Annotated in this window: 44 protein-coding genes and 1 pseudogene (1 of these 45 cut by a window edge); 19 read left to right on the forward strand and 26 right to left on the reverse strand. The window is 60.7% G+C overall.

Annotated features, from left to right (window positions below):
• Positions 1-158 precede the first annotated feature (158 nt).
• Positions 159-1,094 (reverse strand): LysR family transcriptional regulator, encoded by a 936-nt coding sequence (locus ACIPZE_RS02770; protein ID WP_283437029.1) that lies wholly within the window; start codon positions 1,092-1,094, stop codon positions 159-161.
• Positions 1,095-1,207: 113 nt separating this feature from the next.
• Between ACIPZE_RS02770 and ACIPZE_RS02775 the strand changes: the two genes are divergently transcribed.
• The 3 genes from ACIPZE_RS02775 to ACIPZE_RS02785 all read left to right on the forward strand — a co-directional run bounded on the left by ACIPZE_RS02775 (position 1,208) and on the right by ACIPZE_RS02785 (position 3,186).
• The gene (locus ACIPZE_RS02775) at positions 1,208-1,693 is read left to right on the forward strand and encodes a DMT family transporter (protein ID WP_283437028.1); all 486 of its coding nucleotides are present in this window, start codon (positions 1,208-1,210) and stop codon (positions 1,691-1,693) included.
• A 3-nt stretch (positions 1,694-1,696) separates the two neighbouring features.
• Positions 1,697-2,149, forward strand: coding sequence for a DMT family transporter (locus ACIPZE_RS02780; RefSeq protein WP_283437027.1), 453 nt, complete (start codon positions 1,697-1,699; stop codon positions 2,147-2,149).
• A gap of 869 nt (positions 2,150-3,018) precedes the next feature.
• Positions 3,019-3,186, forward strand: a complete 168-nt coding sequence (locus tag ACIPZE_RS02785) for a metallothionein (RefSeq protein WP_400771189.1) — start codon at positions 3,019-3,021, stop codon at positions 3,184-3,186.
• Between the two features lie 23 nt (positions 3,187-3,209).
• Here the strand turns inward: ACIPZE_RS02785 and ACIPZE_RS02790 are convergent, their stop codons facing one another.
• Positions 3,210-3,482, reverse strand: coding sequence for a hypothetical protein (locus ACIPZE_RS02790; protein WP_400771192.1), 273 nt, complete (start codon positions 3,480-3,482; stop codon positions 3,210-3,212).
• Positions 3,483-3,521: 39 nt separating this feature from the next.
• Positions 3,522-3,749, reverse strand: a complete 228-nt coding sequence (locus ACIPZE_RS02795) for a DUF6555 family protein (RefSeq protein ID WP_122590498.1) — start codon at positions 3,747-3,749, stop codon at positions 3,522-3,524.
• Between the two features lie 136 nt (positions 3,750-3,885).
• Between ACIPZE_RS02795 and ACIPZE_RS02800 the strand changes: the two genes are divergently transcribed.
• The 3 genes from ACIPZE_RS02800 to ACIPZE_RS02810 all read left to right on the forward strand — a co-directional run bounded on the left by ACIPZE_RS02800 (position 3,886) and on the right by ACIPZE_RS02810 (position 6,016).
• Positions 3,886-4,677: an AraC family transcriptional regulator gene (locus ACIPZE_RS02800; RefSeq protein WP_400771195.1), complete on the forward strand. Its 792-nt coding sequence runs from the start codon at positions 3,886-3,888 to the stop codon at positions 4,675-4,677.
• Between the two features lie 178 nt (positions 4,678-4,855).
• Entirely contained in the window at positions 4,856-5,029 is a 174-nt protein-coding gene (locus ACIPZE_RS02805) for a DUF1427 family protein (protein ID WP_080750762.1), read from the forward strand.
• Between the two features lie 30 nt (positions 5,030-5,059).
• Positions 5,060-6,016, forward strand: coding sequence for a zinc-binding alcohol dehydrogenase family protein (locus ACIPZE_RS02810; RefSeq protein ID WP_400771197.1), 957 nt, complete (start codon positions 5,060-5,062; stop codon positions 6,014-6,016).
• A 92-nt stretch (positions 6,017-6,108) separates the two neighbouring features.
• On the opposite strand, the gene ACIPZE_RS02815 is transcribed toward ACIPZE_RS02810, so the two are convergent.
• Both ACIPZE_RS02815 and ACIPZE_RS02820 read right to left on the reverse strand, forming a co-directional pair.
• Positions 6,109-7,131: a purine-nucleoside phosphorylase gene (locus ACIPZE_RS02815; protein ID WP_400771200.1), complete on the reverse strand. Its 1,023-nt coding sequence runs from the start codon at positions 7,129-7,131 to the stop codon at positions 6,109-6,111.
• A gap of 15 nt (positions 7,132-7,146) precedes the next feature.
• Positions 7,147-8,106: a nucleoside-specific channel-forming protein Tsx gene (locus ACIPZE_RS02820; protein WP_400771203.1), complete on the reverse strand. Its 960-nt coding sequence runs from the start codon at positions 8,104-8,106 to the stop codon at positions 7,147-7,149.
• A 509-nt stretch (positions 8,107-8,615) separates the two neighbouring features.
• Here ACIPZE_RS02820 and ACIPZE_RS02825 point away from each other — a divergent pair.
• The 3 genes from ACIPZE_RS02825 to mnmH all read left to right on the forward strand — a co-directional run bounded on the left by ACIPZE_RS02825 (position 8,616) and on the right by mnmH (position 21,508).
• Positions 8,616-19,139 carry an autotransporter-associated beta strand repeat-containing protein gene (locus ACIPZE_RS02825; protein WP_400771205.1) on the forward strand — a complete coding sequence of 3,508 codons (10,524 nt, stop codon included), beginning with the start codon at positions 8,616-8,618 and terminating at the stop codon, positions 19,137-19,139.
• 231 nt (positions 19,140-19,370) lie between these two features.
• Complete coding sequence (selD, locus tag ACIPZE_RS02830; RefSeq protein WP_129391816.1) at positions 19,371-20,405, forward strand: selenide, water dikinase SelD; 1,035 nt, start codon at positions 19,371-19,373, stop codon at positions 20,403-20,405.
• Positions 20,405-21,508, forward strand: a complete 1,104-nt coding sequence (mnmH, locus tag ACIPZE_RS02835) for a tRNA 2-selenouridine(34) synthase MnmH (RefSeq protein ID WP_400771208.1) — start codon at positions 20,405-20,407, stop codon at positions 21,506-21,508. The genes selD and mnmH overlap by 1 nt, the downstream gene beginning before the upstream one ends.
• 109 nt (positions 21,509-21,617) lie before the next feature.
• Here the strand turns inward: mnmH and ACIPZE_RS02840 are convergent, their stop codons facing one another.
• The gene (locus ACIPZE_RS02840) at positions 21,618-22,292 is read right to left on the reverse strand and encodes a histidine phosphatase family protein (RefSeq protein WP_129391822.1); all 675 of its coding nucleotides are present in this window, start codon (positions 22,290-22,292) and stop codon (positions 21,618-21,620) included.
• 332 nt (positions 22,293-22,624) lie between these two features.
• Here ACIPZE_RS02840 and ACIPZE_RS02845 point away from each other — a divergent pair, with 332 nt between their 5' ends.
• Together ACIPZE_RS02845 and hemB are read left to right on the forward strand one after the other, a co-directional pair.
• Positions 22,625-23,323 (forward strand): glutathione binding-like protein, encoded by a 699-nt coding sequence (locus ACIPZE_RS02845; protein ID WP_400771211.1) that lies wholly within the window; start codon positions 22,625-22,627, stop codon positions 23,321-23,323.
• A 249-nt stretch (positions 23,324-23,572) separates the two neighbouring features.
• Positions 23,573-24,547 carry a porphobilinogen synthase gene (gene hemB / locus ACIPZE_RS02850; RefSeq protein ID WP_283437019.1) on the forward strand — a complete coding sequence of 325 codons (975 nt, stop codon included), beginning with the start codon at positions 23,573-23,575 and terminating at the stop codon, positions 24,545-24,547.
• Positions 24,548-24,673: 126 nt separating this feature from the next.
• Here hemB and ACIPZE_RS02855 read toward each other — a convergent pair whose 3' ends face one another.
• Both ACIPZE_RS02855 and ACIPZE_RS02860 read right to left on the reverse strand, forming a co-directional pair.
• Positions 24,674-26,209, reverse strand: coding sequence for an FAD-dependent oxidoreductase (locus ACIPZE_RS02855; protein WP_400771214.1), 1,536 nt, complete (start codon positions 26,207-26,209; stop codon positions 24,674-24,676).
• Positions 26,210-26,546: 337 nt separating this feature from the next.
• Positions 26,547-28,751, reverse strand: coding sequence for a TonB-dependent siderophore receptor (locus ACIPZE_RS02860; RefSeq protein WP_283437017.1), 2,205 nt, complete (start codon positions 28,749-28,751; stop codon positions 26,547-26,549).
• Between the two features lie 304 nt (positions 28,752-29,055).
• Between ACIPZE_RS02860 and ACIPZE_RS02865 the strand changes: the two genes are divergently transcribed.
• A complete protein-coding gene (locus tag ACIPZE_RS02865) occupies positions 29,056-30,138 on the forward strand; it encodes a DUF1615 domain-containing protein (RefSeq protein ID WP_283437016.1) in 1,083 nt (360 codons plus the stop codon).
• 74 nt (positions 30,139-30,212) lie between these two features.
• On the opposite strand, the pseudogene ACIPZE_RS02870 reads toward ACIPZE_RS02865, so the two are convergent.
• From ACIPZE_RS02870 to ACIPZE_RS02925, 12 genes and pseudogenes are all read right to left on the reverse strand, one after another.
• Positions 30,213-30,494, reverse strand: a pseudogene (locus ACIPZE_RS02870) (hypothetical protein); the annotation flags it as partial.
• A gap of 122 nt (positions 30,495-30,616) precedes the next feature.
• Complete coding sequence (locus tag ACIPZE_RS02875; protein WP_400771218.1) at positions 30,617-31,309, reverse strand: anti-sigma factor domain-containing protein; 693 nt, start codon at positions 31,307-31,309, stop codon at positions 30,617-30,619.
• Positions 31,306-31,839, reverse strand: coding sequence for a sigma-70 family RNA polymerase sigma factor (locus ACIPZE_RS02880; RefSeq protein ID WP_400771221.1), 534 nt, complete (start codon positions 31,837-31,839; stop codon positions 31,306-31,308). The genes ACIPZE_RS02875 and ACIPZE_RS02880 overlap by 4 nt, the downstream gene beginning before the upstream one ends.
• Before the next feature lie 163 nt (positions 31,840-32,002).
• Complete coding sequence (locus tag ACIPZE_RS02885; RefSeq protein ID WP_283437012.1) at positions 32,003-32,524, reverse strand: DUF3455 domain-containing protein; 522 nt, start codon at positions 32,522-32,524, stop codon at positions 32,003-32,005.
• A 193-nt stretch (positions 32,525-32,717) separates the two neighbouring features.
• Entirely contained in the window at positions 32,718-34,331 is a 1,614-nt protein-coding gene (locus ACIPZE_RS02890) for an ABC transporter ATP-binding protein (protein WP_400771224.1), read from the reverse strand.
• A 1-nt stretch (position 34,332) separates the two neighbouring features.
• Entirely contained in the window at positions 34,333-35,355 is a 1,023-nt protein-coding gene (locus tag ACIPZE_RS02895; RefSeq protein WP_400771226.1) for an ABC transporter permease, read from the reverse strand.
• The gene (locus ACIPZE_RS02900) at positions 35,355-36,419 is read right to left on the reverse strand and encodes a microcin C ABC transporter permease YejB (protein WP_400771229.1); all 1,065 of its coding nucleotides are present in this window, start codon (positions 36,417-36,419) and stop codon (positions 35,355-35,357) included. Before ACIPZE_RS02900 ends, ACIPZE_RS02895 begins: the two co-directional genes overlap by 1 nt.
• A 1-nt stretch (position 36,420) precedes the next feature.
• On the reverse strand, positions 36,421-38,286 hold the full coding sequence (locus ACIPZE_RS02905; RefSeq protein ID WP_400771232.1) for an extracellular solute-binding protein: 1,866 nt from the start codon (positions 38,284-38,286) through the stop codon (positions 36,421-36,423).
• Positions 38,287-38,439: 153 nt separating this feature from the next.
• Positions 38,440-41,151: a TonB-dependent receptor gene (locus ACIPZE_RS02910; RefSeq protein WP_400771235.1), complete on the reverse strand. Its 2,712-nt coding sequence runs from the start codon at positions 41,149-41,151 to the stop codon at positions 38,440-38,442.
• A gap of 207 nt (positions 41,152-41,358) precedes the next feature.
• Positions 41,359-41,760 carry a biopolymer transporter ExbD gene (locus ACIPZE_RS02915; protein ID WP_093433931.1) on the reverse strand — a complete coding sequence of 134 codons (402 nt, stop codon included), beginning with the start codon at positions 41,758-41,760 and terminating at the stop codon, positions 41,359-41,361.
• Complete coding sequence (locus ACIPZE_RS02920) at positions 41,760-42,446, reverse strand: MotA/TolQ/ExbB proton channel family protein (protein ID WP_372238476.1); 687 nt, start codon at positions 42,444-42,446, stop codon at positions 41,760-41,762. Before ACIPZE_RS02920 ends, ACIPZE_RS02915 begins: the two co-directional genes overlap by 1 nt.
• A 67-nt stretch (positions 42,447-42,513) precedes the next feature.
• Positions 42,514-43,332 carry an energy transducer TonB gene (locus ACIPZE_RS02925; protein ID WP_283437006.1) on the reverse strand — a complete coding sequence of 273 codons (819 nt, stop codon included), beginning with the start codon at positions 43,330-43,332 and terminating at the stop codon, positions 42,514-42,516.
• Between the two features lie 1,295 nt (positions 43,333-44,627).
• Here ACIPZE_RS02925 and ACIPZE_RS02930 point away from each other — a divergent pair.
• Entirely contained in the window at positions 44,628-45,251 is a 624-nt protein-coding gene (locus tag ACIPZE_RS02930; protein WP_400771239.1) for a glutathione S-transferase N-terminal domain-containing protein, read from the forward strand.
• 65 nt (positions 45,252-45,316) lie between these two features.
• On the opposite strand, the gene ACIPZE_RS02935 is transcribed toward ACIPZE_RS02930, so the two are convergent.
• Entirely contained in the window at positions 45,317-45,757 is a 441-nt protein-coding gene (locus ACIPZE_RS02935) for a CBS domain-containing protein (RefSeq protein WP_007959054.1), read from the reverse strand.
• 339 nt (positions 45,758-46,096) lie between these two features.
• Between ACIPZE_RS02935 and ACIPZE_RS02940 the strand changes: the two genes are divergently transcribed.
• Positions 46,097-48,457 (forward strand): DNA polymerase II, encoded by a 2,361-nt coding sequence (locus ACIPZE_RS02940; protein WP_400771242.1) that lies wholly within the window; start codon positions 46,097-46,099, stop codon positions 48,455-48,457.
• On the opposite strand, the gene ACIPZE_RS02945 is transcribed toward ACIPZE_RS02940, so the two are convergent.
• The 3 genes from ACIPZE_RS02945 to ACIPZE_RS02955 all read right to left on the reverse strand — a co-directional run bounded on the left by ACIPZE_RS02945 (position 48,422) and on the right by ACIPZE_RS02955 (position 51,047).
• Positions 48,422-48,892, reverse strand: coding sequence for a DUF1810 domain-containing protein (locus tag ACIPZE_RS02945; RefSeq protein ID WP_283437003.1), 471 nt, complete (start codon positions 48,890-48,892; stop codon positions 48,422-48,424). The genes ACIPZE_RS02940 and ACIPZE_RS02945 overlap by 36 nt on opposite strands.
• A 26-nt stretch (positions 48,893-48,918) precedes the next feature.
• Positions 48,919-49,740 (reverse strand): aldo/keto reductase, encoded by an 822-nt coding sequence (locus ACIPZE_RS02950; protein ID WP_283437002.1) that lies wholly within the window; start codon positions 49,738-49,740, stop codon positions 48,919-48,921.
• Positions 49,741-49,898: 158 nt separating this feature from the next.
• The gene (locus ACIPZE_RS02955; protein WP_400771246.1) at positions 49,899-51,047 is read right to left on the reverse strand and encodes an aldose epimerase family protein; all 1,149 of its coding nucleotides are present in this window, start codon (positions 51,045-51,047) and stop codon (positions 49,899-49,901) included.
• Positions 51,048-51,391: 344 nt separating this feature from the next.
• On the opposite strand from ACIPZE_RS02955, the gene ACIPZE_RS02960 reads away from it, so the two are divergent.
• The 3 genes from ACIPZE_RS02960 to ACIPZE_RS02970 all read left to right on the forward strand — a co-directional run bounded on the left by ACIPZE_RS02960 (position 51,392) and on the right by ACIPZE_RS02970 (position 54,533).
• A complete protein-coding gene (locus tag ACIPZE_RS02960) occupies positions 51,392-52,141 on the forward strand; it encodes a hypothetical protein (RefSeq protein WP_129391889.1) in 750 nt (249 codons plus the stop codon).
• Between the two features lie 183 nt (positions 52,142-52,324).
• Entirely contained in the window at positions 52,325-53,539 is a 1,215-nt protein-coding gene (locus ACIPZE_RS02965) for an MFS transporter (RefSeq protein WP_400771249.1), read from the forward strand.
• Positions 53,540-53,747: 208 nt separating this feature from the next.
• Positions 53,748-54,533 (forward strand): sulfite exporter TauE/SafE family protein, encoded by a 786-nt coding sequence (locus ACIPZE_RS02970; RefSeq protein ID WP_283436999.1) that lies wholly within the window; start codon positions 53,748-53,750, stop codon positions 54,531-54,533.
• A 111-nt stretch (positions 54,534-54,644) separates the two neighbouring features.
• Here the strand turns inward: ACIPZE_RS02970 and ACIPZE_RS02975 are convergent, their stop codons facing one another.
• Positions 54,645-55,109 (reverse strand): GNAT family N-acetyltransferase, encoded by a 465-nt coding sequence (locus ACIPZE_RS02975; RefSeq protein WP_283436998.1) that lies wholly within the window; start codon positions 55,107-55,109, stop codon positions 54,645-54,647.
• 208 nt (positions 55,110-55,317) lie between these two features.
• Here ACIPZE_RS02975 and ACIPZE_RS02980 point away from each other — a divergent pair, with 208 nt between their 5' ends.
• Positions 55,318-55,884 (forward strand): DUF4174 domain-containing protein, encoded by a 567-nt coding sequence (locus ACIPZE_RS02980; protein WP_400771254.1) that lies wholly within the window; start codon positions 55,318-55,320, stop codon positions 55,882-55,884.
• A gap of 269 nt (positions 55,885-56,153) precedes the next feature.
• Here the strand turns inward: ACIPZE_RS02980 and ampC are convergent, their stop codons facing one another.
• The gene (ampC, locus tag ACIPZE_RS02985; RefSeq protein ID WP_400771257.1) at positions 56,154-57,320 is read right to left on the reverse strand and encodes a class C beta-lactamase; all 1,167 of its coding nucleotides are present in this window, start codon (positions 57,318-57,320) and stop codon (positions 56,154-56,156) included.
• Between the two features lie 160 nt (positions 57,321-57,480).
• Here ampC and ACIPZE_RS02990 point away from each other — a divergent pair, with 160 nt between their 5' ends.
• Positions 57,481-57,671: the 5' portion of a LysR family transcriptional regulator gene (locus ACIPZE_RS02990; protein ID WP_400771260.1), read on the forward strand. It continues 688 nt past the right edge of the window; 191 of the gene's 879 nt are visible here — the first part of the coding sequence; the start codon lies at positions 57,481-57,483; its stop codon lies off the right edge, out of view.

Below are 57,671 nucleotides of genomic sequence, written 5' to 3' on the forward strand. Positions count from 1 at the left end.
GATTGGGGGATGCTGTGGAACTCCGCCGACCTGAAGCAGCTTTACCGAATCCATAATCGACTCAATCTTTCAGGTCGATAAATGACGCAAGACACCTTGGTCAGTTCCCTCTCCCTCCGGGAGAGGGCTAGGGTGAGGGGCTTTTGATCTTCAAATACTCAAGGCCTGTCCCAGTAGGGCACTTCCCCGAAGCATTCGATGAAGAAGTCGATCACCGTGCGCACCTTCACCGACAACCGTCGACTCCCCGGCCAGAGCACCGCGATCTGCTGCGGTTCCAGGCTGTTCGACACCTGATACTCCCGCAGCACCGGCACCAGCGTGCCTTCGCGCACCGCTTCACCAATCAGCCATGACGGAAACATCACCAGCCCCAACCCTTGTTCGGCGGCTTGCGTCAGCGTGTCGGCATGGTTGCCGGTGATCGGACCTTTAACCGAGTAGGGCGTCCAATCCTCCCCGTCACGACGGAAAAACCAGCGTTGCTGCCCCGTCGCACCCTTATAGGCCAGGCATTGATGCTGCGCGAGATCCTCGGGATGTTGCGGTGCGCCGTGGCGCTTGAGATACGCCGGGCTGGCCGCGACCTGAAAGCGATGCGGCGCCAGAATCCGCGCCTGCATGCTCGAATCGTGCAGCGGGCCGATGCGAAACAGCAGATCTGCACCTTCCTGCAAGGGATCGACGTAATGGTCGGTCTGCTGGATATCCAGTTGCAGCTTCGGATAGCGCGCGCACAACTGGCCCAGCCACGGCGTCAAATGACGCTGGCCGAACACCACCGGGGCGTTGATTCGCACCAGGCCGGTGGGTTCGCTTTGCTGTTCCTGCAAGGCTTGCCCGGCTTCCTCCAGTTGCACCAGCAGCAGTCGCGCGTGATGACCGAGCAGGCGCCCGGCTTCGGTCGGGCTCACGGCGCGGGTGTGGCGGTAGAGCAATTGCTGGTTCAGCGCTTGCTCCATCAATTGAATCTGCCGGGAAATCGAAGAGGGCGCCACGCCCTCGCGGCGAGCGACTTCGGAAAAACTGCCATGGTCGAGCACCGCCACAAACAGCCTTAGCGCTTTGAATCCGAGTTCGTTGAGCCCGTGCATGATCTGTCCTGCTGTGCGTATTGCGCAAAAGTGTTGTCCGGATGCTCCCATTTATCGCACAGCGACGCCAGCCGATAATCCGCGCCATCGATTACTTGCGTGGAAGTTGAGTTATGCAGACGTTGGATGAAGGCGCTGTCGCGGCGCCGGTGGCGCGGTCGTGGTTGCGCTTGTTGCTCCTGCCGCTGGTGATCCTGGCGGGCATGGGCTTGTCGGTGGAGGCGGGGTTGCTCGGGCCGTTGGGTGTGCAGGTCGGGCATCTGTGGGCGACGTTGAGCATCTTTGGCGTGGGCTCGGCGATCCTGTTTTTGCTGCTGCTGTTCGCCGGTCCGCAAAAAGGCCCGGCGCTGAACACGTTGCCGCGCTGGCAGTTGATCGGCGGATTTCTCGGGCCGATGTATGTCGTGGTGTTGACGTTGGCGACGCCGCATATCGGCATTGCGATGACGATGATTGCGATCCTCTCCGGGCAGGTCGGCAAGAGTGTGCTGATCGACCACTTTGGCTGGTTCGGCGCGGCGCGCAAGAAGGTCAATGCTGAGCGTTGGCTGGCGTTGGGGTTGATTGTGGTGGCGTTGGTTCTGATTGCGCGGGGGTGAGTGATGGGTCTGGTTATTTTGTTGGCGGTGGTGGTGTTGGCCGGTGCGGTGTTGAGTGTGCAGGCGGCGATCAATGGGCGTCTGGGCGAGACCGTCGGGGTGTTGCGCAGTAGTTTGCTGACGTTTGCGGTGGGTGCGGTGGTGACCGGGTTGTTGATTTTGTTTTTTGAACCGGCGCAGGCGGTGAGTCTGTTGGATGTGCCGAAGTGGCAGCTGACAGGGGCGTTGTTCGGGGTGGTTTACATGATGGTGATGGTGGGTGCGGTGCCAGTGGTGGGGACGGCTGTGGCTACTGTGGCGGTGATTGTCGGGCAGTTGGGGATGGGCATGTTGATTGATAACTTTGGCTGGTTGGGGAATCCGGCGATTGAGCTTTCTTCGAGTCGGGTTTTGGCGATGGGGTGTCTGGGGTTGGCTTTGGTGTTTATGTATCGGAGTTCGCGTTCGGCTGGGTGATTTTATTTTCGGGGGGGCATCGCCTACGGTTTGCTGCGCTGCACCTCCTCTCGATGGGTTTGGCTGCGCCAAACGGTCGCCGCGCTCCCACCCCCGGATCAATCCCTCCACTCAGCCTTCCGACGTCGCCCGTGGATCAAGATCAGGAGCAGGCGAGCTGACACTCGGCCTATTGAGTGGTGAAGAGCGTGGGTGTTCGGCTTTTGATTTGCGTTGTTGCTGCCCCTCACCCCAGCCCTCTCCCGAGGGAGAGGGAGCCGATTTTTGGGCTTTTCAAAGCCTGAGTTCAACACGGAATCGCACGTCGGCGTATCTCTTCCAGTCCACGCCGTCAGTCCCCTCTCCCTACGGGCGGTCCGACGTTTCGGGAGGGCTAGGGTGAGGGGCTCTTGATCTGGCTCTGGCTCTGGCTCTGGCTCTGGCTCTTGATCTTGCTTTGGCTTTTGATCTTTTGCCCCTTCGGCAGGCCGAGCGAAGGTGTTCATCAGGGGGAGGGAGCGCAGCGACCGTGCGGCGCAGCCGCATACATCGAGAGGAGGTGCAGCGAAGCAAACCGTAGGCGATGCCCCCTGATGGACACCGTAGCGAGGGAACACTGAGCCTCAGCGAAGTGCCGTACGCCGGGGGTAGCCTTTTTGGTTACTTTTTCGGCGTTTGGAAAAAGTGACCCGCCGTAAGGGCGGAACCCTAAGCAGCCGTTACCGCAGCAACGGATATGCCCCCAAACCCAATCCAATCCCCAATCTCAATCCAATCCCAATCCAAATCCCAAACAAAATCAAAAGATCGCAGCCTGCGGCAGCTCCTACACTGGTTATCAAGGCTTGCCTATAAAGCCTCAGACAACCACCCAAAAAGGAGTCTGTTCCATGCCTGATAGAAAATGCGATTGCCCCGGGTGCAAGTGCACCATCAAGGAAGGCGATCATGCCTACGCCGTGCACGGTAAACACTATTGTTGCGAAGCCTGCGCCCACCACCACAAAAGTGGCGAAGAGTGCTCAAGCAAGGGCTGCCATTGCGCGCATTCCAAATAACCGCGGCCACAAAAAAGTGGAGCCTAATCAGGCTCCACTTCCAGTTTCAAACTCGCATCATCCATGCGCTCGGTATGCCGCACCGTGCCTTGCAGCCGTCGGCCTTCAACCCTGACCACCACGGTTTTCGCCTGATCGAGATCCTCGGGTAACGGCGCGGGGACTCTCAGCGCGAAACGAAACGGATCATCCTCGACCGCTTCCAGACCCACGCGACAATCCACGCTTTTGGTAACCCGCCCAAAAAGCGTATCGAGGCCGTAGTCCAGATGCGCCGCGCTGCAGATGTTGCTCATTGTGCATTCCCCCGAATGTTGCCGATCACTGCGCAAAGCTTAGCTGGTCGGTCGCCACACGACATTTTCGACGCCGAATTTTTCCGCCATCGGTTTGCTGGTTTTCTGCACCTTTTCCCGGCCAAATCGCGGGATTCGCCCGACGCCGGCGTCGCAGCTCGCCCAGTGCCAAGCCTCGGCGTTGTCCATTTTGTCCGAGCGGATAATGAACGACTTGGCGGCGCCGTGAAGGGTGTATTCGATGACGTAGAGTTTTGCGTTGTTCATAAAGCCCGTATTCCTCCCTGTGGTAATAGAAGGATCGCGGCGCCACGGGAAAATTCATTCGGATTGTCCGACGGTATCTATCATTGGCGACGCATCGATCCACTGGTTACCATGCTGTCTCCGCCAACCCCAATGAATGCTCGCCATGGCCCTCGCCGCGCCCCCCGATCTGAGTGACACCGATGTGCCCGTGCAACGTGTGGCGCGGACCTATCCGCGTGGCTTGTTCATCGAACCGCATGAGCATGTCTGGGGGCAGTTGCTGTATGCGATGAGCGGGGTGATGTGGGTCGAGACGCCGCATGAAGCGCTGGTGGTGCCGCCGCAGCGCGCGGTGTGGTTGCCGCCCGGTGTGCCACACGGGATTCGTGTGGTCTCGGATCTGCAGATGCGCAATATCTACTTGCGCCCGGCGCTGGCGGCGACGCTGGATCAAACCGTGCAGGTGATTGAAGTCGGTGGTTTGCTGCGCGAGTTGATCGTCGGGCTGGTGGAGCAGGGCGACAATGGCGAGCCTGCCTATTACGAGGCGTTGGTCGGCCTGGCGTTGCTGGAGCTGAAACGCGCACGGCGTTCGCAGTTGAAGATCCCGCTGCCGGATGACTCCGATCGGCGTCTGATGAATCTGTGTCAGGCGGTGATGGCGGCGCCGTCGCTGGAGATACCATTTGAGCAGCACGCGGAAAATGCCGGGGCCAGCGTGCGCACGTTGGCGCGGTTGTTCAAGGATGGCCTCGGCATGGGCTTTGCCGAATGGCGGCGCCAGGTGCAACTGGCGACGGCGGTGGCGGAATTGATTCAGGGCGTGGCGGTCAGTGTCATCGCCCGCGAACTCGGCTACTCACCCAGCAGCTTCAGCGACATGTTCCGCCGCGAACTGGGCGTCGCCCCCTCACAATTCAACACCACCCAAACCGTAACCGTGTAGGAGCTGCCGCAGGCTGCGATCTTTTGATGTTGTTTTTCAACATCAACATCAAAAGATCGCAGCCTGCGGCAGCTCCTACGGGTGAGAATCTGGCCGAAATTCAGAAGTCCTTGGCCGATGCCTTCGCGCCCGATTCCCTAGACTCTGCTCATTCCTTCAAGCGGCGGAGTTCCTCCCCATGAACTATCTGATTTCGCTGGCCATCGGTCTGGGCGTCGGCCTTTTGTATGGCGCGCTCGACTTCCGTTCACCCGCGCCGCCGGCCATCGCGCTGGTCGGTTTGCTCGGCATGCTCGCCGGTGAGCAGTTGTGGCCGATGGGTCGGCAACTGGTGTCGGGTTGGTTGTCCTGAATTTTCCTTTCTCCTTTGGTGGATGTCCCCATGAAAGCACTGCAATTCGATAAAACCGGCGACCTGTCCTCCCTGCGCTACGTCGAGGTGCCGACGCCGGTGGCCGGCCCAGACGAAATTCTGGTGCAGATCAAGGCGGCCGGCCTCAACCCCAGCGACGTGAAGAATGTCCTCGGCCGTTTTCCTTACACCACGTTGCCACGCATCCCCGGTCGGGATTTCGCCGGGGTGGTGGTCGAAGGCCCGCAAGCGCTGATCGGTCAAGAAGTCTGGGGCACCGGTCGTGAGCTGGGTTTCTTTGCCGACGGTTCCCACGCGCAATTCGTCAAACTGCCGGCCAATGGTGTGGCGCACAAACCCTCGCACTTGAGTTTCAGCCAGGCCGCCAGCCTCGGTGTGCCGTACACCACCGCATGGGATGCACTGGAACGCAGTCTGGTCAGCGCCGAAACCCGTTTGCTGGTGATCGGCGGCGGCGCGGTGGCGACGGCAGCATTGGCCTTGGCCAAAGTGCGCGGTGCGCAATTGCTGGCCGCAGCGCGACGCCCCGAGCAGGTCAAGGATTTGCAGGCGCAGGGTTATCAGACGATTCAACTGGATAAACCCGAAGACCTCGGTGCGCAGGTCCACGCGGTGTATCGCGACGGTGCCGATGTGATCTTCGACACCACCGGTTTCTGGCTGCCAGCGTCGGTGGCGGCGTTGGCCACGTTCGGACGCATTGCAATCATCGCCGCACCGGTCGACGGTCACGTACAACTGCCAGCACTGGCGCTGTACCGCAAGGGTGGTTCGGTGGTCGGGATCAATTCGCTGTTGTACGGCGTTGCCGCCTGCGCGGCGATGCTGGAGCAATTCGGGCGGTTCTTCGATGAAGGCTTGCTGCCGCTGCCGGAGGGGTTGGTGGAGTCGCCTTTGGCCGACGGCCTGGCACGGTACGCCGAGGTGAATCAGGGTGGCGGTGACAAAGTCATCCTCATTCCCTGATTACAAGCCGCTAAAAGATCGCAGCCTTCGGCAGCTCCTACAGGGGAACACAATCCATGTAGGAGCTGCCGCAGGCTGCGATCTTTTGATTTTTATACCCCAGGCACACCGTTTTCCCAGGCCGACCAGTGCTTGAGGATGTCCTGCACCAGCGGATTCCCTGCGCGATAAAGGTTTTCCAGCGCCGGCACAAATCCACCTTGGTCAGCATATTTGAGCAAGTTATCTACCTCACTGCCGCCCGGTTCAGGGCGGTCGAAATCGGAGCCGGCGCGCACCACCGCCAGGCGCTGTACATCCACCAGCCCTTCACGACTGGCGCGCAACAGCGCCTCATAGGTCGAGTTGTCTTCCTGCTGTGTCGTGCAGTATTCGCCCTTGTTGTCGGTCAGCAGTCTGGTCCAGACCTCGGCCCGTTCGCTCAGGCGCGTACCGGAGAACCAGGTGTTGCCGGCCAGTGTGTCGCAGCGGGTGACCACCGGTGGCTGATTGGCCGGCGCCGATGGATATTTCAGGCGCCACGCCGCCGATTCCTTACTCTCGCTCAGTTCGACCTTGTGGCTGAGGGCGAAGGCTTTGTCTTGCAGTTTCGCGTTCAGTTCGAACACTTCAGTCTTGTAGTCCAGCGGCGGTTTTTCGTTCGGGCTTTTGGTGTTGATGCCCAGATAACCGGTCGGCCAACTCGACGGCGCATCGCGCGAATCGATCTCCCATTGCGTGCCGAATTCCACCAGATAATGCGCCCACGCGGCGGTGCCGATGGTCCCGTGTTTCGGGCTGATCCCGGCGATACCAGCGATCAGGAAATAGCTTTTACGCAAGTCGAATTTCGGCGACAACGCCAGTGCGAGAGTCGAGGCGGCGGCGTTGCTCTGGCCCATGCCAGTGGTCAACAGGCACACCTGCTGCGCATTGCAGCGGATGTTCGGGTACTCGGCGGACAGACCCGGTACGCGGATTTCCTGCTTCAGCTGCAGACGTTCAATCCAGTTTTGCGCCTCGGGGGCGAACATGGTGATCAGCACTACCTTCGGTTGAATCGGTGCCTCGGCCGCCCCGGCGGTAGAAGAGAGCAGGGCCAGACCGGCCAGGGTCAGACGCGTGATTGCTTGCATGAAACCTCCTGAAAATCAGAACTGATAACCGACACCGGCGTAGTAACCCCAGCCATTGGAACGTGCGCGGAAATCACCGTCGCCAAAGTTCAGCTCGCTGCCGTCTTCCCAGTTGCCGCCGTTGTGGAAATAACGCCCAACCAGGGTGAAGCGCAAATGGGTGAACGAGTAGAGCAAGACGTTGGTCGCCACCGTCGCATTGGCGGTGCGTGCCGGGTTGTCCTTGTGGATGTCGGAGCCGAAATCGAAGTTGGTGAAGCCGATGTAGGTCAGCGAAGCGCCGTTGCTGAATTTGTCGATGGGCACGATGTACTTGAGCTGGGCGCGGTAGCCGTCCCACGAATACTCGTTGCTCGCGCCGTAGTTTTCCCACTGGTAACGACCGTAGAGGTTCGCCGACAGGTTGACCCGCGAGTGGGTGTCGATGTCGGTACCGAAACCGCTGTACAGCGTGTTGGCGCGGTTCTCTTTGCGGCTGCCGTGGTCGTAGATCCAGTCGAACGCGACGTACCACTCCTTGAACGGGCCGATGGCCAGGCTGCGGCCGGCGAGGTAGTCGATGGAGATGCGCGGTTCGTGTTCCATGAACAGCGGCGAGCCGTGATCCCAGACACCTTTGTCGTGGCTGTTGCCGATGTTGAAGATTTTCGGCACGTCGATGTAGCCGTACAGCTCGAACGGTCCCTTGCGACCGAAGTACTCGTATTCCAGGTAGATGTCGTCGGACGGCTGCGGGCCGAAACTGATGTCTTTGCTGCCGATCAGCATCAGATCCTGGTTGTACCAATCCGACAGGTATTCGCCTTTTTTCGGCGGGCTGGCTTCCGGGCTGAGGGCTTCGCCCTGGGCGGATTCTTCTGGCAGCGCGGGTTGGGCAAATGCGCTGTGGCTGAGAACTCCGGTAACGCCGGCCAGTAGCAAGGAAACAGCAAAGGTGCGCACAAAAGGTGCGCGAAAGGGGGATGCGGCGTGCATTCAAAGTCCTTTTTTGCGGATCGAGGCCCGTATTCCGTGGGCTTGTACGGTTTTGTTACGAAAACGTTGGGATTGACGTTGCGCAAACGTTTGCACAAGACGTACCAGAATCTTCAGCAAGCTGAAAAATAGACACTTTTCATGGTTTTTCTGGCAGGTCGATCAGATATTCGCTGCACAGCGTAAAAACTGTAGGAGTGAGCCTGCTCGCGATGGCGGTGCGTCAGTTAACGGATAATTTTCTGACACACCGCCATCGCGAGCAGGCTCGCTCCTACAGGGGCTGCGTCAGGCTGAAGTACCGTGAATACGGGCTGAAAGGCTTATTCCAGACCCTTCTAGTATTAAAGTATTAACACCATTTAATCAGTGCCCCATGGCGGGGCGTCTACTAGCTTTGTCCCCAATCAACGGTTTTGTGATGACCGTCGCAGTCTTGATTCGCGTGTGGAATAAGCACGGCTTTGCACGCCTTCAAGGAAGAAATTGGCCACGACAAGGAGTAGCCCGTGGAAGCAAGGTTTGGTGTCGCCCTCGTTTCGCGTTTTTCCCCTCTTTCCCTTGCTGTGCACCTGAGCGTCGCCGGGCTGTTGTTCGGCGGCGTCAGTGCACCTGCGCTGGCCACATGCTCCACGGCCGGTTCAATCGTGACGTGTACGGGGGTGCCGCCACTGCCACTGGTTCCTAACGACTTCGCCAGTGCCACGAACAACCTGACGGTCAACGTCAACAGCGGCGCGCAGATGAACGCGACCCTTGGCGGGCATGTCATGGACCTGACGGGGGTCAACATCACCCTGAACAACTCCGGCATCATGGATCCGGCAGTCCTTGGTCTGATATCGGTGTTGAGCGGCGGTGCATTTATCGGAAACGGCGCGACCAGCACGGTCAATGTGCTCAACAATACGGGCGCGATCATGCGCGGTACCGGCATGTTGCTCGGGCTTAACCTGACCAGCATCAATGGCCTGGCCATCGCGGTGAACAACGCCACTGCCGGCACCACCACCCTCACCAACAACGGCACGATTACCTCGACCGGCCTGTCGATCGGCGGCATCACCCTGGCCGACACCCCGGTGATCGGCGTCTACGGTGGCTCGCAGGTCAACATGACCAACAGCAGCACTGGCGTGATCAACGGCCGGATTGCCTTCGAAACGTCGGCGGCGGGCAACACCTTCACCAACGCCGGCGCGATTACTGGCGGCGTGTCGATGGGCGCGGCGAGCACCAACACTTTCACGGCAGTGACCGGTTCTTCAGTGCAGGTCGGTGACGGTGTGCAGATCAGTGTCGGGCTTGGCGGCCTGATCAATATCAACCTGACGTTCGCCCCGACCGGCACGGTCGATGGTGGTTTGGGTGGCACCAACAGCCTGATCCTGCAAAACCCGGCCGGTGTCGGCGGCGGCATCACCGGGACTGGCACGGCGTCGAGCGCCACCTACGTCAACTTCAACAACCTGACCCTCAACAGCGGCACCTGGACCTTGCAGGGACCCTTGGTCAGCGGCGCGACCACGCTCAATGGTGGTATCGCGAATTTCAACAACAACGCCACGTTCGGCAGCGGCGTGCTCACGTCCAACGGCGGGATTCTGCAGGCGAGCAATGCCGGATTGAACGTCGCCAACCTGATCTCCCTCGGCGCTGGCGGCGTCACCGTACAAGGCAGCAACGCGACCACCCTGAGCGGGGTGATTTCCGGCAGCGGCGGTTTCACCAAGGCCGGCACCGGCCAACTTAACCTCAGCGCCGCCAACACCTATCTGGGCAACACCACGCTCAATGGCGGCACGGTGCAGGTCAGCAACAATCAGGCGTTCAGCAGCGGCAGCCTCAACGTCACCAGCGCGACAACGCTGAGCGCACCGGGCACCATCAGTCTGGCCAATGCCATCAGCCTCGGCGGCACTTTGACCGCCAGCGGCACTGGCGCACTGACCCTCGGTGGCTTGATCAGCGGCAGCAGCGGTTTGACCAAAACCGGTACGGGCAGCCTGACCGTCAGCGGCGCCAACACGGGTTTCACCGGCACCACCACCCTCAGCGCCGGCAGCCTGCTGGTGACCAATAACAACTCGCTGGGCAGCGGTGCGCTGAACACCGCCGCCGGCACCAGCCTCGACAGCACCGCCAACGTCACCCTGGCCAATAACATCGGCATGACCGGCGCGCTCAACGTGCTCGGCAGCAATGCACTGACCCTCGGCGGCGTGTTGAGCGGCACCGGTGGCATCACCAAATCCGGCACTGCCAGCCTGACCCTGACCGGCAACAACAGCAACTCAGGCAACACCACCCTCAATGCCGGCAGTCTGTTCGTTGGCAGCAACACCGCACTGGGTACCGGCGCGTTGACTGCGGCGGCGGGCACTACGCTGGATGCGACTACCGCAGTGACACTGGCGAATGCCGTCGCACTGGCGGGCGGGGTGACCATTGGCGGCACCCAGGCATTGGGCTTGAGCGGGGTCGTCAGTGGCGCCGGCAACCTGATCAAGAACGGCACGGCGAACCTGAGCCTCAGCGGCAACAACACTTTCTCCGGCGGCACCGCACTTAACGCCGGCACGCTGATTGTCGGTTCCAACACGGCGCTGGGGACCGGCGCACTGACCACGGCGGCGGGCACCACACTCGATGCCAGCAGCGCAGTTGCATTGACCAACGCGGTCTCGCTCGGCGGCAACCTCAATGTCGGCGGCAGCGCCAACCTGACCTTGGGCGGGATTGTCAGCGGCAGCGGCGGGCTAACCAAAAACGGCGCGGCCAATCTGATTCTCAACGGCGCGAACACCTTCCTCGGTGCGGTCGCATTGAACGCGGGCACGATCACCGCGGGCGCCAACGCGGCGCTCGGCAGCGGCAACATCACCGTCGGTGGCGTGGCAACTCTTGACAGCAATGCGGCGGTGACCCTCAACAACGCGGTCATTCTCAACAACAGCCTGGGGATCGGCGGCAGCAACGCGCTGACCCTAGGCGGGGTGATCAGCGGCGCCAGCCAACTGGTGAAAAACGGCGCGGCCAATCTCACTCTGACCGGCACCAATACATACAGCGGTGGCACCACGCTGAATGCCGGCAGCCTGACCGTCGGCAACGGCGCCGCACTGGGCACGGGCGCGTTGTCGGTGGAAGGTGCGGGCACCCTCAACAGCAGCTCTGCCGTGACCCTGAACAATAACGTGATTCTCAACGCCAACCTCACGGCAGGCGGCGCCAATGCACTGGCCCTCGGCGGTGTAATCAGTGGCAGCAATGGCCTGATCAAGACCGGTGCATCGAGTCTCACGCTTACCGGGAATAACACCTACACCGGCACCACCGCGCTGAACGCCGGTTCGCTGATTGTCGGCTCCAACACGGCCCTCGGCACCGGCACACTGAACGCCTCGAACGGCACCTCACTGGATGCCAGTACCGCCGCAACGCTGGCCAACAATGTCAATCTCGGCGGCACTCTGACCTTGGGTGGCACCAATGCGCTGACCCTCGGTGGCGTGGTCGCCGGTATCGGTGGGCTGACCAAGAACGGCGCTGCCGACCTGATCCTCAACGGTGCCAATACTTATTTTGGCAACACCGCGTTGAACACCGGCAAACTGATTGTCGGCAGCAACAATGCGTTGGGCTCCGGTACGTTGAACGCGGCGGCCAACACCACGCTGGACGCCAACACGGCCGTCAGCCTGAACAATGCCGTGGCACTCGCCGGTGCCTTGAACATCGCCGGCACGGCGAACATGACCCTGACCGGCCTGGTCAGCGGCGCCGGCAGTCTGGTGAAAAACGGCGCGGCCAATCTGATTCTCAATGCCGCCAACAACTACCTCGGTGGCACCACGCTGAATGCCGGCACCCTGACTGTCGGCAACAGTTCGGCCCTCGGTTCCGGTGCATTGACCGTTGCCGGCGCGGCGACACTCGACAGCAACTCGCCGCTGGTCAGCCTCAACAATGCCGTCGCCCTGAACGCCGCACTGACTGTGGGCGGCACGCAGAACCTTACCCTCGGCGGTGTCACCAGCGGCACTGGCCAGTTGATCAAGAACGGCGCGGCCAACCTGACCCTCAACGGCAACAACAGCTTCAGCGGCGGCACCACGCTCAACGCCGGCACGCTGACCCTGGGCAATGCCAACGGTTTGGGCAGCGGCGCATTGATCGTCGGCGGCGCGGCGACGCTGGATAACAGCGCTTCGTTCGGCATTGGCAACGCGATCACGCTGAACGCTGGATTGACCGTCGCCGGCAACAATGATTTGAGTTTGAACGGCATCATCGACGGTGCCGGCAGCCTGACCAAAAACGGTCTGTCGGACCTGGCCCTGGCTGGCAACAACACCTTCACCGGCGCGCTGAACATCGTCTCCGGCAGCGTCACCACGCTCAACAACAACGCCTTGGGCAACACCTCCGGGGTCAACATCAGCGCCGGCGCCGGACTCAATCTGGGCAGCAACGCCAGCCTCGGTGCGCTGACGGGCAGCGGCAGTGTGCAACTGACCGGCAGCACCCTGCTGACCGTCGGCAGCGGCGACGTCACCAGCACCTTCGATGGCGATCTCAGCGGCAGCGGTGGCCTGGTCAAAATCGGTACCGGCACCTTGAACCTCACCGGCATCAATGGCATTACCGGCAACACCGCGATCAATGGCGGTACCGTCGATCTCAGCGGTTCGCTGGCCAGTGCGCAGGTCAATGTGAATACCGGCGGCACGCTGACCGGTACCGGCTCGGCGATTGGATCGGTGAACGTTAACAGCGGCGGGCATCTGGCCTTGTCGTCGGGCAACCAACTGTCTGCCAGTGCGTTGACTCTCGCGGCCGGCAGCAATGTCGATGTGGCGTTGGCAACACCGTCGACCACCTCGCTGATGAATGTCGGCGGCAACCTCACGCTCAACGGCAATCTCAACGTCACCGATGCTGGCGGTTTCGGTGTCGGCGTGTATCGCCTGTTCAACTACGCCGGCGCCCTGACCGATCTGGGGCTGGATGTCGCCAGCGTGCCGGTCGGTTACGGCCTCGGCGATCTGCTAGTGCAGACCGGCGTGGCCAATCAGATCAACATTCAAGTGTCGGCACCGAACGTCAACATCCGTTACTGGGACGGCAGCCAGACCATTGCCAACGGCGTGGTCGATGGTGGCAGCGGTACGTGGAATGCGGTCGGCACCAACTGGACCGATGCCAACGGTCTGGTCAACCAACCATGGGCCGGCGATTTCGCAGTATTCCAGGGCACCGCCGGCACGGTGACGGTGAACGGCACACAAGCGTTTACCGGCATGCAATTCCTCACCGACGGCTACAACGTGGTTAACGGCGCGGCGGGGCAACTCACGGCGGTCAACGGCACTGGCGGCACCACGTCGTTGCGCGTCGATCCGGGCGTGACGGCGACCATCAACGCCAACATCAATGGCAGCGGCATCCTCAATAAACTCGACAGCGGCACCTTGGTGCTGGGCGGTGCCAACGCCTATACCGGCGGCACGCAACTGGACGGCGGCAAAATCATCGTCGGCAGCAACACTGCACTGGGTACCGGCACGTTGACGGCGAACGCCGGTACGCAACTGGACAGCAACGCCGCAGTGACCCTGGCCAACGCCGCGACGCTCAACGGCAACCTGACCATCGTCGGCAGCAATGCGCTGACATTGAATGGTGTGATTGGCGGCACCGGTGGCCTGATCAAAACCGGCGCGGCCAACCTGACCCTCGGCGGCAACAACGCCTTCCTAGGCCCGGTGGCGCTGAATGCCGGTGGACTGATTCTGGCGTCGAACTCGGCGCTGGGTTCCGGCACGTTGAACGCGGCGGGCGGCACCACGCTGGATGCCAGCACTGCCGTGTCGGTGAACAACGCGGTCAATCTGGCCGGCAACCTCGGCATCGTTGGCACATCGGATCTGACCCTGGCCGGGACGGTCAACGGCGCCGGCAGCCTGAGCAAAAACGGCGCGTCGAACCTGACCCTCAGCGGCAACAACAACTTCCTCGGCGGCACCACCCTGAACGCTGGCACTTTGACCGCCGGCAGCAACTCGGCGCTGGGTCTGGGCAACCTGACCGTGGCCGGTGCCTCGGCGCTGGACAGCAACAGTGCGTTGAGCCTGGGCAATAACGTCGTGCTCAACGCCAATCTGAGCAACACCGGCAGCAATAACCTGACCGTGGGCGGTGTTGTCAGCGGTGCGGGGGGACTGATCAAGAACGGCGCGTCGAACCTGACGCTCAACGGCATCAATACTTACACGGGCGGCACCACGCTGAACGCCGGTACGCTGACGCTCGGCACGGGCGCGGCTCTGGGCAGCGGCGCGCTGACCGTGGCCGGCGCTTCGACACTCGACAACACCGCGCCACTGGTGCTGGCCAATAACCTCAACGTCAACGCGAATCTGGCGCTGGCCGGTAACAACAACCTGACCCTCGGCGGCATCGTTGCGGGCGCTGGCACGTTGACCAAAAACGGTCTGGCCGACGTGACCCTCAGTGGCAGCAACACCTTCAGCGGCACCTTCGATGTGCTCGCCGGCAGCCTGACCACGCTGAGTGGCGGGGCGCTGGGCAACAACGCCACGCTCAATCTCGCGGGCGGCGCGGCGCTCAATCTCGGTGCCTCGGGCAGCCTTGCCAGCCTCACTGGCAGCGGCACCGCGCTGATCGGCACCGGCAACACCTTGAGCCTCGGTGGCAACAATGTCAGCGGCACCTTCGCCGGTATCCTTAGCGGCGACGGCGGCGTGAGCAAACTTGGCACGGGCACCCTGACTCTCAGCGGCATCAGCGACCTGACCGGTGACACCAACGTCAACGCCGGCACTCTGCAGGTCAACGGCTCGCTGGCCAGCGGCAATGTGCTGGTCAACAACGGTGGCACCCTCGGTGGCAGCGGCACCTTGAGCGGTGCCGTGACGGTGGCCGATGGCGCTCACCTGGCGGGCGTTACCGGCAGCACGTTGAATGTCGGTTCGCTGGTGTTCAACGGCAACTCCAACTTCGACGTCGGCCTTGGCACACCGGTCGCAGGTGGCGGCAACGCGCTGGTCAGCGTCGGCGGCAACCTGACCCTCGACGGCACCCTCAACGTCAGCGACATCGGCGGTTTCGGCAGCGGCGTCTATCGCTTGATCGACTACACCGGCGGCCTGACCGACAACGGCATGCTGATCGGCAGCGTGCCGGGCAGCGTGACGCCGGGCGACCTGACCCTGCAAACCGCGCTGGCCAATCAGATCAACCTGCTGGTGACCGCACCGGGCGTGACCGTGCAATTCTGGGACGGCAATCAACTGGTGGCCAACGGTTCGGTTGAGGGCGGCAGCGGTACCTGGGGCACCGGCACTACTAACTGGACCGACGTCAACGGCACCACCAACCAGGCCTGGACCAACAACTTCGCGGTATTCCAGGGCGCGGCCGGCACGGTCACCGTCAACGGCGCGCAAACCATCACCGGCCTGCAGTTCGTCACCGATGGCTACAGCCTGGTGAACGGCACGGCGGGTTCGCTGAACCTGGTCAACGGTTCGATGGGCAATGCCACGGTGCGGGTTGACCCGAATGCCACGGCAACCATCGGTGTCGCGCTCAATGGCAGCGGCACGCTGGGCAAATACGACACCGGTACGCTGGTGCTCAACGCGGCCAATGGCTACACCGGCGGCACGGCGCTCAATGGCGGCAAGATTGTCGTTGGCAACAACGCGGCGCTCGGCACTGGTGTATTGACCGCCGCCGATGGCACCGCGCTGGACAGCAACACCGCCGTGACCTTGGCCAATGATGTGCTGGTCAACGGTGGCTTGACCGTCGCTGGTTCCAATGTGCTGACCCTGGATGGCGATGTCAGCGGCAGCGGCAGCCTGATCAAGACCGGTGCTTCGAGCCTGACCCTCAACGGCAATAACAGCTACAGCGGCGGCACGCAGCTCAACGCCGGCACGCTGATCCTCGGCAACAACAGCGCGATCAGCAGCGGTGCTTTGAACGTGACCGGCAACGGCAGCCTCGACAGCACCTCGGCGCTGCAGTTGGCCAACGCGATCAATCTGGGCGGGCAATTGACCCTCGCTGGCAACCAGGACACTACGCTGATCGGCGCTGTTACTGGCGCTGGCAGTCTGGTGAAAAATGGCGCGGGCGATCTGACCCTCAGCGGCGCCAACACCTACAGCGGCGGCACCACGCTGAACGGCGGCAGCACATTCGGCGACACCAGCAGCCTGCAAGGTGCAATCGTCAACAATGCCACGCTGACCTTCGAGCAGAATGCCGATGGCAGCTACACCGGTAACCTCACTGGCGCCGGCACGCTGAACAAAACCGGCAGCGGTGACTTGCTCCTGACCGGCAACAACGGTTTCACCGGTAACACCTCGGTGCAAGCCGGCAGCCTGCTGGTCAACGGCACGCTCAACAGTGCCAACGTCAACGTTGCCAGCGGCGCAAGCGTCGGCGGCAGCGGCCAGTTCGGCGGCGCGGTGCAACTGGCCAACGGTGCGACGCTGGTCGGTGGCGGCACAGCAACGCCGCTGTCGGTGGGTGCGCTGGCGTTGTCGTCGGGGACCAATCTGGACTTCTCCCTCGGTTCGGCGACCAGTTCGACCACCGTGGTCAACGTGGCCGGCAACCTGACCCTCGACGGCACGCTCAACGTCAGCAATGCCGGCGGCTTCGGCACTGGTGTCTATCAACTGTTCAACTACGGCGGCAGCCTGACCGACAACGGTCTGGTCTACGGCAGCCTGCCGGTGTCGGCGTCCAATCTCACCTTGCAGACGGCGATTGCCAATCAGATCAACCTGTTGGTGCAAGGCACGCCGGGTGAAGTGCAGTTCTGGAACGGTGACAAGACCAATCCGGATGGCAGCATCGGCGGCGGTAGCGGCGTATGGGGGCCAGGTACTAACTGGACTGATCCGAACGGCACTCAGGCACTCGCGTCGAACGGTCAGTTCGCGGTATTTGGCGGGCAGGGTGGCACGGTCACCGTGCAGGGCAATCAGAACTTCACCGGCCTGCAATTTCTGGCCAATGGCTACAGCCTGACCCCAGGTGCCGGCGGCACGCTGACACCGGTGAATGGACCGGACGGCAGCCTCGCACCGATTCGGGTCAACAGTGGCGGCAGTGCGGAAATCTCTGTGCCGCTGGTGGGCACTGGCGGCATCGAGAAACTCGATTCCGGCACATTGGTATTGAGCGGCGCCAACACCTACAGCGGTGGCACCACGGTCAGTGGCGGTACGCTGATCGGTAACACCACCAGCCTGCAGGGCAACATCCTCAACAACGCTTCACTGTTTTTCGTGCAGAACTTCAACGGTCAGTTCAATGGATCGTTGCGCGGGCTTGGCGCGATGGCCAAACGCGGCACCGGCACCTTGCTGTTGACCGGCGATAACCCGTTCAGCGGCACCGTGGCGGTCGATCAAGGCGTACTGCAAGTCGGTAGCCGCAGCGCGCGGGCCTCGCTCGGTGGCCAAGTCACCGTGGCAAACGGCGCTGCGCTGAGCGGTAATGGCAGCGTTGGCTCGGTGGTCAACCACGGTGTGGTGCAATCCGGCGCCGAAGCGGGCACGTTGAGTGTCGCCGGCAACCTGACCAACGCCTCCGATGGCGTGCTGGCCCTGACCATCAGCTCGCCAACCGCCACGCCGTTGGCGGTCGGTGGCACAGCGACGCTGGGCGGCGGCTTGCAAGTCAACTCGCTGGCACCGTTCACCGGCAATACCGTGTACTCGCTGATCACCGCCGGTGGCGGTGTGGTCGGGACCTTCAGCGCCACAGACCTGCCGCAATACGCGTTCCTCGATTCGGCACTGGTGTATGACGCCAACGCGGTGAACCTGGTGGTCAGCCGCAATGGCAACTCGTTTGCCGATGTCGCCGCCACCAAGAACCAGCGCAACACCGCACTGGCGCTGATGCGCAATGGTGCGGCAGGGGCGACGTTGCAGAACGAAATCGTCAACCTCAGCGTCGCTGGTGCGCGCAGTGCCTTCGACAGCCTGTCCGGAGAAATCCACGCCAGCACCGCCAGCGCCATCCTCGAGGATTCGCGTTACGTGCGCGAAGCGGTCAACGACCGTATGCGCCAGCCATCGTGCAGCGCGGCGGATGATCCACGCCGTGCATTGGCACCGAGCGACAACCAGCTGAGCAGCAACGGTTGCCACGGCGAAATGGTCGGCTGGGCCCGCGCACTTGGCGCTTGGGGCGAGTCGGATGGCGACAGCAATAGCGCCAGCCTCGACCGCAACCTCAGCGGCTTCATGCTCGGCACCGACAAGCAGCTCGATGACCAGTGGCGCGTGGGTATGGCCGCCGGTTACACCCGCAGCGACCTCGATGCGCATGATCGTCGCTCGGATGCCACCGTCGAAAGCTACCACCTGGCGGCATACCTCAACTCGCAGTTCGATGCTCTGGCAGTGCGCCTTGGCGCGGCGTATAGCTGGCACGACATCGAAACCAAACGCGACGTCAGCGTCGGGACTTACAACGACCGGTTGAAAGCTAACTACGACGCCCGCAGCGCGCAGGTATTCGGTGAAGTCGGCTACACGATTGAAGCCGCCGGGATTGCCCTGGAACCCTTCGCCGGCCTGGCGTACGTCAACTACGACAGCGACAAGGCCAAGGAAAAAGGCGGGGAGGGGCGTCTGAGGGCTGAGGCCGACCAGGACATCACCTTCTCGACCCTCGGCCTGCGCGCCGGCAAAGTCATCACCCTGGCCAACGGCGGGCAATTCACCCCGCGCGCGGCCATCGGCTGGCGGCATGCCTTTGGCGACACCAAGCCTGACGCCGACCTGAGCTTCATCGACGGCGGCGCCTCGTTCAGCACGCAGGGCGTGCCGATTGCCAAGGACAGCGCGATTGTCGAAGCGGGTGTCGACTTTCAGATCAGCCCGACCGGCAAGCTGGGCATTGGTTATTCGGGGCAACTGTCGAATGACAACAATGACCATGCGATGACGGTGAGCTTCAGCCTTGGCTTCTGATTAAGGGGCGAAGCACTTTTAGCCGCCCGTGAGGGCGGTTTTTTTTCCCTTGTCGCCAGATGATCGTTCCCCCGCTCTGCGTGGGAACGCCTCCAGGGACGCTCTGCGTTCCGGCTCCGTGAAGGGACGCAGAGCGTCCCAGGCTGCATTCCCACGCGGAGCGGGGGAACGATCGGATAGACCCGGCGTGCTCTGCTAGAATCGGCCCCATTAACTGCCAGAGAACTCCCCATGAGCGAGCCGATTCGTCTGACCCAATACAGCCACGGCGCCGGTTGCGGCTGCAAGATTTCCCCGCAGGTGCTGGAGGTGATTCTCGCCGGCAGCGGTGCGCAGAACCTCGATCCGAAACTGTGGGTCGGCAATGCCTCGCGCGATGATGCAGCGGTGTACGAGATCGATGCCGAGCGCGGTGTGGTTTCGACCACCGACTTCTTTATGCCGATTGTCGATGATCCGTTCGATTTTGGCCGCATTGCCGCCACCAACGCGATCAGCGATATCTACGCGATGGGCGGCGATCCGCTGATGGCGATTGCGATCCTCGGCTGGCCGGTCAATGTGCTGGCGCCGGAAGTCGCGCGTGAAGTGATTCGTGGCGGCCGCGCGGTGTGCGACGCGGCGGGCATTCCGTTGGCGGGCGGGCATTCGATCGATGCGCCGGAACCGATTTTCGGCCTCGCCGTCACCGGTCTGGTGGAAAAACGCCACATGAAACGCAACGACACCGCCACCGCCGGCTGCCTGTTGTACCTGACCAAACCGCTGGGCATCGGCATCCTCACCACGGCCGAGAAGAAAGGCAAATTGCGCGCCGCCGACGTTGGCGTCGCTCGCGACTGGATGTGCACGTTGAACAAACCCGGCAGCCGCTTCGGCAAACTGGCCGGTGTCACGGCGATGACCGACGTCACTGGTTTCGGTCTGCTTGGGCATCTGGTGGAAATGGCGGACGGCAGCCAGTTGACCGCGCGCATCGCTTACGACCGCGTGCCACGGCTGGACAGCGTCGAGTATTACCTCGATCAGGGCTGCGTACCCGGCGGTACGCTGCGCAATTTCGACAGCTATGCGAGCAAGGTCGGGCGTGTGCAGGAGCTGCACAAACGCGTGCTCTGCGATCCGCAAACCAGTGGCGGCCTGCTGATTGCCGTCACCCCCGAGGGCGATGCCGAGTTCCTCCGTGTCGCGGCCGAACTGGGTCTGAACCTGGCGCCAATCGGCGAACTGGTTGAGCGACAGACGAACGCAGTCGAGGTGATCTGATGCTCCGCGACTGCACTGACTACCGAGACATTTTCCTCAACGACCGGCCGCTGATGGATGCGCGTGCGCCGGTCGAGTTCGCCCATGGTGCGTTCCCCGGTGTGGTCAATCTTCCGCTGATGAATGACATCGAGCGGCAGAAGGTCGGCACCTGTTACAAACAGCACGGCCAGCAGGCGGCCATCGCCCTGGGTGAGCGTCTGGTTTCCGATGAGATTCGTGAGCAACGCATTCGCGGCTGGGTCGAGTTTGCCCGGGCCCACCCGGATGGCTATCTCTACTGTTTTCGCGGTGGCTTGCGTTCGCAGATCGTCCAGCAGTGGATCAAGGAGGAGGGCGGCATCGATTACCCGCGTGTTGGCGGCGGCTACAAGGCGATGCGTACTTTTTTGCTGGAGACCATCGATCAGGCCGTGGCGCAATGCGATTTCATTGTGCTGGGGGGCATGACCGGCACCGGCAAAACCGAGGTGCTGGCCCAGTTGCGTAATGGCCTGGATCTGGAAGGACATGCCAATCATCGCGGATCGAGCTTCGGCAAACGCGCCACGGGGCAGCCGGGCAACATCGATTTCGAGAACCGCCTGGCGGTCGATGTGCTGAAAAAACGCGCTGCCGGGATCGCTCAGTTCGTGCTCGAAGACGAGAGCCGGATGGTCGGCAGTTGTGCCTTGCCGTTACCGCTGTACAAGAGCATGCAAGGTTTTCCGATGGTCTGGCTGGAAGACAGCATTGCCGATCGGGTCGAGCGGATCCTGCAGGATTATGTAATCGATCTGCATGCCGAGTTTGTCGCTACCTACGGCGAGGACGGCTTTGCGCTGTACGCCGAGCGGCTGATATCAAGCCTCAACAATATTCAGCGACGTCTGGGCGGCGAACGCCACCAGCGCATGTTTCTGCAAATGGAAGACGCGCTGGCCGAGCAAGCGCGCAGCGGCTCGGTCGAGCAGTTCCGTGGCTGGATCGAAGTGTTGCTGCGTGAGTATTACGATCCGATGTACGTGTATCAGCGCGAGAAAAAGAGCGCGCGGATCGAGTTTTCAGGGGAGAGTGGGGCGGTGATCGAGTATTTGCGCGAGCGGGTGAGACAGGGCAATTGATAGTGGATTAAAGGGCCTCATCGCGAGCAGGCTCACTCCTACAGGGGAACGCATTCCAAGTGTAGGAGTGAGCCTGCTCGCGATGAAGGCCTATCAGGTAATACACAAATCAGGTCGGGCAGGTTTCCTTGCCATGATCCAGCCCCTGCTTGTAGCTGTGGCTCTGCAAACTCGCCTTGCCGTTGTGCCAGGTCAGCGTCAGCACATACAGCGAATCAAAGTCATCACCCGACCAGTCGTCGGTGATGCTCTGCTTGCCGCCAACGGCTTTACCGGCAACCTTGTTGATCAATTCCGGCAGATAGCCGTGCGACCACGCCGTATAAATCGTCGAGTTGTGATACTTGTCGGCGGTCAGTTCGCGGGCCAGATCGCTGGTGTCATTGGCGGAAAACTCGATGTTCACCGGCAGGCCAAGCTTGATCGCCGCCGGGCTGATGGTCATCAGCGGGCGAATGTAGCTGTAGGAGTTGTCCAGCTCGCCTTCCTCGACATTGCGCGTCGGGTTGGCGGCGAACACGTAATCGGCCTTGCCGAATTTTTCCGGCAGCAGTGTCGACAGGTCGATCGCGCGGTTCAAACCCTGGCAGTTGAGCTGGCCGAGACCGCCGGCAGGTTTCTCGGCATGGCGCAGGAACACCAGGGTCTGCGTTCCGTCTACCGGTTGCGCGCGACTTTCGCTGGATTCCAGCGACAGCATTAACGCACTGACCGCCAGCAACGAGGGCAGTGCCACATAGGCGCGATGTTTGAAGCGTTTGGCGAATCTCATCAGGTTCGTCATGGAATAAGGGGTTCTTCAGCAAATTCGATTAAGGCTGACAAACCTTTACACCGCAGGCTCCCAGCACTGAGTGTTTTCCCTGTCGTGACCAGCTTCCTCTGCTCCAAAGACCTAGCTCAGAGTCCACTGAGGCCGATTTGGTTCGATCCCGCACTTTAGCGGCAACCTTCAACGGTCTGGTCGCAGCTTAACCACAGGATGTTACGGTTCATGTAGGCGCTGCCGCAGGCTGCGATCTTTTGATCCTGATTAAAGGCTCAAGATCAAAAGATCGCAGCCTGCGGCAGCGCCTACATTATGATCGGGGTTCAATTTGTGACTGGATGCTTCCCATGACCGATCTGTCCGCGTTCCCGATCACCCAGAAATGGCCGGCGCAGTACCCTGACTGGATTCAGCTCTATTCCTTGCCGACCCCCAACGGCGTCAAAGTGTCGATCATGCTCGAAGAAATCGGCCTGCCGTACGAGCCGCACAAGGTCGCTTTCGACCAGAATGATCAGTTGTCGCCGGAGTTCCTCTCGCTGAACCCGAACAACAAGATCCCGGCGATCCTCGACCCGCATGGCCCAGAGGATCAGCCGCTGCCGTTGTTCGAGTCCGGTGCGATCCTGATTTATCTCGCCGACAAAAGCGGTCAGTTGCTGGCGCAGGAAGGCGCGGTGCGCTATGAAACCCTGCAGTGGCTGATGTTTCAGATGGGCGGTATCGGCCCGATGTTCGGTCAGTTGGGGTTCTTCAATAAATTTGCCGGTAAGGATTACGAAGACAAGCGCCCGCGTGATCGTTATGTCGAAGAGAGCAAGCGTCTGCTCAACGTTCTCAACGGCCGGCTCGAAGGCCGCGACTGGATCATGGGCGAGCGCTACACCATCGCCGACATCGCCACGTTCCCTTGGGTGCGCAACTTGATCGGGTTCTATGAAGCCGGAGACCTGGTGGGCATTCAGAACTTCCCGAATGTCACGCGAGTGCTGGAGAAATTCCTCGCCCGCCCGGCCGTAATCCGCGGCCTGACCATCCCCTCCTGACACTACCTACCCCCTTGTAGGAGTGAGCCTGCTCGCGATAGCGGTGTATCAGTCGACATTACTATTGACTGATACACCGCTATCGCGAGCAGGCTCACTCCTACAGGGGATTTGCGGTGTTCTCGAGGATTATTGCGTACCCGGTAATGCTCTCTTGATTGATCCAGGTTTGTACCGCAACCCCCGCAAGGCATAAGCTTCGCCCCCTACGACTTTCGTCTCATCTGCCGTTTTTTCAGGAAAGGCCCCATGTCCAGTCAGTTCCCCGAAGCACGTCCCCGCCGTCTGCGCCGCAATGCGAGCCTGCGCAGCCTGTTCCAGGAAACCGAATTCAGCCTGAACGATCTGGTCCTGCCGATTTTCGTCGAGGAAGAAATCGACGACTTCGTGCCAATCAAAAGCATGCCCGGCGTGATGCGTATTCCCGAGCGCAAACTGGCCAGCGAGATCGAGCGCTATGCCCGTGCCGGGATCAAATCAGTGATGACTTTTGGCGTGTCGCATCATCTGGACGGCAACGGCAGTGACACCTGGCGCGAAGACGGTCTGGTCTCGCGCATGTCGCGCATTGCCAAGGACGCCGTGCCGGAAATGATCGTGATGTCCGACACCTGCTTTTGCGAGTACACCGATCACGGCCACTGCGGCGTGATGCATCACCATGAAGTCGACAACGACCAGACCCTGATCAACCTCGGCAAACAAGCCGTGGCAGCGGCCCACGCCGGTGCTGACGTGATCGCGCCGTCGGCGGCGATGGACGGCCAGGTGCGGGCGATTCGTCAGGCACTGGACGCGGCCGGATTCACCCAGATTCCGATCATGGCCTATTCGACCAAATTCGCCTCGGCGCTGTATGGCCCGTTCCGCGAGGCCGGTGGCAGCGCGCTGAAAGGCGACCGCAAAAGCTATCAGATGAACCCGATGAACCGCCGCGAAGCGCTGCGTGAATCGCTGCTCGATGAGCAGGAAGGTGCCGACGCGCTGATGGTCAAACCGGCTGGCGCGTACCTCGACATCATCCGCGACATTCGTGAGGCCTCGAACCTGCCGCTGTCGGCGTATCAGGTCAGCGGCGAGTACGCGATGATCAAGTTCGGCGCGCAGGCGGGTGCGATTGATGAAGATCGCGTGGTGCGCGAAAGCCTGGGTGCGATCAAGCGTGCCGGTGCGGATCTGATCTTCACCTACTTCGCGATGGACCTGGCCCTGGCCGGGATCTAGGCAACACTGCAAATCAAAACTGTAGGAGTGAGCCTGCTCGCGAAGGCGTTGTATCAGTCAACATTGATGTCGGCTGATACAACGCCTTCGCGAGCAGGCTCACTCCTACAGGGGATTTGTGGTGGGTCAGGGGCAGTTGAAGTAGGGCCGGATGCCGTGATCGCGGAAGTAGCGTTCGATCACTTTCGGGTCGGCGCTGTTGTCGGCAATCGCCACATAGGTATCCGGACGCAGCAGGTAGAAGCCGTTACGCCCCAACCCCGCCGTTTCAAACGCCGGGCGCCAGTCGAACACATGCAGCGGCAAATGATGCTCGTGGCACCAGGCGATCATCTCGTCGCTGGTGTCGCCATACACATGCACTTGCCAGCACGGCTGGCGTAGCGGTTCGTAATTATCCCCCTCACCATCATGCGCCCACGGCAAGCGGTCGCCGCCGTGCACGTGGCCCGCAGTGCCCTGGCTCAGCGGCATGCCGCGATAGTTGAGGGTGACTTGCGACACGGTGCGAAAGAGGAACTCGCGGCTGGCTTCGAACGAGGCCATTTTCGGGATCAGAAACGGTGCCACGCGCATGCGCAGCAGATCGGCCAGACGACCCTCGGCGGTGACAAAACTGAAGACCTTGTCGGTGGTCGACACCAGCCGGCGCGCGAAGGCGATGCGCTCGGTTTCATAGCTGTCGAGCAGGCTCGTTTCGGCGCCGCCACTGAGCACCGCCGCCAGCTTCCACGCCAGATTGATCGCGTCGCCGATGCCCGTATTCATGCCCTGACCGCCTGCCGGGCTGTGCACATGCGCGGCATCGCCGAGCAGAAACGCGCGGCCCTGGCGAAAGTGTTCGGCGACGCGGTGATGCACGCGATAAGTCGAAAACCAGTGGACGTCCTCAATGTGCACTTTCAGGTGTTCGATGGCACGGCTGCTGACATCGGAAAACTCCAGGGTTTCGGCACGATCCGCGCGCTCGTCACGCACGGTGCCGATCAACCGTGCACGGCTTTCGCCGGCCAGTGGAAACACCGCGAGAAAGTCCGCTTCATCCAGATCCAGATGCAACTCGCCATTCAGCGCCGGCCCACTCGCCAGCACGTCCGCGACATAGAAAATCTGCTGATAGGTGCCACCGGGAAATCCTGCATCGAGGGTTTTGCGCACCACTGAGCGGGCACCGTCGCAACCGGCCAGATAGCAGGCCTGGCAGACTTCCTGCTCGCCATCGGCCAGGCGTAAATGTGCGGTGAGTCCGTCGCCGCCTTCCTCGAAACTTTCCAGCGTGGTGTTGCGTTCCACCGTGATGCCATAGTCTTCGAGACGATCGATCAGCAGCCGTTCGTGTTCGTCCTGCGGGAAGATTTCGACGAACGCGTAAGGCGTCAGGCCTTCGCCGATGCGATTGAGCGGCAACTGCGCAACCGGTTTGCCGTTGACCCAGAAATTCGCCGCCGCCACGCGATGGCCGTTGCGCACCACGGTGTCGGCCAGATCGAGCTGGCGATACAACTCCAGCGTCCGCGCCTGCACCGCCAGCGCCCGCGAGGTGGTGCCGGGCGCCGAGGTTTTATCGATGATGCGCACGCGCACGCCGAGTTTGCTCAGCCACAGAGCCAGCACCAGACCGGTGGGGCCTGCGCCGATGATCAGGACGTCGCTGCGGTTCATGGGATTGTCCTTCGTTTGCTGTGCAGCAAGTATGGATCAGAAGGAGCGGGTGGCCAGTTGATCGGCCAGACGGAAAAAGGCCCCGCAGCGGTGAGGCTGCGGGGCCTTTTTCGGGTGTTCGGCAGGAGGTTTTGGTGGCAGTGAAATTTGCCCTCTCACCCCAGCCCTCCCGAAACGTCGGACCACCCCCAAAGGGGGCGAGGGGGAAAGGGAGCCGATTTGGGTGCCTTTCAAAACCTGAGTTCGACTTGGTGGCACACGTCGGCGTAACTCGAAAGAACATCACGGTCAGTCCCCTCTCCCTCCGGGAGAGGGCTAGGGTGAGGGCTTCTCAGCCTTAGAAATCGATAGTGCCGGACAACTTCGCCACACGCGGCTCACCCTGCGTCAGGTAACCGCCCTGTGCCGATTCCCAATACTTCTTGTTCGCCAGGTTTTCCACGCCCAGACGCACGGTCACATCCTTCTCCGAGACCTTGAACGCATAACGCGCGCCAGCGTCGAAGCGGTTCCAGGTCGGCAGGCTCAGATTGTTCGCCGCATCGGCGTATTGGCCACCGGTACGCAGCATCCGCGCATTCAGCGCTACACCTTGCAGTCCAGGCACATCCCAATCCGCGCCGGCGTTGAACTGGAAGGTCGGCACGCCGATCGCACGGTTGCCATCGTTGGCGCCGTTCTGGGTGTTTTTCAGTTCGGTGTCCATCAAGGTCAGTCCGCTGATCAGGCGCAGGCCGCTGATCGGTTCGCCGAAGACGTTCATTTCTACGCCTTTATTGACCTGCTCGCCTTCACGCACATAACGCGAGGTGTTGGCGTCGATGATTTCCGAGTAACCGTCGCTCGGCTGTTCGATGCGATAAACACCCAGGCTCGCACCGTAAGTGCCCATGTCGACTTTTACCCCGGCTTCGGTCTGCTTGGAGCGTGCCGGTGCATAGGCTTCGTTGCCGTTGATCACGACGCGTGAGCCGGAGGTGGTCGGCGAGGTTGGGCCTTGCGCGAGGCCTTCGATGTGGTTGGCGTAGAACGACACGTGTTCCCACGGTTTGAAGACGATGCCGTAGACCGGCGTGGTGATCGATTCGTCGTAGGCCGACTTGCGGCTGCCACTGCCGTAACTTGCGTAGTTGTAGCCTTGCACGACCAGTTGCTGACGACGCAGGCCGGCGGTGACCAACAGGCGATCATCGAAGAAACCGAGGGTGTCGGAGATTGCGGCGCTGCGGTTGAAGGTCTTGCCGACGATGCCCGGATCGTTGACATCGCCGCCAGAGAAGTTGCCGACTGGCGACGGCGTTTCCACCGGGTGATAGATGTTGTTGGCGTACTTGGTCAGGTCGAAATCGTAGGCGCTGCGCTGTTCGGCCCAGATGCCGGTCAGGCCGAAGTTGAGCTTGTGGCTGACCGCGCCGGTGGTGAATTTGCCGTTGAGGCCGGCCATGACGCTGGTGTTGTCTTCGTCATGCGGGATGAACGAGCCGGTGGTGTTCGAGGCACCGTTGTTGCCGACCAGCGTGGTCGAGTTGTAGCGCCCGACTTCACGGGTGTGCTTGGCACCACCGGCGACGTAGGCAGTCCAGTTGTCGTTCAGATCGTACTCGGCGCGGAGCATGCCGAAGGTGTCTTCGATGTCGGTGTAGCCCCACTTCGGCGCGTAGTTGGTGTCGGCCGATGGCGCGTCCGGAATGTGCGTGGCGGTGCCGAGGTTGACCGAGTTACGGCCACCGTTGACGCGCTCTTTCTGGTAGGCGAAGTCGCCGGAAACACGCAGCGCATCACCGCGATAATCGAGGCCGATGGCGAACAGTTTCGAGCGCTGGTTCTCGTGATCGATGGCGGTGTCGCCTTCGCGCTGGGACAGGTTGATCCGCGCGCCGAAGCGGTTGTCTTCACCGAAACGCTGGCCGATGTCGAAGTGCTGACCGACGCGGCCTTCGCTGTTGATGTCGGTGGTGTAGCGGCGCAGTGGCACGTCACCGGCACGCTTGGGCTGCAGGTTGACGCCGCCGCCGATGCCGGAACCGGTCGGGGTCACACCGTTGATGAAGGCGTTCGGGCCTTTGAACACTTCCACGCGCTCCAGCGCGTCGGTGGAAATGATCTGCCGTGGCAGCACGCCGTAGAGGCCGTTATAGGAAATGTCATCGCCGGTCAGCGGCAGGCCACGGATCATGAAGATCTGCGCCTGGTTGGAGAAACCGGACGCCTGGCGCACGGAGGAATCGTTGAGCAGGACGTCGGCGACGTCCTCGGCCTGCTGATCCTGAATCAGTTGTTCAGTGTAGGACGCGGCGCTGAACGGCACGTCCATCATGTCCTGATTGCCCAACACGCCCAACTGACCGCCGCGAGCAACCTGACCACCGGCGTAAACCGGGGGCAGGGCGTCTGGCGTCGGGGCTTGTGCGTTGATGTTGACGTTGTCCAGCACCAACTCTTTGTTATCGCCTTCGGCGGCGTGAGCGGTAACGGTCAGGGAGCACAGCAGGGCAAGAAGCGTCGGGCGAAAAGGAACGCCGATTCGGGCTGGAGCGGGCATGTTTCGTACCTGGAGGCGCACGGCCGGTGAGAAAAAGTAAGGGCGGCGCGGAACTCCTTGCGCAAATGCGACTCCAGGTGCAAATGATAGATTTTCTCAGTAACGTTTTGCAATCAGTTTGTCATCACCCCTTCAAAACCCACATTCCTGTGTCTTCAAAACCCACATTCCTATGTAGGAGCTGCCGCAGGCTGCGATCTTTTGATCTGTTTTTTTAAAATCAAAATCAAAAGATCGCAGCCTGCGGCAGCTCCTACACGGATTGTGTATGGTGGTTCTGGCTTAGTGGACTGGATGGAGCAACATGCGATTACTCATGACCCTCGCCGCAGTGCTGACGCTCGCCGGTTGCGCGGGGCCGCGCAGCAGCGAACCGGTGCCGCGTGCCCCCGCCGAAGTGAAGGCCGAAATCGTCCGGCTGATGCCGGCGAAAACCCCTGACCGGCAAGGTTGGGCCACTGACATCTACGCCGCGTTTGCCGCGCAGAACATCAGCCCGACCACGCAGAATCTGTGCTCGGTGCTGGCGGTGGCTGAACAGGAATCGACCTTTCAGGCCGACCCCACGGTGCCCGGCCTGGGCAAGATCGCCCGCGACGAAATCGACCGCCGCGCCGGCAAAGTGCACATTCCCGGCCTGTTGGTCAGTGGCGCGCTGCAAGTGCGCTCAACCAATGGCAAGACCTACAGCGAACGCCTGAACGCGGCGCGCAGTGAAAAAGAACTCAGCGCGATTTTCGACGACTTCATCGGCAGGGTGCCCATGGGCCGTACGCTATTCGGTGGCTTCAACCCGGTACACACCGGCGGGCCGATGCAGGTCAGCATCGAGTTTGCCGAACAGCATGCCAAGGACTATCCGTACCCGGTGGACGGCACGATCCGTCACGAAGTGTTCAGCCGGCGCGGCGGCATGTATTTCGGCATCGCCCACTTGCTTGGCTATCCGGTGAGTTATCGCGAGCCGCTGTACCGGTTTGCCGACTTCAACGCCGGCTGGTACGCCAGTCGCAACGCGGCGTTTCAAAACGCGGTGAGCCGCGCCTCCGGTATTCCGCTGGCACTCGATGGCGACCTGATTCGCTACGACTCGATCATGCCCGGCAGCACCGAACTGGCGGTGCGCACCCTAGGCAAGTCATTGGGCATGCGCAACCCGACCATTCGCGATCAGTTGGAGAAGGGCAAAACCCTGGAGTTCGAAGAGACCAGACTCTATCAACGGGTGTTCGAATTGGCGGAGCAAGCGGAGGGGAAAAAACTGCCGCGCGCGGTGTTGCCGGGGATTGTGCTGCAAAGCCCGAAAATCACCCGAAAACTGACCACGGCGTGGTTCGCCAAGCGGGTGGACGAGCGCTACAAACGCTGCATGGACAAGGCGGGGTAAAGCCGCCAGACATAAAAAACCCGGCCAAGGGAGCCGGGTTTCTCTGGGGTGTTGCGCTTGCCGCCATGCATTCAGGCAACGCGACGTTCAAGCAGCCGATCCGAACCGCCCTCAGCAACGCGACGTTCTTGCAGACGATCCGAGCCACCTTCAGCAACGCGGCGTTCCAGCAAACGATCCGAACCACCTTCAGCGACGCGGCGTTCCAGCAAACGATCCGAACCACCTTCAGCCACACGGCTTTCAATCAGTTTGTCCGAACCGCCTTCAGCGATCATGGTATGCGCCGGGGTGGCGGCGAAAGCGTTGATGGCGAAGAGCGAAAAGGCGATACCGAGAAGAGTCTGGCGTTTCATGAGGGTGTGCTCCGGGGTGTTGTTGGTTGGTATGGAGCTGATGTTACGCCGGAGATTTTTTATGAGAACTTCATTGCCGTGATGGTAAACATCGACACCGATGATGGTTCATGTAGGGGGGATTACAGCACTTTGACGGCGCGGCCGATGGCCTGGATCGGCCCGGTCGGTTTGCCGATCGGCGAACCGTTGGTGCCTTCCAGCGTCAGCTCGAACAACTGGTTCGGTTGCAGCGGCGGCAGTTTGTCCAGTGGCACCGACAGCGCCTGCCCAGGCTTGACCAACCCCAGCGACACCGGCCCTTGCCAGCCATCGGCCTTGGTCCAGAACTCCAGCGCCTTGTCCGCCGGCACCTCAACCAGCCCCAGCGGAATCAACTGAATCTCACGGGAATTGCTCGCCTGGATCACCCACCCTGGCGCCTTGTCCTGCGGCGCGACCAGCACCACCAGATAGCTCGGTGTCGGCGTGGTCTGGGTCAGCAGAATCGTGCCCAGTATCAACGTTGCGGCCAAACCGACGGCGCTCAAACCGCGCCACAGTGGCAGCAGGTTCCACCATGAAGTTGTCGAAGGTTGCTGCGAGAGCCGATCAATGCTGCGTTCGATCCGTGGCCACAACAGCGCCGACGGTTGCTGCGACGGGACCAGATCCGTCAGCTCCAGCAAACGCCGTTCCCAGGCATCCACCGCCGTGCGCAATTCGGGTTCGTTTGGCAAGCGTCGTTGCACCTCGGTCCGCTGTTCCGGCGACAGTGTGCCGAGCACATATTCGCCAGCCAGTTGATCACGCTCCTGCGCTGATTCAGTGGTCATGCCATGCACTCCCGCAATGCGTTGAGGCTGCGTTTGATCCACGCTTTGACGGTGCCCAGCGGCGTGTCGAGACGTGCGGCAATCTGTGCGTGGCTATAGCCGTCGACATAGGCGTGAAGGATGCAATTGCGACGTTGTGGCTCAAGCTGTTCAAGGCAGCGATGGATGCGTGCCGAATGGGCCTGGGCGTCAAAACCATCGTCATCGCCAGGCGACTCATGCTCATCGCCAAGCGACGTCTCGCGGCCCTGATCGCGCAGCAGGTTCAACGCCAGATGCCGGGTCACGCTGAACATCCAGCCACGCGCCGAACCCCGCGCCGGATCGAACCCCGCCGCGCCGTTCCAGATCTTGATGAACGCCTCATGAACGATGTCCTCCGCCAGCGCCGAATCGCGCACCAGCCGCTTGGCCACGCCGAGCAGACGCGGGCCTTCCTGCACATACAAATCGCGCAGGGCCGCACGCTCGCCGCGCGCGCAGGCGGCGAGACGGGCTTCGTAATCAAACGTAGATTGGGCTAAAGACATGTCGTGCAATCTAGCTCACATTCCCCAAACATCCAGACAACCCATTCCCTGTAGGAGTGAGCCTGCTCGCGATAGCGGTGTGTCAGTCAAGAAATATGCCGGCTGACACTCCGCTATCGCGAGCAGGCTCACTCCTACAGGGGGTTAGGATAAGTCTGAGGGGTCAGTTCATGGCCCAGAAAATATAATCAGCCTGGTACTTCACCACTGCCTGCTGGCCCTTGTTCGCCGGCGTGCATTCACTGCCCGGCGCCACGCCGCCCTTAAGCGCAACACGCTGGATGTAACTCACGCCAGCCATCGCACCTTTACCCTCGGCAGGATTGGCCTTGACCAACTGATAGGGCAGGTTGCCCGGACTCGACGGCGCCACAGCCAGTTGCGTGCCGGTGACTTTCGAACCGTCCTTGGCCTGCCAGGTGGCTGGCGGGCCGAAGTAGGTGCCGACCTGCTTGCCGCTGCGATCATTGAGCACCGCTTTCGGACCGACGAAAGTCCACTCGGTCTGCCCGGGCGCATTAGCTTTGTCACGGCATTCGTAGGTGATTTCGCCGACGCCAGTGGTTTCCATCGCGATCTTGTGGCCATCCGGCACTTTGATCGCGTCGGGATAACTGCTTTGCGCGAAGGTCGTGACGCTGGCGGCGAGCAAACCGCTGAGGCAGATCAGTTGGGTGATGTTCATCAGTATGTTTCTCCAGAATGGGTAAACCGCTGACAGCCGAAGCGGGCTGTTACAAGGACTACCCATGACGGAGGCGTTTGGATGCACCGGCCAAAAAAAATAAACCCATCCCCCTGTAGGAGCTGCCGCAGGCTGCGATCTTTTGATCCCGTTTTTAACACCAACATCAAAAGATCGCAGCCTGCGGCAGCTCCTACAGGGATTCGGCGGTTTCCGTGATTTTGCGGGGGATCGCGAGGCTGGAGGCTTTCAGCAGTTCCTGGGTGTAGGGGTGCTGTGGTGCGGCGAAAATCTCGCGTGAAGAACCTTGCTCAACCACTTTGCCATCCTTGATCACCATCAAGTCATGCGCCAACGCATGCACCACCGCCAGGTCATGGCTGATAAACAAATAGGTCAGCCCATGTTTGATTTGTAGTTGCCGCAACAACTCCACCACCTGCTTCTGCACCGTACGGTCCAGCGCCGAGGTCGGTTCATCGAGCAGAATCAGCGCCGGTTCCAGCACCAGCGCGCGGGCGATGGAAATACGCTGGCGCTGGCCACCGGAAAATTCGTGGGGATAACGATGTCGGCTCTGTGGATCGAGGCCGACTTCCTCCAGCACCCGAATCACCGCCGCCTCCCGCTCGGCCTCGGTGCCAATGCCATGGGTCAGCAAGCCCTCGGCAATGATCTGCTGCACCGACATCCGTGGGCTGAGGCTGCCGAACGGATCCTGAAACACCACTTGGATCTGCCGGCGCAATGGCCGCATCAAACGCTGATTGAGCAGGCTCAATTGCTTGTTGCCGAAACGGATATTGCCCTCGGATTCGACCAGCCGCAGGATCGCTTGGCCCAGCGTCGATTTGCCCGAACCGGACTCGCCAACAATCCCTAATGTCTTGCCGCGTTGCAGGGTGAAACTGACGCCGTCGACCGCTTTGATGTACTCCTGCTGGCGGCTGAACAGCGCTTTGGGCAGGGGAAACCAGACCTTCAAATCATCGACTTCAAGCAGGTTGTGCTCGAACTTGCTCGGCACCGGAGCACCGCTCGGTTCCGCCTCAATCAACAACCGACTGTAAGGATGCTGCGGCGCGCGAAACAGCGTTTCGCAATCCGCCTGCTCGACGATCTCGCCGTGGCGCATCACGCACACCCGTTGCGCAATGCGCCGCACCAGATTGAGATCGTGGCTGATCAACAACAGCGACATGCCCAACCGCTGCTGCAACTCGATGAGCAACTCGAGGATCTTCTGCTGCACCGTGACATCCAGCGCCGTGGTTGGCTCATCAGCGATCAACAGCTCCGGCTCGTTGGCCAGCGCCATCGCAATCATCACCCGTTGCCGCTGACCGCCGGAAAGTTGATGCGGATAGGCTTTCAAGCGCTGCAAAGGCTGGCGAATACCGACCAGCTCCAACAACTGCAACGTCCGCTCACGGGCGGCGCGGCCCTTCAGACCTTTGTGAATTTCCAGCACTTCGCTGACCTGCCTTTCCACCGTGTGCAACGGGTTCAGCGAAGTCATCGGTTCCTGAAAAATCATCGCAATGCGATTGCCACGCAAGCCACGCATCTGCTGCTCGCTGGCGTGCAATAAGTCCACGCCGTTATAGCGGATCGCGCCGCTGCTGCTGACGTTCTTGCCCGGCAACAGACGTAGGATCGAATGCGCCGTCACCGACTTGCCCGAGCCGGATTCACCGACCAGCGCCAGGCATTCGCCCCGGCGAATATCGAGGTTCAAACCGTGCACCACTTGCTGCCCGGCGAAGGCGACGCGCAAGTCACGGATCTCGATCAAATTGTCTTGCATGTCAGCTCCTCGGATCAAAGGCATCTCGGCAGGCTTCACCGATGAAAACCAACAAAGACAAAATCAGCGCCAAGGCAAAAAACGCCGTCAGCCCCAGCCACGGTGCTTGCAGATTGCGCTTGGCCTGACCGATCAACTCACCCAGCGACGCAGTGCCGGCCGGCATACCGAAGCCAAGAAAATCCAGTGCAGTCAGCGTGGCAATCGCGCCGGTCAGAATGAACGGTAGGTAGGTGAGGGTGGATGTCATCGCGTTAGGCAGGATGTGCCGGCACATCAGTTCGTTATCAGTCAGGCCCAGCGCCCGCGCGGCTTTGACGTATTCGAGATTGCGCCCACGCAGAAACTCGGCGCGCACCACATCGACCAGCGCCAGCCAGGAAAACAGCGCCATGATCCCCAGCAACCACCAGAAACTCGGCGAGACGAACCCGGACAAAATGATCAGCAGGTACAGCACCGGCAGCCCCGACCAGATCTCCAGCACGCGTTGCCCGAGCAAATCGACCCAACCGCCGTAATAACCCTGCAACGCACCGGCAACGATGCCGATCAACGCACTGATGCCAGTGAGGATCAGCGCAAACAGGATCGAAATCCGCGTACCGAAAATCACCCGCGCCAACACGTCGCGCGCCTGATCATCGGTGCCCAGCCAGTTGCTCGATGACGGCGGACTCGGTGCCGGTTCGCTGAGGTCGTAATTGACCGTGTCGTAGCTGAATGGGATCGGCGGAAAGAGCATCCAGCCGCCCTGATCCTCAATCAGTTTGTGCACGTAACTGCTGGCGTAGTCCGGCTGAAATGGCAGCTCGCCGCCGAAATCGGTTTCCAGGTAATCAGTGAGGATCGGAAAGTAAAAGGCCTCGTGATAACGGATCACCAACGGCTTGTCGTTGGCGATCAATTCACCGCCCAGACAAATCAGGCACAGACCGATAAACAGCCACAGCGACCAGCGTCCGCGCCGGTTGGCCTTGAATTGCGCGACGCGGCGCTGGCCGAGAGGGGAGAGAGTGAACATCAGGCAGTCCTCGCCGAGAAGTCGATGCGCGGGTCGAGCAGGGTGTAGCAGAGGTCGCCGATCAGCTTGATCAACAGGCCGAACAGGGTGAACAGAAACAGCGCGCCGAACACCACCGGATAGTCGCGTGACACCGCTGCCTCGTAGCTCATGCGCCCGAGGCCGTCGAGGTTGAAGATGGTTTCGATCAGCAGGGAGCCAGCGAAGAACACCTCGATCAGCGCCGACGGCACACCGGCCACCACCAGCAGCATCGCATTGCGAAACACGTGGCCGTAGAGCACGCGCCTTTCGGTCAGACCCTTGGCCCGCGCGGTGGTCACGTACTGGCGGCTGATCTCGTTGAGGAAGCTGTTCTTGGTCAAAATCGTCAGCGTGGCGAAGCCGCCAATCACCAACGCGGTCACCGGCAACACCAAGTGCCAGAGGTAGTCGCCGACCTTGCCCAGCGTGCCAAGGCTGTCGAAGTTATCCGAGACCAGCCCTTGCACCGGAAACCAGTTGACGTAGCTGCCACCGGCGAACACCACGATCAGCAGAATCGCGAAAAGAAACGCCGGCATCGCATAGCCGATGATGATCGCCGTACTGCTCCAGACATCAAACGCACTGCCGTTTTTGATCGCTTTGCGAATGCCCAACGGGATCGAAATCAGGTAGGTGATCAACGTCGCCCACAAGCCCAGCGACAGCGATACCGGTAACTTCTGCACGATCAGATCGGTGACCTTGGCGCCGCGAAAAAAACTGCTGCCCAGATCCAGCTGCGCGTAGTTTTTCAGCATCAGCCACAGGCGTTCGTGCATGGGTTTGTCGAAGCCGTAATGATGTTTGATTTCCTCGATCAGCGCCGGGTCGAGGCCACGGCTGCTGCGACCCGCGCCGCCAATCGCGGCGACCTCGCCACCGCCACCCATGCTGTGCCCGCCGAAGCCTTGCAAACGCGCAATGGCCTGCTCCACCGGGCCACCCGGCGCGGCCTGCACGATAAGAAAATTCACCACCAGAATGCACAGCAGCGTGGGGATGATCAGCAGCAAACGTCGACTCAAATAACGCAACATGTCACTGGCCCCCCGCAAGCTGAGTGTGCATCTGTTGCGAGGTCAGCGCCTTGGCCGACACCTCCCACCAGGTATTGAGGCCTTCGTCGTAGGCCGGTTGCACGGCGGGCATGCCGAAGCGGTTCTGATACACCGTTGGCGTGCCTTTGGAGTAGTAGTTGGGAATCATGTAGTAACCCCATTGCAGCACCCGGTCGAGGGCGCGGGCGTAATGCACCATGGCTTCGCGGGTATTGGACTGGACCAGCCCGTCGATCAGTTGATCGACCGCCGGATTGGCCAGCACCATCGAGTTGGAGCTGCCGACTTGCGTGGCACTTTGCGAGGCGTAGAGGCTGTACAACTCGCGGCCGGGAGAGACGATCGGATCGCCGCTGCGCGGGAAACTGGTGACGATCATGTCGTAGTCGCGGGCGTTGAGGCGGTTGACGTATTGCGCCGAATCGATGCGCCGCAGATTGAGGGTGATGCCGATCTGCGCGAGGGTGCGTTTGAACGGCAGCAGCATGCGGTCGAAGCCGCCCTGACCGTCGAGAAAAGTGAACTCCAGCGGCTCGCCGGTAGCGTTGACCAGGCGATTGTGTTGCGGCGTCCAGCCGGCCTCGGCGAGCAGTTTCAGCGCTTGCAGTTGCTTGTCGCGGATGTAGCCGCTGCCATCGGTTTTTGGCGCCTCATACACGGTGCTGAAAACCTCGTCGGGAATCTGCCCGCGCAGCGGTTCGAGGATTTTCAACTCTTCGGCATCAGGTAGCGCGGTGGCGGCCATTTCGCTCTTTGGCCAGAAGCTGTTCTGGCGCACGTAGAAGCCGCGCATCATCTGTTTGTTGGTCCACTCGAAATCCCACAGCAGGCTGATCGCCTGACGCACGCGGCGATCCTCGAAGATCGGGTTTTGCAGGTTGAACACAAAGCCTTGGGCGGCGGTCGGTTTTTCCGGTGCCAGAATCGACTGCTGCAAGCGGCCGTCGCGCAACGCCGGACTGTCGTAACCGACCACGTAACCGGAGGAGGAAAACTCGCGGTTGTAGTCGAACGCGCCGGCCTGCAACAGCTGCCGAGCGACGTCGGTGTCGCCGTAGAAATTCACCGTGAGGCTGTCGAAGTTGTACATCCCGCGACTGACCGGCAGGTCCTTGCCCCACCAGTCCGGATCGCGCTGGAAACTGATGCTGCGCCCGGCGTCGACCTTGCTCACCCGGTACGGGCCGCTGCCCAGTGGTGGCTCGAAACCGCCGCCATTGGCGAAGTCGCGGGTTTTCCACCAGTGTTCGGGGACCACGCGCATCGTCGCCAGATCCAGCGCGAGGGTGCGGTTGAGGTTGTTCTTGAAGGTGAAACGTACCTGGCGTGGGCCTTCGATCAGCACGTCCTGAACGTCGGCGTATTGCTGGCGATAACTCAGGCTGCCCTTGGTCATCAGCAGGTTGTACGTGTAGCGCACGTCTTCGGCGGTGATCGGCGTACCGTCGGCGAAACGTGCTTTTGGATTGAGGGTGAAGCGCACCCACAGTCCATCGGGGTCGCGCTCGATCTGTTGCGCGACCAGTGCGTAAACGGTGTAGGGCTCGTCAAGCGAACGGAACGCCAATGGCGAATACACCCAGTCGTTGACTTGCACCACCGAGATGCCCTGATCGGCGTATGGGCTGATGTAGTTGTACTGGCCGATTTCCATCGACGCACGACTGAGCGAACCACCCTTGGGCGCGTGCGGATCGACGAAATCGAAATGCTGGAAGTTCGCCGGATACTTCGGCGCCTCGCCGTACACCGTCAGCGCATAACTGCCAGCGGCCAGCGCCGAGGTGCCGGTGCACAGCAGCGCACTGCCGAGCAGCAGGCCAGTCATGTTGCGCAAAAAACTCATGCAATCACTCCTCAAAATCCCTGAAAGTCCACGGACCCAATGTGGGAGCGAGCCTGCTCGCGAAGGCGTCTTGTCAGCCGACATCTCTCTTGCTGATCCACCGCTTTCGCGAGCAGGCTCGCTCCCACAGGGGGAGATGTGTTCTGTTTCTGGTTAGAAGTGGTACGTCATGCGCGCAAACAAAGTGCGGCCCAGTGGGTCGGTGTAGCGCGGGTCATAACCGCTCTGGAAGTTGTAGGCCTGGTTGGAGAACGGCGGGTTGCGGTCGAACATGTTCTTCATCCCGGCATCGACATCCAGCACCTTGTCGAAGGTGTAGCCGGCCGACAGGTCCCACACCGAATACGACGCCACGGTCGCGTGAGTATCGCGGTCGTAGTCGTTGTAGCCGGTGGTGAAGCGGTTGGTCAGCGACGCCCGTGCCGCACCGAAGGTCCAGCTGCCGGTGAGGTTGTGTTTCCAGCGCGCAATTACGCCGTCACCGCGGAAGTCGCCAACCTTGTCGGTGAACGGGCCTTTGATGGTGCTCTGGAAGTCGTACTCGTCGACATAGGTGCCTTGCAGCCCCAGCCCGAACTGACCGTACGGCGTGTTCGGGAAGCGATAGTCGAGCGACACATCGACACCGTTGGTTTCGACGATGCCGAGGTTGGCGTTGCCGGTAACGATGTAATTGAGCGTGCCGTCGGCGTTGCGCACGAAGCGGTCCGGGTAGGAGCCGGCCTGATCAAACACGGTGGATTCCGGGAACGGCTGGATCTGGTTGGAGATGTGAATCCACCAGAAATCGAGACCGACCGAGAGGTTGTTGACCGGCTGATAAACGAAGCCCAGGGTCACGTTACGCGCCTTCTCCGGGGCCAGATCTTCGTTGCCGCCAATCTGATTGAGGAACTGCTGACCGCAATCACGTCCGCCGTTGCCGCCCGGTTGCACGACGCCGCCGGTACACAGCACCGGGTCGTTGTAGAAGCCCTGAGTGAAGGTGATGCTGCGCGGCGAATACAGCTCGTACAGCGACGGCGCACGGAAACCTTCGCTGTAGGCGCCGCGCACCACCAGCTCTTTCAGCGGCTGATAACGGAACGAGTATTTCGGGTTGGTGGTGCTGCCGAAGTCGCTGTATTTGTCGTGGCGCACGGCGGCGGACAGTTCGAGGCTATCGAGCACCGGCACGTTGATTTCCGCATACGCGGCTTTGACGCTGCGGTCGCCCTCGACACTGCCGTTGGGATCGATGCCGAGGCTTTGGATGTCGCCGGCAAACGGCGAGAAATCCTGATGGAATTTCTCTTTGCGGTACTCGCCACCCAGCGCCAGACCGGACGGGCCGGCACCGAACCAGTCGCCGATCTCGCGACTGATGCGCCCGTCGAAACCGGCGACCCGGCCGACGGCGGTGGAGTAGGCGCCGTGGTACGCGGCATCGTCGATGTACTGCTGACCGGCCGCCGACTGCGCGCCGAACGGGTTGAGCAAGCCGCTGGCCAGACCGGCAATCATCGCCTGATCGCTGACATAACCATTGGTGACGCTGGAGACAATCTTGTTCTGGTTGTACGAGGCGCCGACGTTGTAATCCCAGCCGCCGACCAGGCCGTCGAAGCTCAGCAGAAAGCGCTGGCTGGTGTTCTGGTCTTTCGATTCACGAGGGCCAGCAGCGGTTTCGCGCCAGTTGACGTCGACCGGTTGCGTCGGGTCGAGGGCAAAACCGGTCGGGCCCGGTGTGATGCCGTTGCCGGGGTAGTAGGGCGACGAGCCATCGAGGCTCAAACCGGTCAACGGCGCCGGGCCGACAGCGGTGGCGTTGTTGTTGCGTGACCAGAAGTATTCGAGATTGACGTTGTGATCGTCGGCCAGTTTGCCGGTGGTCTTGCCGAAGAACGAGGTCTTCTCGGTTTGCGGAAGCAGGTCGATGAATTCGCGGGTACTGAAACGGCACAAACCGTCGCGCGCTACCAGGTTCGGGCCGTTGCAATTGCTGTTGGCCAGCGGGTTGGTGGCGTTGCCGTTCTGGCTGTAGTTGCCGGGGAACGCGGTGCCGGAGGTTTGATCCAGGCCACGACCGGGATCGTAGTCGCGGGCGAAGGAGCGGTCGTTGGCGTCGAGGTTCTGCTGCTTGTTGTAGTTGAACACGCCGAGGACGTTGAAGCGGTCCTCCTCCAGATCACCGTAGCCCCAACTGGCGCTCATGTCCTTGGTCGCGCCGCCGCCGCTGTGGGTCGGGGTTTCGCCGCCGAGGGTCAACTGGCCGTCGGTCATGGATTTCTTGGTGATGAAGTTGATCACACCGCCAATGGCGTCGGTGCCGTACAGCGCGGAGGCGCCGTCGCGCAGCACTTCGACGCGCTCGATGGCGGCAAACGGGATCATGTTCAGATCCACCGCGCCGCCGGCCGAGTTGGTACCCGACAAGGCGTTGTTGGCCAGGCGTCGGCCGTTGAGCAACACCAGCGTCTTGTTCGCGCCGATGCCGCGCATGTCGGCGAACGAGGCGCCGCCCGTGGCTGCGCCGACCGAGCCGGCGCTGTTGTTCAGCGACTGGCTGCCGGTGATGCGCTGCACCAGTTCGGCGGTGGTGGTCACGCCCTGTTTGCGCAGCTCGTCAGCCTTGAGAATGGTGATCGGCACGGCGGTTTCCGCATCGACCCGGCGAATCGCCGAACCCGTCACTTCGACCCGTTGCAGTTGCGTGGTCGGCGCAACCACTGCCGCCGCAGCGGGCACGGCGGCGTTGTCGTCCTCGGCTGCTTGCACAGTCCCGGCGCCCATGCCCATGGCCACCAAATAAAACGGAACAAAACGGTGGCGAGAAATCGTTGCCACCAAAGGTTTGAGCGTGAAGCGTGGAGTGTTCATCAGCATGGTTATTTCCGACTTTTCAGACGTTATCGAATTGGCCTTGTGAGCCCCTCATTGCTCCGCTTTCGGTGATACCGCGTGCGGAAAACCACTTTCTTCAAGCAAGCCGGTCCCCTCCGAAGACGCCTGGCGTTTTTTCGGTCGGCTGGTTGCGACGGGATTCAGCGAACGGTGGCGGGCGCGTCTTTCACTGCGCGCCCGGCACCGCACTCAGTGGGTGGTCATCACCGAAATCTTGGTGATGCCCGAGCGTTCGATGGACGCCATGGCTTTAGCGACCTGGCCGTAATTGACGGCGGAATCGGCCTGCAGCTGCACGCGCACCTCGCTGTCCTTGGCCTTGACCTCCTTGAGGCTGGCTTCCAGCGATTCCGGGGCCAGTTCGGTCTTGGCCAGATAAAACTTGCCGTCCTGATCGACGCTGACCACCACCGGATCCTTTTTCTCGGCGGGGGCGACGGCGTCGGTTTTCGGCAGGTTGACCTTAATCGCGTTGGTCATCAGCGGCGCGGTGACGATGAACACCACCAGCAGCACGAGCATCACATCGACCAGCGGCGTGACGTTCATTTCGCTGAGCACTTCATCGCTGTCTTGAGTAGAGAACGACATCAGCTGGCCTCCCGCACGGCGGCTGTGGTTTTGCTGGCGATGGCCTGACGACTGATAGAAAACGCGCTGCGCGAGGCAAGGGCGTCGAAGTCATGGGCGAAGTCGTCCATGTCCGCCGAGGCGAGTTTCAGGCGACGCAGGAAGAAGTTGTAAATCAGCACCGCCGGCACCGCGACGGCGATACCCACGCCTGTGGCGATCAGTGCGTGACCGATAGGGCCGGCAACCGCTTCAAGGCTGGCCGAACCGGTTTCGCCGATGCTTTTCAGCGCTTCCATGATTCCCCACACGGTGCCGAACAAACCAATGAACGGCGCGGTGCTGCCGATACTGGCGAGGATCGCCTGGCCGTTTTCCAGCGAGCGGCGTTCTTTCTGGATCTGCTGACGGAGGTTGCGTTCCAGGCGATCCGAACGGTTGATGGTGTGCGCCAGTTGTTGCGTGGTGCGCGGCGAGTCTTCTACCAATAGCGCCTCGAAACCGCTGCTGGCGATGCGCGCCAGTGCGCCCGGATACTGGCTGGCGTGTTCGGCGGCGGTGAGCAGATCCGGCGCACCCCAGAAGGCTTTAGTGAATTGTTTGTTCTGGGTTTTCTGCCGCAAGTACTGCGCCGACTTGACCAGCAGAATCGCCCAGCTGACCACGGAAAACAGCACCAGACCCCAGAGCACGCCGGGGACAATCATCGAAGACAAATCGTTCATGGTGATACCTCGCTTGCGTTATTCGGTTGTGCGTTGATTGAGCGTTCGGTTATTGCGGCAATTTGAAATCGATGGTCTGCGTGGCGAAGCCGTCAATCGGCGTGTCACCGCGTTTGGCCGGGATGAATTTCCAGTTCTTCACGGCGGCGACAGCGGCGTCATCCAGTTGCGGTTTGCCGCTGGATTTGCTCACCGTCACCGAGCCGGCGCGACCGTTGGCCAGCACCTGAATGCGCAGCACCACGCTGCCTTCCCAGTTGCGCCGCAGCGCCAGCGACGGGTATTCCGGCGGCGGGTTGCCGAGGCTGGCGAGACCGGAAACGGCTGCCGATTCCTTGACCGGACCGGGCGCGGCGGCAGGTGCCGGCGGTGCGCTCGGGGTGGCCGGCGCAGCGGGAGCGGCCGCTTGGGTCGGGGCGGGCGGGGCTTTCGGCGGCTCGGCCTTTTTCACCGGCTTCGGCTTCTCGACCGGTTTCGGTTTTTCGATCGGCTTGGGTTTCTCCACCGGTTTGGGTGGTGGCTTGACCGCGTCCTCGTCCTCCACCGGTTGTTCCGGTTCCGGCGGGGGAGGTGGCGGTGGTGGTGGCTCGGGCGTGGGCGGTGCCGGTGGCGTCGGGCTGGTCAGCTCGACGGTCATTTCCGGAATCTGCGGCGGCGTCGGCAGTGGCTCGGTTCGCGATTGCTGGAGAAACCACCAGGCGCCGCCATGTATCAGCGCCGACACAGCCACCAACAACACCATCTGATGTTTATTCAAACCACCGGGTTGCGAGGTATTGGCTGTAAACGCCGGCCTGCCCGGGGGCGGCGGGATTGGCGCTTCCCGCAACGGCCCCGGCAGGGTTCTGTGCTTTACCGCATCGTTCATTAAAGCTCCCTCGGGTTGATGAAGGGCAATAAGGTGCCGTCCGAACATGTGGGGGATGTTCGAGTGGGTGGGTGCAACTTTCTTCAAGGTGTGCAGAAGCCGATAGTTGAACTATCCGGTTAACAAGGCTCGTGCAAACTTACTGGCTTAGCGCCATCGACTTCGTCTGTTCATTACCCATTCCCTGGTGTTGTTCTATATGTAGGAGCTGCCGCAGGCTGCGATCTTTTGATCTGTTTTTAAAGATCAATATCAAGATCAACAGATCGCAGCCTGCGGCAGCTCCTACAGGGGGTGTTCGGTTTGTATTTAGCAACCGCTGTGCCAAATGTTGCTGGAATGCAGGTGGATTATTTCATTGATGTTACCCATGTCGCATTTATATAAGTTTTGTTGGCTGGGCTGTTTATCTTCGGCGCATACAATCCCGTTGCCCCTTGCTCAGGGGCTTTTTCATGGGCGAGTCAGGCCGGGCGCAATATCAGGCTGATCAGCGAGATAGAGCGGCTGCTCTCTTGTCAGTGCGGGCACTTGCTGGTGCATGGCGGACTGATTTGGTGCGGGTCAATGTTTTAGCGGGTCACAGGCACTGTTCCTTGTTCTTGTTTGAATGAAATCAATAGTTGGATGTTTGCTTAGTTACAGTCGTCGGTGCGTTTTTGGTGCAAATATAAATCAGCCGAAGTTATTGTCTGACAATCCGGCTGAGTGCTGGTTAATACATGGCTCGCGCAATGTAATTCAGCATTGTATTTAAAAAATAAATAACACTGTGCGTTCGGCGAATAACTCATCGCCAAGCACAGTGGTTGTTCGTTGGATTCAGGTAATACAGTAAGCGCGCTGGTGGCCGGTGCTGTTCAGGTGAACTCGGCTATTGGCGTAAAGGGATGCAAAGGCAGTGATGCGGCAGAACGATTGAAGATTCACGCGGTGAACTCCTTGTTGCCAGCTCGGACACACGAACTTTTGGTTCGGCATCGCACCTTACAAGAACGCGGATAGCGTTCGATGATTGCTCTTGGTGCGGGATAGGCACCCTGAGCGCTGTTTTGCGAAGATTGAATTCGCAAGTCGCGAGTGCATGGGAGAATCGTGCCAAAACCGATACAACTGCTGACAAACTTGCTCTTGTGGCGAGGGAGCTAGCTCCCGCTGGGCTGCGAAGCAGACCTGATCCGTGCAAATGCACTACAACTGATACACCGCCGTGTCTGATTTTATGACGGCTGTGCAGCCAAGCGCGAGCAAGCTCCCTCGTCACAGGGGATGAGTCACCAACAGGAGGGGGAGATATGTATCAGCTCTACGGACATCGCAATTCAGGCGCGGCCGCCATCGAAGCGGCGCTGGAGTTGTGCCAGATCGCTTACCGCTTCATCGATATCGAGGCCAGCGCGGAAGCCGCTGAAGACTTGGCCACACTCAACCCGCTGAAACAGATCCCGACCCTGCAATTGCCCGACGGCAGTGCGATTACCGAGAGCGCGGCGATTCTGATTCATCTGGGCCTGGCGTTTCCGGCATCCGGTTTGCTGCCGTCCGATGCTGCCGATCGCGATCAGGCGATTCGCGGCATGGTCTACATCGTCAGCAATTGCTACGCCGCTATCGGTGTTGTCGATTACCCCGAGCGCTGGCTGCTGATGCCTGACGAAGCCTCGCGGCAGAACCTGATGGCCGGCGCGCGGGAGCGTTTGCACTGGAGTTGGGAGGTGTTTGCCGACCAGTTTTCCGCCGAGTTGTACCTGGATGACGAAACACCGGGGGCGCTGGATGTGTTGGCGGCAGTGGTGACGCGCTGGGCGGGTAGCCGCGAGCATTTGCGTCAGACACGGCCGGGGTTTTATGCGTGGTTGCAGAGGATTGACCGGCATCCGGTGCTGGCGCCGGTGTTCGCCCGGCATTGGCCAGCCTGAACGACGCAGAGCGTCACAAGAGGCATTCCCACGCAGAGCGTGGGAACGATCTCGGTAAAGAAGGGTTATTCCCCGCGGATGTACTGCTCCAGCTGTTTGATCAGCTCGGCCTGCTCGGCAATCGCTTCCTTGACCAGGTCGCCGATCGACAGCAGGCCGATCAGCTTGCCGTCCTCTACTACCGGCAAGTGCCGCAGGCGTTTGTCGGACATGATGCCCAGGCAGGTGTCGACGGTTTGATGGGTGTCGACGGTGATCACGTTCGCCACCATGATGTCGCGCACCGGAGTGCCCACGGATGAGCGACCATGCAGCACCAGTTTGCGTGCGTAGTCGCGCTCGCTGATGATGCCGACCACTTTATCGTCTTCGACCACCAGCAAGGCACCGACGTTTTTCTCGGCCATCTTCATCAGCGCTTCGAGCACCATGTGATCAGGCTTGATCTGGTGCACTTCCTGATTTTTCTGATCTTTGAGCTTGAGCAGTTGGGCGACGGTCTTCATGGCGGTTACTCAGGTGTTGTCGTTGTTATCCAAGCATCGTAGACGCAAGCGCGCAGGGCAAGGTGGCAAAGCGGCAGATAACACGCAAAAAACGTCATTTCCAAACAAAATGCCCATCACCCGATGAAAGATGAATCCCCTCGCCACAGATAAATCCCCTCATCCCAGATAAACCCCCTCATCCCAGATAAACCCTCTCATTACAGATAAATCCCCTCATCACAGATAAATCCACTCACCACAGATAAATCGCTACTACAAAGTATTCCAAACTGAAAACGCGGGCGCTGGAAGGGCAGCGTAGAATGCCGTTCTGTTTCAATACCCGAGGTTGCAGTGGTGGATTTACCGCAGGGCTTCGTCCTGACCCGGCATTGGCGCGATACGCCGGCCGGCACCGAAGTCGAGTTCTGGCTGGCGACCGACGCCGGGCCGCGCCGTGTGCGCTTGCCGCATCAACCGTCGGTGGCGTTTATCCCTGCCGAACAGCGCGCCGTGGCCGAACGTCTGCTGCACGATGAAAAAAACGTCGAACTGCGCCCGCTGGCCCTGCAGGATTTCGAACATCGTCCGGTACTCGGCTTGTATTGCCAGCAGCACGGCCAGTTGATGCGCCTGGAAACCGCGCTCAACCGCGTTGGCGTCGACGTCTATGAAGCCGACGTGCGCCCGCCGGAACGCTACCTGATGGAGCGTTTCATCACCGCGCCGGTGTACTTCAGCGGCACCGCCGATGCCGACGGCGTCCTGCGCAACGCTCACCTCAAACCTGCACCCGATTACCGACCGAAACTGCGCCTGGTCTCGCTCGACATCGAAACCACCGAAACCGGCGAGTTGTATTCCATCGCCCTCGAAGGTTGCGGCGAGCGTCAGGTGTACATGCTCGGCGCGCCGAACGGCGACGCCAGCATTGTCGATTTCGACCTCGAGTACTGCGACTCGCGCACCGTCATCCTGAAGAAACTCAACGACTGGTTCGCGCAGCATGATCCCGACGCGATCATCGGCTGGAACGTCGTGCAGTTCGACCTGCGCATCCTCCACGAACACGCCCGGCGCCTCGGCGTACCGCTGAAAATCGGCCGTGGCGGTGCAGAAATGCAATGGCGCGAACACGGTAGCCGCAATCACTATTTCGCCTCGGCGGCGGGGCGGCTGATCATCGACGGCATCGAGTCGTTGCGTTCGGCAACCTGGAGTTTTCCCTCGTTCAGTCTGGAAAACGTCGCGCAGACCTTGCTTGGCGAAGGCAAGTCGATCGACAACCCGTACCAGCGCATGGACGAAATCAACCGCATGTTCGCCGAGGACAAACCGGCGCTGGCCAAGTACAACCTCAAGGACTGCGAACTGGTCACGCGGATTTTCGCCAAGACCGAACTGCTGACGTTTTTGCTGGAACGCGCCAGTGTCACCGGATTGCCGGCCGATCGCAGCGGGGGTTCAGTCGCGGCGTTCACCCATTTGTACATGCCCTTGATGCACCGCAAGGGCTTCGTTGCGCCGAACCTCGGGACCAATCCGCCGCAGGCCAGCCCTGGCGGTTTTGTCATGGACTCGCAACCGGGGCTGTACGAATCGGTGCTGGTGCTCGACTACAAGAGCCTGTATCCGTCGATCATCCGCACCTTTTTGATCGACCCGGTCGGGCTGATCGAAGGCTTGCAGCATCCCGATGACGCCGACTCGGTGCCGGGCTTTCGTGGCGCAAGGTTCTCGCGCACTCGCCATTGCCTGCCGTCGATCGTTTCGCGGGTTGCCGAGGGCCGCGAGACCGCCAAGCGCGAACACAACGCGCCGCTGTCGCAAGCGCTGAAGATCATCATGAACGCTTTCTACGGCGTACTCGGTTCCAGTGGCTGCCGCTTCTTCGATACGCGGCTGGCCTCATCGATCACCCTGCGCGGCCACGAAATCATGCTGCGCACGCGCAAACTGATCGAAGAGCAGGGCCACGCGGTGATCTATGGCGATACCGACTCGACTTTCGTCTGGCTGCGCCGCGCGCACGGGCAGGAAGAGGCGGCGCAGATCGGCCATGCGCTGGTCCAGCACGTCAACGATTGGTGGCGCGCGCATGTGCGCGAGGAATACGGCCTGGAGAGCGCCCTCGAACTGCAGTTTGAAATTCACTACAAACGCTTCCTGATGCCGACCATTCGCGGTGCGGAGGAGGGCAGCAAGAAGCGCTACGCCGGCCTTGTCACCCGCGCCGACGGTAGCGATGAAATGGTCTACAAAGGCCTCGAAACCGTGCGCACCGACTGGTCGCCGCTGGCCCGGCAATTTCAGCAGGAACTGTACGAGCGGATCTTCCAGCGCAAGCCATATCAGGAGTATGTGCGCGACTACGTGCGCAAAACCCTCGCCGGCGAGTTCGACGATCGACTGGTCTACCGCAAACGACTGCGCCGCACCCTCGATGATTACGAGCGCAATGTGCCGCCGCACGTGCGTGCGGCGCGCCTGGCCGACGATTACAACGCGCAGCAGGGCCGTCCGCGGCAATACCAGAACGGTGGCTGGATCAGTTACGTCATCACCCTGGCCGGTCCGGAGCCGCTGGAAGTGCGCCGCGCCGGCATCGATTACGACCACTACATCAGCCGGCAGCTGCAACCGGTGGCGGACGCGATTCTGCCGTTTGTCGACGACGACTTCTCAACCCTGATCGGTGGGCAACTGGGCCTGTTTTGAGTCGAGCAACTGCAACGTCCACTCATCGAGGATGCCGTGAAAGTAGCGCTCGAGTGCCTGACTGAACACGCTGTCTTCAGCGTCAAACTGGGCGAACAGGGTCATCGAGGAATGAAACTTCAGGTCATCGGGATGGCCGAAAATTTCCGCAATCGAGCGCTGTCGCACCTTCAGCACTAACTGCGTGCAAGTCCGCAGCCGCGCACCGAGCAGTTCATGGGCGAGATAGGCCCGGGCTTCCTCGGCGGAACCGATGGCGAAGCGCCGGGACATTTCACTGCCGCCAAGCCCGGCGAGTTGCGGAAAGACAAACCACATCCAGTGGCTGCGCTTGCGCCCTTCGTCGAGCTCGCGTTGCACGCGTTCGAACACCGGGTCCTGGGCCTGGACAAAACGTTGCAGGTTGAACGGGTCGTACTGATCAGTGCTTCTCATCGCAAAGCCCGCCAGTCGGCAGCGGCTCAGACCATGGCCAGCCGCTGCTTGCGTTGTGGCGCTTGAAACGCCTGGTCCAGCGCCGCCAGATCCCCGGCTTCCAGTTGCAGCTGCGCCGCTTGTGCATTGAGTTGCACGTGTTCGGGTCGCACAGCCTTGGGAATCGCAATCACACCATCCTGACGCAGAATCCACGCCAGCGAAACCTGCGCGGGGGTCACACCGTGACGAGCGGCAATTTGATTCAGCACAGGTTCAGCCAGCATCGCGCCGCCCTGGCCGATCGGACAGTAAGCCATCAGTGGCATCTGTTGCCGTTGGCACCACGGCAGCAGATCGAATTCGATGCCGCGCTCTTCGAGGTTGTACAGCACCTGATTGGTCGCGCAGGCCGAACTGGACAGTTCTTCGAGGTCATCGACATCGAAATTCGACACGCCCCAGCGGCCGATTTTGCCCTCCTCGCGCAGGCGTTCGAAGGCTTCGACGGTTTCTTCCAAGGGATACTGGCCGCGCCAGTGCAGCAGATAGAGGTCGATGTAATCGGTGTCGAGCCGGCGCAGGCTGCGCTCGCAGGCTTGCGGGATGCCTTTGCGGCTGGCGTTGTGCGGGTAGACCTTGCTGACCAGAAATACCTGGTCGCGAATACCGGCGATGGCTTCGCCGACCACGCTTTCGGCACCGCCCTCGGCATACATTTCGGCGCTGTCGATCAGGCTCATGCCCAGTTCGATACCGGTACGCAGCGCCGCCACTTCACGCTTGTGCGCCGAACGGTCTTCGCCCATGCGCCAGGTGCCCTGGCCAATCACCGGCACCTGCACGCCGGCCAATTCGAGGGTACGCATGCAAACCTCCTTGCTGAATGTGTCGATACCTTTTAGTGGGCAGCAGGATAGCTCAGGGGTTCAAAAAGCAAAAAAGATCGCAGCGTGCCGCAGCTCCTACAGTTGTTCGTTCGCCTGTAGGAGCTGCGGCACGCTGCGATCTTTTGATCTGCGCTGTTTTACTTGGCAGAAAACTTCAACACCACGCTGTGGCTGTAAGTCTGCCCCGGATCCAGGCGCGTACTCGGGAAGTTCGGCTGATTCGGCGAGTCCGGATAGTGCTGGGTCTCGAGGGTAAACGCGCCCCAGTGCGGATAGACCTTGCCGCCCTTGCCCTTGACCGTGCCGTCGAGGAAGTTGCTGGTATAGAACTGCACGCCCGGTTCTGTGGTGAACAACTGCAGATGGCGTCCCGACTGCGGATCACTGACCTCAGTAGCCACTTTGCTGAGATCACCCTTGGTGTCCAGCGCCCAGTTGAAGTCGAAGCCACCCTGTTTCGGCTCGGCAAATTTCAGTTGTGGATGATCAGCCTTGATGTGCGTACCAATCGCCGTCGGTTTGCTGAAATCCATTGGCGTGCCGGCCACTGGCGCCAGTTCGCCGGTCGGGATCAACTTGGCGGTGACGGGGGTGTAATGGCTGGCGTGCAGGGTGGCGACCTGTTTGAGGATATCGCCATTGCCGGCGCCGGCGAGGTTGAAGTAGCTGTGGTTGGTCAGGTTGAGCACCGTCGGTTTGTCGGTGCTGGCCTTGTAATCGATGCGCAACTCGTTGTTGTCGGTGAGGCGATAGGTGACTTCGGTGGTGAGATTGCCGGGGAAGCCCATTTCACTGTCCACCGACAGATAAGTCAGGGTCACGCCGACCGAATCCTTGTCCTTGGTTTCTTCGGCTTTCCAGACCTTCTTGTCGAAGCCCAGGGTGCCGCCATGCAAGGCGTTGGATTTGTCATTCTGTGGCACTTGATAGCGCTTGCCGTCGAGTTCGAACGCGCCGTCGGCGAGGCGATTGCCGAAACGGCCAATGGTCGCGCCGAAATACGCGGTACCTTTCTGATAGCCCTGGACATCGTCGAAACCGAGGACGACGTCATCGAACTTGCCGTGCTTGTCGGCCACTTTCAGCGATTGCAGGGTTGCGCCGTAGGTAATGACGGTGGCCTGCATACCGTGGCTGTTGCGCAGGATGTATTGCTCGACGGGCGTGCCGTCATTGGTTTTGCCGAAGGCTTTGTGTTCGGCGGTCAGGCCGGCGGCGTTGGCGGAGAGGGTGGCGATCATCAGGGACAGTCCGAGGCCGGAGAGCAGGTGACGGGATTGAAGCATGGTTGACCTTCCTTTTTGTTGTTGTTTTCAAACTACCGCTGACCCCTGTGTAGGAGCTGCCGAAGGCTACGATCTTTTGATCTGGCATTAAAAATCAAAGTCAAAAGATCGCAGCCTTCGTCAGCTCCTACAGGGCAACTAGTCATGCTATTTACGTTTTCAGTGAAAATTTATAGTTGATTAATCGTTTATTTCAACAATAAAGACGGACTAATTGCTTTCAGAGAAAGCGCCGGAGGTCGGCTGGTGACGCGCACCACTGCACTTTTTCACGATCGGCGGCTCTATCCATGGCCAGGATGCGGTGACTCCCGCCGCACAGGAATGTGCCTGTTCGAGAATTCATGCCGAGAGCTTTTGCCCTGATCGCCGATTTTTTCCGTCGCCCGTGCCTGTTGCTCGCCTGCTTGTCGTCGCTGTTGTTCAGCGGTTGCAGCCATCAGGACGGCAACGGTTTCTTCAACCAGATTCGTGAAGGTCAACCGCAGGAATTCCTGCAGACCAGCGTCGATCGCATGGCCACTTTGGCGATGCGCGACAACCTCAGCAGCCTTTATCGGTTGATGGGCAAGCTCTACCTGCGCAATCCGGATGAGCTGCGCAAGTCGGGTTTCCTCAATATTCATGCCGCCGTGAAACAGGTGCGGCTGGCCATCGAGCAGCAACAGCCGTTGCCGGTGCTGGGCGGGCGCAAAGATCTCGCGGCGCTCAGTTACGCAATGAGCCCGGAGTTTCTCGGTGACCGCGTCGGCGCGTTCATCTATGCGATCGGCAGCATGCTGGTCACTGCCCACGGCAATCGCGTCGAGTTCTACATGACCGATGCGATCAACCCGACCTTCGTCCATAACGCGGCGCGCAACATCGAAAAAGCCACGTGGATTCTGTCGCAGCGGCAGAACAAGGAAGGTCAGCCGCTGCTGTTTTCCAATGAGATTTCGGAGGAGGGCAGCAACCTCAGTTTTGCCACCGAATTCGGCAAAATCGTCGCGCGCCTGGATCTGCTGACGCAAATGCTCGATGAGCGCTACCGGCGCATCGGCCTGAATTACGCGCAGAGCCTGCTATTCCTGAATTTCCTGCCCGTCCAGTAACCGCCACGATGGCTGTAAATACCTGCCCGTGCAGGAGCTGCCGAAGGCTGCGATCTTTTGATCTTTTTTACGATCAACGTCAAAAGATCGCAGCCTTCGGCAGCTCCTACAGGGTAGAGTGGCGGTCGGATTTTTTGTATACAATCCTTCGTCAACTTTGACTCAAAGGGAGCCGCACCCGTCATGACCGACCCCGCAAGCGCTGATTTCACTCGCGTTGATCGCACTGTTCGTGCGGACAAACTGCCTTACGCCGCGTTGCTGGCGTTCGCCATGACCGGGTTCATCGCCATCCTCACCGAAACCCTGCCAGCCGGGCTGCTGCCGCAAATCGGCGCCGGGCTCAACGTCAGCGAAGTGCTTGCCGGGCAACTGGTCACCCTGTATGCGCTGGGTTCGATTGTCGCGGCGATTCCGCTGACCGTGGCCACGCGCGGCTGGCCACGGCGACGGGTGCTGTTGATGACGGTCGGTGGTTTTCTGGTTTTCAACACCATCACCACGTTCTCCAGCCACTACGGCTTGACGCTGGCCTCGCGCTTTCTTGCCGGGATGGCGGCGGGGCTGTCGTGGGGGATCATGGCCGGCTATGCGCGCGGGATCGTGCCGGTGCATCAACAGGGGCGAGCGCTGGCGATTGCCATGCTCGGCACGCCGGTGGCGTTGTCGCTGGGGACGCCGGCGGGAACCTGGCTGGGTAATCTGATCGGCTGGCGTGCGTCGTTCGGGATCATGTCGGCGCTGGCACTGGTGCTGGCCGCGTGGATCGTCATCGCCGTGCCGGATCGTCCGGGGCAGGCCAGTGACGAACGTCTGCCCTTGCTCGAATCCTTGCGCCTGCCGGGCGTGCGGCCGGTGCTGTTCGTGGTGCTGACGTGGATGCTCGGGCACAACATTCTCTACACCTACATCGCGCCATTTCTGATGCAGGCCGGACTGGCCGAGCGCGTTGACCTGGTGCTGCTGGTGTTCGGCCTGTGTTCGCTGGTGGGGATCTGGATCATTGGCATGCTGGTGGATCGCTGGTTGCGCTGGCTGACGCTGATCAGCCTCGCGGTGTTTGCGCTGACGGCACTGGTATTGGCGCTCGCCGCCCCGTCGGCCGGGATCATCTACGCCTGCATGGCCGTGTGGGGCTTATCGTTTGGCGGCTCGGCAACCCTGTTGCTGACCTCGGCAGCAGACTCGGCAGGTGATCACGTCGACGTGGTACAGGCGATGCTCACCACTTCCTGGAACGTTGCGATTGCCGGCGGCGGATTGTTTGGTGGCGTATTGCTGGATCGGGCGGGAGCGATGTCGTTTCCGTGGGCGCTGCTGATTCTCTCACTCATCGCGCTGGCCACGGTGTGGCTCAACAAAACCCACAGCTTCAAACCGGGCCGCAGACTGCATTGACCTCGCCCACCTGTAGGAGCTGCCGCAGGCTGCGATCTTTTGATCCGGATTTTAAAAAACAAGATCAAAAGATCGCAGCCTGCGGCAGCTCCTACAGGGGTGGGATGGGTATTCGGGTATAACGATAGACCGCATCGATATATGTGGTTATAAGAAAAATCGCTATGCTGCGGGCCAGATTTTTCCTGTCGTTTTTCTGGACGGTTTAATGGAATTGGCAAATTTCGGCCTGGTGATTGCCGGGCTGGTGGTGGGTTTTATTGTCGGCATGACCGGTGTCGGCGGTGGTTCGTTGATGACGCCGATCCTGTTGTGGTTCGGCATCAACCCGGCAACGGCGGTCGGCACTGACCTGTTGTACGCCGCCATTACCAAATCCAGTGGCGTCCTCGTTCACCGCAAGAACAAGAACATCGATTGGGCCATCACCGGCTGGCTGACCCTCGGCAGCGTGCCGGCGGTGGCGCTGACCTTGTGGTTCCTCAGCTCTCTGCACACCGCGCCGGACGCGATGAACGCCATCATCAAACAGGCATTGGGTTTTGTCCTGTTCGCCACGGCGCTGGCGATTTTTTTCAAGAAACGCCTGCTCGACTTCGCCCACAAACGCGCCGGCGGCAACTACAACCCGAGTGGTTCGCGGCTGAACGTGATGACCGTGATCACCGGTCTGATTCTGGGCACCATGGTCGCGTTGACCTCGATCGGTGCCGGCGCACTGGGCACGGTCGCGTTGTTCATCCTCTATCCGCTGTTGCCGACCCGTCGCCTGGTCGGCACCGAAATCGCCCACGCCGTGCCGCTGACCCTGGTCGCCGGCCTCGGCCACGCGAGCATGGGCAACATGGACTGGGGCGTGCTGGGCTTTTTGCTGGTGGGTTCGTTGCCAGGCATCTGGCTTGGCAGTCACCTGACCGGACGCATCTCCGATGAAGTCCTGCGCCCGTGCCTGGCGACGATGCTGGTGCTGATCGGCTACAAACTGGCGTTCTGATCCGGCCTTGCCAAATCCGGTCTCATGTAGGAGCTGCCGAAGGCTGCGATCTCTTGATGTTGTTTTTGAAGATCAAAAGATCGCAGCCTTCGGCAGCTCCTACGGGTGTTCTTACTGGCGGGTGGTGTATTTCATCACTGTCACCGGCAAATCATCGTAGACGAGTTCTTCAACCACTTCCCAGCCTAGTCGCGCATACAGCGACTGCGACGTGTCGGTGTACAGATACAACTCGCGTACACCCAGCGCCGTCGCTTCTGCAACCACTCGATTGACCAGTTGCGATGCGATCCCGCGTCCGCGCTCTTCAGCCTTCACGTAAACCCCGGCCAGCCATGGCGTCAGGTTCGGCCGCAGCTTCAGATCGTTTTCGATCAGCAATGCACCGCCCAGCAGTCGTGAGCCTTCAAGCGCCACGACCACACTCGGCACCGCGCCTTTGCCACACGATGCGCGCATATGTTCGATGCGGTGCTCGACGGTTTGCCCTGGGCGAAATTCGCCCCACTCCTTGAAGTTGAGGGTGGCCAGTTCTTCAATCAATTCGGGGTGATCGCACAGGTAATCGATGTGCATGCGGGTGAACTCCATTTCGTTGGCAGTACCGCCACCCTAATGCGGTCATAAAAGGTAATCAAATCCGGGTTGCGATCACGCCGATGATGTTGCGCAATGTCGTGCCTGTCCTAAGCTTCTGACCAGGCGACAGATATTTGCCGGGTTGCCCCGGAACAATCGCCACGATGCGCAATCATTAGAGCGTGGATATCAAAAGGAGATGCGCATGCTCATCAGGTCATTGACCCTGACACTCTTGCTGGCGATTGCCGGCCCCTTGTTCGCCGCTGACAACGATTCGCCCATCGCCGGGGATATGGGCCGTGCCCGACCGCTGATCGTGATCGCCCAAAGCACGGTCGACCCCGTTTGGGTCAGCCTGAAAAAGTCGCTGGAAGACCCAGCGAATAAAAAAGGCGTCGCCGACCGCAACATCAAGGTCTACACCATCCTCAACATGTCCGGCCAACTCGACGGCAAGGACATGGGCCAGCAAGACACCATGGCGCTGCTGCGCTCGCTGAAGCTGGGTGCCGGGGCCTATCCGAAAGTGTTCCTGGTGGGCAAGGACGGCGAGACCAAACTCACGGCCTCGGGGGATGAGGCGAAGTCGGTTGATCTGAAGAAAATCTTCGACACCGTTGACGCATTGCCGGCAACCGAGAAGGACATCGCACCGCCGTCCGTGGCGACTACACCTGCAGCTACAGAGCCGGCAGCGAAAGGCGCGAAAGGTGTTAAACCGAGCAAACCGGCAAAACCGGCCAAGCCACCGGAAATGCCGGATGACTGATCGCGCTGTCACTGAATAAAACGCGTCCCCTGTAGGAGTGAGCCTGCTCGCGATAGCGGTGTATCAGTCGGTGCATAAGCTGATGGGTGCACCGCTTTCGCGAGCAGGCTCGCTCCCACATGTTTTGCGTTATCCAAAGCCGCTCGCCACATAAGTCCCGAAGCCACCGCTAGATTAAACGTAGAAACGAAAAGATCGCAGCCTGCGGCAGCTCCTACATAACCGAGTGAAACCCGGTCCTGTAGGAGCTGCCGCAGGCTGCGATCTTTTCAGTCAGCGATAGCGCTGAAAATTGTATGGGCGATTTTTACTCGCTCAGGAATCGGAAAATTCTTGTTGGCCATGATCACGATGCCAATGTCCTTGTTCGGCACAAACGCCACGTAAGTGCCGAAACCACCGGTAGAGCCGGTCTTGTTGATCAACACGTTCTGCGGTTGCGGCTGCGGTGGATTCAGCCACTGCACCTTGTGCGCCTCCATGGCCATTTCCGTCGAGTTGCCGGCCAGCAAGCGGTCGAGGCTGATCGGGTAGCGATACATTTCCCAACCCAGGCCTTGGGTCATGTCGCCAACGGTGTAATAGCCGGTGTGGGTGTTGGCGATGGTTTTTTGCAGAGCCGTTTCAAGCGTGCCCGGTTTCAGGTTGGCCTGAACATAGCGCAGCATGTCCACCGCGCTGGTTTTCACGCCGTAGGCTTGCGAGTCGAGCGCGCCCGGTGTGACGCGCACCGGTTTGCCGTTCTTGTCATAGCCCTGCGCATACAGATTCATTTGTGCGGCGGGCACGCTGAGGTAGGTGTGGGCAAGGCCCAGTTTCGGCAGCAGGGTTTGCGTCATCGCCTGATCGAACGGCTGGCCGAGGCTTTTCGCCGCCAGATAACCGAACAAGCCAAGGCTTGGATTGGAATATTGGCGATGGCTGCCCGCCGGATAAAGCGGTTTCCATTGTTGGAAATAGCCGAGCATCTTGTCGGACGAATCCGCGTAGTCGGGGAATTGCAGCGGCAAACCACCGGCGCTGTAGGTGCCCAATTGCAACACACTGATGTTGTCGAAGGCGCTGCCTTTCAATTCAGGCCAGAGCTGGCTGGCTTTGGTCGACAGGTCCAGTTTGCCTGTGGCCTGCGCGTAACCGGCGAGGGTGGCGGTGAAGGTTTTGCTCACCGAGCCAATTTCAAACAGGGTGTTTTCGCTGATCTTCTGGCCGGTGTCTTTTGCCGCGACGCCGTAGTTAAAGTAATGCGCCTGGCCGTTGATGGTCAGCGCCACGGTCAGGCCAGGAATGCCCTGTTGTTGCATCACTGGCGCGACGGCGTCGTTGACCAGTGTTTGCAATTGCGCGTCGGTGGGCGCGGCGGCCATGCACGAGGTCGCGCCGAAAAGCAGGCCGAAAGTGGCGCACGAAATGACTTTGCTTGAATAGATGGGTGACATGAATGAACCACTCTCCATGAGTGTTGATGGTGTTATCCCGCTACACTGCGGGCGATTTCTTCGTTGGGCAACTGATCAGCGCCGCCAATTTAGTCAGCGGGTCGCTAATCGACAAACGACGAAAACTCGCACGAGCCATTAGAAAAATTTGGGATTGGGCATGATTCGACCGCAATTGCCGCTGAACGCACTGCGCGCCTTCGAAGCTTCGGCGCGCCATTTGAGCTTCACTCGCGCGGCCGTGGAGCTGTGCGTGACGCAGGCAGCGGTCAGCCATCAGGTCAAAAGCCTTGAGGCGCAACTCAACGTCACGCTGTTCAAACGCCTGCCCCGCGGGCTGATGCTGACCAG

The sequence above is a fragment of the Pseudomonas sp. NPDC089741 genome (assembly GCF_044748825.1).
GTDB lineage: Bacteria > Pseudomonadota > Gammaproteobacteria > Pseudomonadales > Pseudomonadaceae > Aquipseudomonas > Aquipseudomonas helmanticensis.

Bases quoted from the DNA above. Each gene is read 5' to 3' on its own strand.
- ACIPZE_RS02770 (WP_283437029.1), bottom strand. From the start codon at position 1,094: ATGCACGGGCTCAACGAACTCGGATTCAAAGCGCTAAGGCTGTTTGTG.
- ACIPZE_RS02775 (WP_283437028.1), top strand. From the start codon at position 1,208: ATGCAGACGTTGGATGAAGGCGCTGTCGCGGCGCCGGTGGCGCGGTCG.
- ACIPZE_RS02780 (WP_283437027.1), top strand. From the start codon at position 1,697: ATGGGTCTGGTTATTTTGTTGGCGGTGGTGGTGTTGGCCGGTGCGGTG.
- ACIPZE_RS02785 (WP_400771189.1), top strand. From the start codon at position 3,019: ATGCCTGATAGAAAATGCGATTGCCCCGGGTGCAAGTGCACCATCAAG.
- ACIPZE_RS02790 (WP_400771192.1), bottom strand. From the start codon at position 3,482: ATGAGCAACATCTGCAGCGCGGCGCATCTGGACTACGGCCTCGATACG.
- ACIPZE_RS02795 (WP_122590498.1), bottom strand. From the start codon at position 3,749: ATGAACAACGCAAAACTCTACGTCATCGAATACACCCTTCACGGCGCC.
- ACIPZE_RS02800 (WP_400771195.1), top strand. From the start codon at position 3,886: ATGCTCGCCATGGCCCTCGCCGCGCCCCCCGATCTGAGTGACACCGAT.
- ACIPZE_RS02805 (WP_080750762.1), top strand. From the start codon at position 4,856: ATGAACTATCTGATTTCGCTGGCCATCGGTCTGGGCGTCGGCCTTTTG.
- ACIPZE_RS02810 (WP_400771197.1), top strand. From the start codon at position 5,060: ATGAAAGCACTGCAATTCGATAAAACCGGCGACCTGTCCTCCCTGCGC.
- ACIPZE_RS02815 (WP_400771200.1), bottom strand. From the start codon at position 7,131: ATGCAAGCAATCACGCGTCTGACCCTGGCCGGTCTGGCCCTGCTCTCT.
- ACIPZE_RS02820 (WP_400771203.1), bottom strand. From the start codon at position 8,106: ATGCACGCCGCATCCCCCTTTCGCGCACCTTTTGTGCGCACCTTTGCT.
- selD (WP_129391816.1), top strand. From the start codon at position 19,371: ATGAGCGAGCCGATTCGTCTGACCCAATACAGCCACGGCGCCGGTTGC.
- mnmH (WP_400771208.1), top strand. From the start codon at position 20,405: ATGCTCCGCGACTGCACTGACTACCGAGACATTTTCCTCAACGACCGG.
- ACIPZE_RS02840 (WP_129391822.1), bottom strand. From the start codon at position 22,292: ATGACGAACCTGATGAGATTCGCCAAACGCTTCAAACATCGCGCCTAT.
- ACIPZE_RS02845 (WP_400771211.1), top strand. From the start codon at position 22,625: ATGACCGATCTGTCCGCGTTCCCGATCACCCAGAAATGGCCGGCGCAG.
- hemB (WP_283437019.1), top strand. From the start codon at position 23,573: ATGTCCAGTCAGTTCCCCGAAGCACGTCCCCGCCGTCTGCGCCGCAAT.
- ACIPZE_RS02855 (WP_400771214.1), bottom strand. From the start codon at position 26,209: ATGAACCGCAGCGACGTCCTGATCATCGGCGCAGGCCCCACCGGTCTG.
- ACIPZE_RS02860 (WP_283437017.1), bottom strand. From the start codon at position 28,751: ATGCCCGCTCCAGCCCGAATCGGCGTTCCTTTTCGCCCGACGCTTCTT.
- ACIPZE_RS02865 (WP_283437016.1), top strand. From the start codon at position 29,056: ATGCGATTACTCATGACCCTCGCCGCAGTGCTGACGCTCGCCGGTTGC.
- ACIPZE_RS02875 (WP_400771218.1), bottom strand. From the start codon at position 31,309: ATGACCACTGAATCAGCGCAGGAGCGTGATCAACTGGCTGGCGAATAT.
- ACIPZE_RS02880 (WP_400771221.1), bottom strand. From the start codon at position 31,839: ATGTCTTTAGCCCAATCTACGTTTGATTACGAAGCCCGTCTCGCCGCC.
- ACIPZE_RS02885 (WP_283437012.1), bottom strand. From the start codon at position 32,524: ATGAACATCACCCAACTGATCTGCCTCAGCGGTTTGCTCGCCGCCAGC.
- ACIPZE_RS02890 (WP_400771224.1), bottom strand. From the start codon at position 34,331: ATGCAAGACAATTTGATCGAGATCCGTGACTTGCGCGTCGCCTTCGCC.
- ACIPZE_RS02895 (WP_400771226.1), bottom strand. From the start codon at position 35,355: ATGTTCACTCTCTCCCCTCTCGGCCAGCGCCGCGTCGCGCAATTCAAG.
- ACIPZE_RS02900 (WP_400771229.1), bottom strand. From the start codon at position 36,419: ATGTTGCGTTATTTGAGTCGACGTTTGCTGCTGATCATCCCCACGCTG.
- ACIPZE_RS02905 (WP_400771232.1), bottom strand. From the start codon at position 38,286: ATGAGTTTTTTGCGCAACATGACTGGCCTGCTGCTCGGCAGTGCGCTG.
- ACIPZE_RS02910 (WP_400771235.1), bottom strand. From the start codon at position 41,151: ATGCTGATGAACACTCCACGCTTCACGCTCAAACCTTTGGTGGCAACG.
- ACIPZE_RS02915 (WP_093433931.1), bottom strand. From the start codon at position 41,760: ATGTCGTTCTCTACTCAAGACAGCGATGAAGTGCTCAGCGAAATGAAC.
- ACIPZE_RS02920 (WP_372238476.1), bottom strand. From the start codon at position 42,446: ATGATTGTCCCCGGCGTGCTCTGGGGTCTGGTGCTGTTTTCCGTGGTC.
- ACIPZE_RS02925 (WP_283437006.1), bottom strand. From the start codon at position 43,332: ATGAACGATGCGGTAAAGCACAGAACCCTGCCGGGGCCGTTGCGGGAA.
- ACIPZE_RS02930 (WP_400771239.1), top strand. From the start codon at position 44,628: ATGTATCAGCTCTACGGACATCGCAATTCAGGCGCGGCCGCCATCGAA.
- ACIPZE_RS02935 (WP_007959054.1), bottom strand. From the start codon at position 45,757: ATGAAGACCGTCGCCCAACTGCTCAAGCTCAAAGATCAGAAAAATCAG.
- ACIPZE_RS02945 (WP_283437003.1), bottom strand. From the start codon at position 48,892: ATGAGAAGCACTGATCAGTACGACCCGTTCAACCTGCAACGTTTTGTC.
- ACIPZE_RS02950 (WP_283437002.1), bottom strand. From the start codon at position 49,740: ATGCGTACCCTCGAATTGGCCGGCGTGCAGGTGCCGGTGATTGGCCAG.
- ACIPZE_RS02955 (WP_400771246.1), bottom strand. From the start codon at position 51,047: ATGCTTCAATCCCGTCACCTGCTCTCCGGCCTCGGACTGTCCCTGATG.
- ACIPZE_RS02960 (WP_129391889.1), top strand. From the start codon at position 51,392: ATGCCGAGAGCTTTTGCCCTGATCGCCGATTTTTTCCGTCGCCCGTGC.
- ACIPZE_RS02965 (WP_400771249.1), top strand. From the start codon at position 52,325: ATGACCGACCCCGCAAGCGCTGATTTCACTCGCGTTGATCGCACTGTT.
- ACIPZE_RS02970 (WP_283436999.1), top strand. From the start codon at position 53,748: ATGGAATTGGCAAATTTCGGCCTGGTGATTGCCGGGCTGGTGGTGGGT.
- ACIPZE_RS02975 (WP_283436998.1), bottom strand. From the start codon at position 55,109: ATGCACATCGATTACCTGTGCGATCACCCCGAATTGATTGAAGAACTG.
- ACIPZE_RS02980 (WP_400771254.1), top strand. From the start codon at position 55,318: ATGCTCATCAGGTCATTGACCCTGACACTCTTGCTGGCGATTGCCGGC.
- ampC (WP_400771257.1), bottom strand. From the start codon at position 57,320: ATGTCACCCATCTATTCAAGCAAAGTCATTTCGTGCGCCACTTTCGGC.